Origin of the sequence: Amycolatopsis sp. NPDC102389, assembly GCF_044765885.1 — a bacterium.
Taxonomy (GTDB): domain Bacteria; phylum Actinomycetota; class Actinomycetes; order Mycobacteriales; family Pseudonocardiaceae; genus Amycolatopsis.
The window spans coordinates 1-54,891 of sequence record NZ_JBIWKX010000044.1; the positions used below are offsets into that span (position 1 = coordinate 1).

At 69.0% G+C, this 54,891-nt stretch carries 54 protein-coding genes and 1 pseudogene (1 of these 55 only partly in view); 20 read left to right on the plus strand and 35 right to left on the minus strand.

Annotated features, from left to right (window positions below; genetic code table 11):
* Positions 1-149: 149 nt before the first annotated feature.
* Positions 150-1,691 carry a M28 family metallopeptidase gene (locus tag ACIRGA_RS29805; RefSeq protein ID WP_400947074.1) on the minus strand — a complete coding sequence of 514 codons (1,542 nt, stop codon included), beginning with the start codon at positions 1,689-1,691 and terminating at the stop codon, positions 150-152.
* An 80-nt stretch (positions 1,692-1,771) separates the two neighbouring features.
* Here ACIRGA_RS29805 and ACIRGA_RS29810 point away from each other — a divergent pair, with 80 nt between their 5' ends.
* Entirely contained in the window at positions 1,772-2,749 is a 978-nt protein-coding gene (locus ACIRGA_RS29810; RefSeq protein WP_400947077.1) for an NAD(P)H-quinone oxidoreductase, read from the plus strand.
* Here ACIRGA_RS29810 and ACIRGA_RS29815 read toward each other — a convergent pair.
* Positions 2,746-3,945, minus strand: coding sequence for a cysteine desulfurase-like protein (locus tag ACIRGA_RS29815; protein WP_034309809.1), 1,200 nt, complete (start codon positions 3,943-3,945; stop codon positions 2,746-2,748). The two genes, ACIRGA_RS29810 and ACIRGA_RS29815, sit on opposite strands and share 4 nt — an antisense overlap.
* A 134-nt stretch (positions 3,946-4,079) precedes the next feature.
* Between ACIRGA_RS29815 and ACIRGA_RS29820 the strand changes: the two genes are divergently transcribed.
* A complete protein-coding gene (locus ACIRGA_RS29820) occupies positions 4,080-4,688 on the plus strand; it encodes a bacterial proteasome activator family protein (protein ID WP_400947080.1) in 609 nt (202 codons plus the stop codon).
* A 10-nt stretch (positions 4,689-4,698) separates the two neighbouring features.
* Here the strand turns inward: ACIRGA_RS29820 and ACIRGA_RS29825 are convergent.
* From ACIRGA_RS29825 to ACIRGA_RS29835, 3 genes and pseudogenes are all read right to left on the minus strand, one after another.
* Positions 4,699-5,656 (minus strand): annotated as a pseudogene (locus ACIRGA_RS29825) (epoxide hydrolase family protein).
* Positions 5,657-5,721: 65 nt separating this feature from the next.
* Positions 5,722-6,684 (minus strand): spore coat protein, encoded by a 963-nt coding sequence (locus ACIRGA_RS29830; RefSeq protein ID WP_400947083.1) that lies wholly within the window; start codon positions 6,682-6,684, stop codon positions 5,722-5,724.
* Positions 6,681-7,427 (minus strand): cytidylyltransferase domain-containing protein, encoded by a 747-nt coding sequence (locus ACIRGA_RS29835; protein WP_400947085.1) that lies wholly within the window; start codon positions 7,425-7,427, stop codon positions 6,681-6,683. Before ACIRGA_RS29835 ends, ACIRGA_RS29830 begins: the two co-directional genes overlap by 4 nt.
* Positions 7,428-7,476: 49 nt before the next feature.
* Between ACIRGA_RS29835 and pseB the strand changes: the two genes are divergently transcribed.
* Both pseB and ACIRGA_RS29845 read left to right on the plus strand, forming a co-directional pair.
* Complete coding sequence (pseB, locus tag ACIRGA_RS29840; protein WP_400947088.1) at positions 7,477-8,460, plus strand: UDP-N-acetylglucosamine 4,6-dehydratase (inverting); 984 nt, start codon at positions 7,477-7,479, stop codon at positions 8,458-8,460.
* On the plus strand, positions 8,453-9,586 hold the full coding sequence (locus ACIRGA_RS29845) for a DegT/DnrJ/EryC1/StrS family aminotransferase (RefSeq protein WP_400947091.1): 1,134 nt from the start codon (positions 8,453-8,455) through the stop codon (positions 9,584-9,586). The genes pseB and ACIRGA_RS29845 overlap by 8 nt, the downstream gene beginning before the upstream one ends.
* Positions 9,587-9,673: 87 nt before the next feature.
* Here the strand turns inward: ACIRGA_RS29845 and pseI are convergent, their stop codons facing one another.
* Genes pseI through ACIRGA_RS29865 form a run of 4 tightly spaced genes read right to left on the minus strand, consistent with a single transcriptional unit; the run spans position 9,674 to position 12,326 of the window.
* A complete protein-coding gene (gene pseI, locus ACIRGA_RS29850; RefSeq protein ID WP_400947094.1) occupies positions 9,674-10,729 on the minus strand; it encodes a pseudaminic acid synthase in 1,056 nt (351 codons plus the stop codon).
* Between the two features lie 30 nt (positions 10,730-10,759).
* On the minus strand, positions 10,760-11,212 hold the full coding sequence (locus ACIRGA_RS29855; RefSeq protein ID WP_400947096.1) for a GNAT family N-acetyltransferase: 453 nt from the start codon (positions 11,210-11,212) through the stop codon (positions 10,760-10,762).
* Between the two features lie 4 nt (positions 11,213-11,216).
* A complete protein-coding gene (locus ACIRGA_RS29860; protein WP_400947098.1) occupies positions 11,217-11,657 on the minus strand; it encodes a hypothetical protein in 441 nt (146 codons plus the stop codon).
* 39 nt (positions 11,658-11,696) lie between these two features.
* Positions 11,697-12,326: a hypothetical protein gene (locus tag ACIRGA_RS29865; protein ID WP_400947222.1), complete on the minus strand. Its 630-nt coding sequence runs from the start codon at positions 12,324-12,326 to the stop codon at positions 11,697-11,699.
* Between the two features lie 145 nt (positions 12,327-12,471).
* Between ACIRGA_RS29865 and ACIRGA_RS29870 the strand changes: the two genes are divergently transcribed.
* The 4 genes from ACIRGA_RS29870 (at position 12,472) to ACIRGA_RS29885 (ending at position 16,942) form a co-directional block, all read left to right on the plus strand.
* A complete protein-coding gene (locus ACIRGA_RS29870; RefSeq protein ID WP_400947101.1) occupies positions 12,472-13,425 on the plus strand; it encodes an ABC transporter permease in 954 nt (317 codons plus the stop codon).
* 3 nt (positions 13,426-13,428) lie between these two features.
* The gene (locus ACIRGA_RS29875; protein WP_400947104.1) at positions 13,429-14,253 is read left to right on the plus strand and encodes an ABC transporter ATP-binding protein; all 825 of its coding nucleotides are present in this window, start codon (positions 13,429-13,431) and stop codon (positions 14,251-14,253) included.
* Positions 14,250-15,158: a glycosyltransferase gene (locus tag ACIRGA_RS29880; RefSeq protein ID WP_400947107.1), complete on the plus strand. Its 909-nt coding sequence runs from the start codon at positions 14,250-14,252 to the stop codon at positions 15,156-15,158. The genes ACIRGA_RS29875 and ACIRGA_RS29880 overlap by 4 nt, the downstream gene beginning before the upstream one ends.
* Positions 15,159-15,319: 161 nt before the next feature.
* On the plus strand, positions 15,320-16,942 hold the full coding sequence (locus tag ACIRGA_RS29885; protein ID WP_400947110.1) for an arabinofuranosyltransferase: 1,623 nt from the start codon (positions 15,320-15,322) through the stop codon (positions 16,940-16,942).
* A gap of 55 nt (positions 16,943-16,997) precedes the next feature.
* On the opposite strand, the gene ACIRGA_RS29890 is transcribed toward ACIRGA_RS29885, so the two are convergent.
* From ACIRGA_RS29890 to ACIRGA_RS29905, 4 genes are all read right to left on the minus strand, one after another.
* Positions 16,998-18,461, minus strand: coding sequence for a hypothetical protein (locus tag ACIRGA_RS29890; RefSeq protein ID WP_400947113.1), 1,464 nt, complete (start codon positions 18,459-18,461; stop codon positions 16,998-17,000).
* Between the two features lie 12 nt (positions 18,462-18,473).
* A complete protein-coding gene (locus tag ACIRGA_RS29895; RefSeq protein ID WP_400947115.1) occupies positions 18,474-19,022 on the minus strand; it encodes a DUF3558 family protein in 549 nt (182 codons plus the stop codon).
* A gap of 6 nt (positions 19,023-19,028) precedes the next feature.
* On the minus strand, positions 19,029-19,505 hold the full coding sequence (locus tag ACIRGA_RS29900) for a hypothetical protein (RefSeq protein WP_400947117.1): 477 nt from the start codon (positions 19,503-19,505) through the stop codon (positions 19,029-19,031).
* A gap of 143 nt (positions 19,506-19,648) precedes the next feature.
* Positions 19,649-20,413: an ESX secretion-associated protein EspG gene (locus tag ACIRGA_RS29905; protein ID WP_400947120.1), complete on the minus strand. Its 765-nt coding sequence runs from the start codon at positions 20,411-20,413 to the stop codon at positions 19,649-19,651.
* Positions 20,414-20,527: 114 nt separating this feature from the next.
* Between ACIRGA_RS29905 and ACIRGA_RS29910 the strand changes: the two genes are divergently transcribed.
* Entirely contained in the window at positions 20,528-20,770 is a 243-nt protein-coding gene (locus ACIRGA_RS29910) for a hypothetical protein (RefSeq protein WP_016330689.1), read from the plus strand.
* A gap of 80 nt (positions 20,771-20,850) precedes the next feature.
* Here the strand turns inward: ACIRGA_RS29910 and ACIRGA_RS29915 are convergent, their stop codons facing one another.
* Positions 20,851-22,776: a glycosyltransferase gene (locus ACIRGA_RS29915; protein WP_400947124.1), complete on the minus strand. Its 1,926-nt coding sequence runs from the start codon at positions 22,774-22,776 to the stop codon at positions 20,851-20,853.
* 6 nt (positions 22,777-22,782) lie between these two features.
* Entirely contained in the window at positions 22,783-23,265 is a 483-nt protein-coding gene (locus ACIRGA_RS29920) for a GtrA family protein (RefSeq protein WP_400947126.1), read from the minus strand.
* A 101-nt stretch (positions 23,266-23,366) separates the two neighbouring features.
* Here ACIRGA_RS29920 and ACIRGA_RS29925 point away from each other — a divergent pair, with 101 nt between their 5' ends.
* The 6 genes from ACIRGA_RS29925 (at position 23,367) to ACIRGA_RS29950 (ending at position 28,802) form a co-directional block, all read left to right on the plus strand.
* On the plus strand, positions 23,367-24,737 hold the full coding sequence (locus tag ACIRGA_RS29925; RefSeq protein WP_400947128.1) for an FAD-binding protein: 1,371 nt from the start codon (positions 23,367-23,369) through the stop codon (positions 24,735-24,737).
* Positions 24,734-25,489 carry a decaprenylphospho-beta-D-erythro-pentofuranosid-2-ulose 2-reductase gene (locus ACIRGA_RS29930; protein WP_400947130.1) on the plus strand — a complete coding sequence of 252 codons (756 nt, stop codon included), beginning with the start codon at positions 24,734-24,736 and terminating at the stop codon, positions 25,487-25,489. The genes ACIRGA_RS29925 and ACIRGA_RS29930 overlap by 4 nt, the downstream gene beginning before the upstream one ends.
* 70 nt (positions 25,490-25,559) lie before the next feature.
* Positions 25,560-26,042 (plus strand): YbaB/EbfC family nucleoid-associated protein, encoded by a 483-nt coding sequence (locus tag ACIRGA_RS29935; protein WP_400947132.1) that lies wholly within the window; start codon positions 25,560-25,562, stop codon positions 26,040-26,042.
* A complete protein-coding gene (locus ACIRGA_RS29940) occupies positions 26,039-27,529 on the plus strand; it encodes a WXG100 family type VII secretion target (RefSeq protein ID WP_400947135.1) in 1,491 nt (496 codons plus the stop codon). The genes ACIRGA_RS29935 and ACIRGA_RS29940 overlap by 4 nt, the downstream gene beginning before the upstream one ends.
* Positions 27,526-28,209 (plus strand): hypothetical protein, encoded by a 684-nt coding sequence (locus ACIRGA_RS29945; protein WP_400947137.1) that lies wholly within the window; start codon positions 27,526-27,528, stop codon positions 28,207-28,209. Before ACIRGA_RS29940 ends, ACIRGA_RS29945 begins: the two co-directional genes overlap by 4 nt.
* A complete protein-coding gene (locus ACIRGA_RS29950) occupies positions 28,209-28,802 on the plus strand; it encodes a hypothetical protein (RefSeq protein ID WP_400947140.1) in 594 nt (197 codons plus the stop codon). The genes ACIRGA_RS29945 and ACIRGA_RS29950 overlap by 1 nt, the downstream gene beginning before the upstream one ends.
* Before the next feature lie 77 nt (positions 28,803-28,879).
* On the opposite strand, the gene ACIRGA_RS29955 is transcribed toward ACIRGA_RS29950, so the two are convergent.
* The 5 genes from ACIRGA_RS29955 to glf all read right to left on the minus strand — a co-directional run bounded on the left by ACIRGA_RS29955 (position 28,880) and on the right by glf (position 33,589).
* Positions 28,880-30,385, minus strand: a complete 1,506-nt coding sequence (locus ACIRGA_RS29955; protein WP_400947143.1) for a hypothetical protein — start codon at positions 30,383-30,385, stop codon at positions 28,880-28,882.
* A gap of 38 nt (positions 30,386-30,423) precedes the next feature.
* Positions 30,424-30,801: a hypothetical protein gene (locus tag ACIRGA_RS29960; protein ID WP_400947146.1), complete on the minus strand. Its 378-nt coding sequence runs from the start codon at positions 30,799-30,801 to the stop codon at positions 30,424-30,426.
* Between the two features lie 97 nt (positions 30,802-30,898).
* Positions 30,899-31,858 carry a decaprenyl-phosphate phosphoribosyltransferase gene (locus tag ACIRGA_RS29965; RefSeq protein WP_400947148.1) on the minus strand — a complete coding sequence of 320 codons (960 nt, stop codon included), beginning with the start codon at positions 31,856-31,858 and terminating at the stop codon, positions 30,899-30,901.
* A complete protein-coding gene (locus ACIRGA_RS29970; RefSeq protein WP_400947150.1) occupies positions 31,855-32,370 on the minus strand; it encodes a phosphatase PAP2 family protein in 516 nt (171 codons plus the stop codon). Before ACIRGA_RS29970 ends, ACIRGA_RS29965 begins: the two co-directional genes overlap by 4 nt.
* A complete protein-coding gene (gene glf, locus ACIRGA_RS29975) occupies positions 32,363-33,589 on the minus strand; it encodes a UDP-galactopyranose mutase (protein ID WP_400947151.1) in 1,227 nt (408 codons plus the stop codon). The genes ACIRGA_RS29970 and glf overlap by 8 nt, the downstream gene beginning before the upstream one ends.
* A gap of 81 nt (positions 33,590-33,670) precedes the next feature.
* Here glf and ACIRGA_RS29980 point away from each other — a divergent pair, with 81 nt between their 5' ends.
* A complete protein-coding gene (locus ACIRGA_RS29980; protein ID WP_400947153.1) occupies positions 33,671-35,680 on the plus strand; it encodes a DUF6541 family protein in 2,010 nt (669 codons plus the stop codon).
* 365 nt (positions 35,681-36,045) lie between these two features.
* On the opposite strand, the gene ACIRGA_RS29985 is transcribed toward ACIRGA_RS29980, so the two are convergent.
* Positions 36,046-36,939 (minus strand): LLM class flavin-dependent oxidoreductase, encoded by an 894-nt coding sequence (locus tag ACIRGA_RS29985; RefSeq protein ID WP_400947154.1) that lies wholly within the window; start codon positions 36,937-36,939, stop codon positions 36,046-36,048.
* A 135-nt stretch (positions 36,940-37,074) separates the two neighbouring features.
* On the opposite strand from ACIRGA_RS29985, the gene ACIRGA_RS29990 reads away from it, so the two are divergent.
* On the plus strand, positions 37,075-37,875 hold the full coding sequence (locus ACIRGA_RS29990; RefSeq protein ID WP_400947224.1) for an HAD family hydrolase: 801 nt from the start codon (positions 37,075-37,077) through the stop codon (positions 37,873-37,875).
* Between the two features lie 103 nt (positions 37,876-37,978).
* Here the strand turns inward: ACIRGA_RS29990 and ACIRGA_RS29995 are convergent, their stop codons facing one another.
* The 3 genes from ACIRGA_RS29995 to ACIRGA_RS30005 are packed head-to-tail and all read right to left on the minus strand — an operon-like array spanning position 37,979 to position 41,804.
* The gene (locus ACIRGA_RS29995) at positions 37,979-38,713 is read right to left on the minus strand and encodes a lysophospholipid acyltransferase family protein (protein WP_400947156.1); all 735 of its coding nucleotides are present in this window, start codon (positions 38,711-38,713) and stop codon (positions 37,979-37,981) included.
* A 53-nt stretch (positions 38,714-38,766) separates the two neighbouring features.
* Positions 38,767-40,203, minus strand: coding sequence for a hypothetical protein (locus ACIRGA_RS30000; protein WP_400947159.1), 1,437 nt, complete (start codon positions 40,201-40,203; stop codon positions 38,767-38,769).
* Positions 40,200-41,804 carry a hypothetical protein gene (locus ACIRGA_RS30005; protein ID WP_400947161.1) on the minus strand — a complete coding sequence of 535 codons (1,605 nt, stop codon included), beginning with the start codon at positions 41,802-41,804 and terminating at the stop codon, positions 40,200-40,202. The genes ACIRGA_RS30000 and ACIRGA_RS30005 overlap by 4 nt, the downstream gene beginning before the upstream one ends.
* A gap of 263 nt (positions 41,805-42,067) precedes the next feature.
* On the opposite strand from ACIRGA_RS30005, the gene ACIRGA_RS30010 reads away from it, so the two are divergent.
* The gene (locus ACIRGA_RS30010) at positions 42,068-44,008 is read left to right on the plus strand and encodes a DUF6541 family protein (protein WP_400947163.1); all 1,941 of its coding nucleotides are present in this window, start codon (positions 42,068-42,070) and stop codon (positions 44,006-44,008) included.
* Positions 44,009-44,012: 4 nt separating this feature from the next.
* Here ACIRGA_RS30010 and ACIRGA_RS30015 read toward each other — a convergent pair whose 3' ends face one another.
* From ACIRGA_RS30015 to ACIRGA_RS30045, 7 genes are read right to left on the minus strand one after another with little or no spacing between them, the layout of a single operon-like run.
* Positions 44,013-44,984, minus strand: a complete 972-nt coding sequence (locus tag ACIRGA_RS30015) for a lysylphosphatidylglycerol synthase transmembrane domain-containing protein (RefSeq protein WP_400947165.1) — start codon at positions 44,982-44,984, stop codon at positions 44,013-44,015.
* 34 nt (positions 44,985-45,018) lie between these two features.
* Positions 45,019-46,260 (minus strand): acyl-CoA reductase, encoded by a 1,242-nt coding sequence (locus ACIRGA_RS30020; protein WP_400947167.1) that lies wholly within the window; start codon positions 46,258-46,260, stop codon positions 45,019-45,021.
* Positions 46,257-47,309 carry an acyl-protein synthetase gene (locus tag ACIRGA_RS30025; protein WP_400947170.1) on the minus strand — a complete coding sequence of 351 codons (1,053 nt, stop codon included), beginning with the start codon at positions 47,307-47,309 and terminating at the stop codon, positions 46,257-46,259. Before ACIRGA_RS30025 ends, ACIRGA_RS30020 begins: the two co-directional genes overlap by 4 nt.
* The gene (locus ACIRGA_RS30030; RefSeq protein WP_400947172.1) at positions 47,306-48,703 is read right to left on the minus strand and encodes an AMP-binding protein; all 1,398 of its coding nucleotides are present in this window, start codon (positions 48,701-48,703) and stop codon (positions 47,306-47,308) included. Before ACIRGA_RS30030 ends, ACIRGA_RS30025 begins: the two co-directional genes overlap by 4 nt.
* Positions 48,703-49,428, minus strand: coding sequence for an SDR family NAD(P)-dependent oxidoreductase (locus ACIRGA_RS30035; protein WP_400947175.1), 726 nt, complete (start codon positions 49,426-49,428; stop codon positions 48,703-48,705). Before ACIRGA_RS30035 ends, ACIRGA_RS30030 begins: the two co-directional genes overlap by 1 nt.
* On the minus strand, positions 49,428-49,667 hold the full coding sequence (locus ACIRGA_RS30040) for an acyl carrier protein (protein ID WP_005149592.1): 240 nt from the start codon (positions 49,665-49,667) through the stop codon (positions 49,428-49,430). The genes ACIRGA_RS30035 and ACIRGA_RS30040 overlap by 1 nt, the downstream gene beginning before the upstream one ends.
* Positions 49,668-49,684: 17 nt before the next feature.
* Positions 49,685-50,410 carry a UDP-N-acetylglucosamine acyltransferase gene (locus tag ACIRGA_RS30045; protein WP_400947179.1) on the minus strand — a complete coding sequence of 242 codons (726 nt, stop codon included), beginning with the start codon at positions 50,408-50,410 and terminating at the stop codon, positions 49,685-49,687.
* 158 nt (positions 50,411-50,568) lie between these two features.
* Between ACIRGA_RS30045 and ACIRGA_RS30050 the strand changes: the two genes are divergently transcribed.
* Complete coding sequence (locus tag ACIRGA_RS30050) at positions 50,569-51,675, plus strand: DegT/DnrJ/EryC1/StrS aminotransferase family protein (protein ID WP_192747476.1); 1,107 nt, start codon at positions 50,569-50,571, stop codon at positions 51,673-51,675.
* Positions 51,672-52,631: a Gfo/Idh/MocA family protein gene (locus tag ACIRGA_RS30055; protein ID WP_400947183.1), complete on the plus strand. Its 960-nt coding sequence runs from the start codon at positions 51,672-51,674 to the stop codon at positions 52,629-52,631. The genes ACIRGA_RS30050 and ACIRGA_RS30055 overlap by 4 nt, the downstream gene beginning before the upstream one ends.
* A gap of 27 nt (positions 52,632-52,658) precedes the next feature.
* On the opposite strand, the gene ACIRGA_RS30060 is transcribed toward ACIRGA_RS30055, so the two are convergent.
* From ACIRGA_RS30060 to ACIRGA_RS30075, 4 genes are all read right to left on the minus strand, one after another.
* Complete coding sequence (locus ACIRGA_RS30060) at positions 52,659-53,402, minus strand: hypothetical protein (RefSeq protein WP_400947185.1); 744 nt, start codon at positions 53,400-53,402, stop codon at positions 52,659-52,661.
* A complete protein-coding gene (locus ACIRGA_RS30065) occupies positions 53,399-53,908 on the minus strand; it encodes a SigE family RNA polymerase sigma factor (RefSeq protein ID WP_400947187.1) in 510 nt (169 codons plus the stop codon). The genes ACIRGA_RS30060 and ACIRGA_RS30065 overlap by 4 nt, the downstream gene beginning before the upstream one ends.
* A gap of 55 nt (positions 53,909-53,963) precedes the next feature.
* Positions 53,964-54,518 (minus strand): copper resistance protein CopC, encoded by a 555-nt coding sequence (locus tag ACIRGA_RS30070; RefSeq protein WP_400947190.1) that lies wholly within the window; start codon positions 54,516-54,518, stop codon positions 53,964-53,966.
* Positions 54,519-54,606: 88 nt separating this feature from the next.
* On the minus strand, positions 54,607-54,891 hold the 3' portion of the coding sequence (locus tag ACIRGA_RS30075) for a Uma2 family endonuclease (RefSeq protein ID WP_400947192.1). It continues 291 nt past the right edge of the window; the window shows 285 of its 576 coding nt (coding positions 292-576); its start codon lies off the right edge, out of view; its stop codon occupies positions 54,607-54,609.

Below are 54,891 nucleotides of genomic sequence, written 5' to 3' on the forward strand. Positions count from 1 at the left end.
CTGCGGATGATGTGGTACACCCCGGGCTGCCCGCCGGGCGTGCCGGCGGGCTGCGACCCCTGCCCCACAAGGCGCCGGGGCTTAAACCTCGTGGGTGTTGTGTAAGGACGGTTAGAACCGTCCTCACCACTCACGAGGCATTTTGAGGATCAGGCGGCGACGTGGTGGTCGTCAGCCTGGACGGAAGCCGTCATGCTCCGCTGCTGAGACCGCTCGGTCGCGCGAAGGGCCTTCGCCTTCGCGGCCGAAGCACCCGAAACACCGTTGATGTTCGCGGTGCTGGTCGCGTACACGCCCAGCGCCCAGGCGACGGCGTCGGAGTTGCGTTCGAGCGCGACGCGGTCGACGTTGCCGAGGTTGTCGCAGGCCTGGTGGTAGCACTTGTCGTAAGGAACGTCGGCGCTGCCGCCCCACTTGGCCGCCTGCGCCGCGGTCTTCACGCCTTCGGCACCGGTGAACAGGCCACCGGCCGGGATGCCGACCGCGATGAACCGGCCGTAGTCGGAGCGACCGGTGAAGTCCGTGCCCTCGACCGGGACACCCTTGCCCTTCTCGAGGTAGTCCACGAGGGTCTTCTCGAGCTGCGCGGAACCGTACGGGCCCGCACCCGCGCCGACACCGTCGGAGTTGTCACCGTCGTAGGCGAAGTACGCCGCGTTCGGCGAGCCGATCATGTCGTAGTTGAAGTACAGCGCGATGTCGAGCTGCTGCTCGAAGCTCAGCGAGTTGACGTAGTGGGTCGAGCCGACGAGACCGAACTCCTCGGCGCTCCACCAGCCGAAGCGGACGGCGTTGTTGGCCTTGGGCTTGCTGCCCAGCTGCAGCGCGGTCTCCAGCAGCGCGGCGGAACCGGTGCCGTTGTCGTTGATGCCGGGGCCCTCGGTGACGCTGTCGAGATGCGAGCCGAGCATCACGACGTTGTCCTTGCGGCCGGTCTTGGTCTCGGCGATGACGTTGTAGCTGGTCCGCGCCTCCTGGAAGGCACGCAGGTCGAGGGTGACCGAGGTGCCGGCCTTGCCGGCGAGCGCCTGGCCGTCGGCCTGGGTGATGCCGCCGGTCGGGATCTTGCCCGCGGCCGGGTCGCCCAGGGTGCCGTTGACCGGGCCCGGGACGTTGTTGTAGACGATCGCGCCGACGGCACCCGCCGCGGCGGCGGTCGCCTGCTTCTGCGCGAAGGAGCAGCCGCCGCGCTGGATCAGCGCGATCTTGCCGGTGACCCCGCCGGCGTAGTCGGCCGCTTCGCAGCCGCTGGTGTCGTCGACCGGCACCACCGCGAGCGGGGCGGTGATTCCGCCCGTGGGCGTCGACGGGCTGTAGGACATGATGATGATCGGGACGTCGGCGCCCGCGACCGTCAGCTTCTCCGCGAGGGTTTCCGCGTAGGTGAAGGGGAACTCCTGCCGCGTGACCGTGAAGCCCGCCTGCTCCAGCTTCGTGGCGACGTACTCCGCGGACTTCTTGTGTCCTTCGGTGCTGGCGGCGCGGCGGCCGCCGTTCGCGTCCGAGATCCGCTGCAGCGCGATCAGATGCCGGTTGACGTTGTTCACGTCGACCTTGCTGACGAGCTGCTTGGCCAGCGCGGGGCCGTCGAGCCCGGTCGCGGCCGTTGCGGCGGGAGCCATTCCGACCGTGAGCGCGGCGGTGGCCATCACCACGATCGAGGGAACAATGCTTCTTCGCGAATATGACATGGGCGTCACCTTTGTGTGGTTTGCGCCACAGGTCAACCGACGTTCGGCGGACTTTACGACACCGGGATAGGGTCGTTTGTATGTACGCGATCACCATCCGTGAGCCCGGCGAACCCGATGTTCTCGAATGGACCGAGGTCCCCGATCCGGTGGCGGGTGCGGGCGAAGTCGTCATCGAGGTCGCCGCGAGTGCCGTCAACCGTGCTGACCTGCTGCAACGCCAGGGAAACTACCCTCCCCCGCCGGGGGCCAGCGAAATCATCGGACTCGAATGTTCGGGCACGATCGCCGAAATCGGCGAAGGCGTCGAAGGGTGGCGAATCGGCGACGAAGTTTGTGCTTTGCTCGCCGGTGGCGGCTATGGGCAAAAGGTCGCCGTTCCGGCGGGACAACTGCTTCCGCTCCCCGCCGAAGTCGAATTGCTCGCGGCCGCCGGACTGCCGGAAGTCGCGTGCACGGTGTGGGCGAATGTGGTGATGCACGCCGGCCTGTCCGAGGGTGACGTCCTGCTCGTCCACGGCGGCGCGGGCGGCATCGGCACGCACGCGATCCAGGTCGCCAAGGCGCTCGGCGCGACGGTCGCGGTGACCGCGGGTTCGGAAGAGCGGCTGGAGAGCTGCCGCCAGCTCGGCGCCGACATCGCGATCAACTACAAGGAGCAGGACTTCGTCGAGGTCCTGCGCGCCGAGACCGGCGGTGCGAACGTCATCCTCGACAACATGGGCGCCAAGTACCTCGGCCGCAACGTCGACGCGCTGGCCATGGACGGCAGGCTGGTGATCATCGGCATGCAGGGCGGCGTCAAGGGCGAGCTGAACATCGGCAAGCTGATGGGCAAACGGGCGAGCGTGTTCGGCGCGGGCCTGCGTTCGCGGCCACTGGAGCAGAAGGCGGCGATCGTCGCCGACGTCCGCGAGCGGCTGTGGCCGTTGGTGGAGCAGGGTTCCGTGAAGCCGATCGTCGGTCAGGTCGTCCCGATGGCCGAAGCCGCCGCCGCGCACCGCGCGCTCGAAGACGGCACGGTTTTCGGCAAGATCCTGCTTGCCGCGAAGTCTTAGCGGATCTCTTCCAGCACCCGGACGAGCTGATTGACCTCGAAGACGTTCGAGTAGTGCGCGAGCCCGATGCGGACGGCGCCGCCGACTTCGGCGGCGCCGAGCGAGCCGAAGACGCCGCTCGTGCCGTCGTCCGCGAAGGCGCAAAGCCCCTGCGACGCCAGGTATTCGGCGACCTCGGGCGCCTTCTTGCCCGCGACGGCGAAGGCCAGCGCGGGGATCCTGCGCATGGCGTCGCCGATGACCATGACGTGCCGCAGCGAACGCAGCTCCGTGGACAGCTGTGCCAGAAGTCCCGCGTGGTACGACTTCGCCGAGCCCAGCGACGTCACCAGCTTCTCGCGCCGCGAGCCCATCGCGGCATCGTCCAAACCGGCCAGATAGTCGATCGACGCGATCAGCCCGGCCAGCAACGGATACGCGTGCGGCCCCAGCTCCATCCGGGCCGGACCGCGCGCGGCCGGGTCGAGCGACACGGACGGCAGGCGTTCGAGGAGTTCCGGGTCGCGGAAGACCAGCGCCCCCACCGACGGCCCGCCCCAGGCCTGGGCCGAAACCACCATCACGTCGGCGCCGAGCGCGTTGAGGTCGAGCGGCACGAACGGCGCCGCGTACGTCGCGTCGACGACGACCAGCGCGCCGACGCGTTTCGCGAACTCGATCACCGTCGGGACGTCGGGCCGGGTGCCGACCGAACCGGACGCGAGCGTGACCGCGACGGCCTTGGTGCGCGCGGAGACGAGGTTCTCGTACTGCCAGGCGGGCAGCTCGCAGGTCTCGATGTCGATCTCGCCCCAGCGCACGACCGCGCCGACGCGTTTCGCCGCGCGGCGCCACGGCGCGAGGTTGGCCTCCTCGTCGAGCCGGGAGACGACGACCTCGTCGCCGATGGTCCAGCGATCGGCCATCGCGTCGACGAGACGGCGGATGAGATCGGGCGCGTTGGGGCCGAGCACGACTCCGGCCGGATCGGCGCCGACCAGGTCGGCGACCGCCCGGCGAGCGGCCGTGACAATGCTTTCCGCGCGCTGGGAGGCCGGAAACGCTCCACCCGGCCCGGACACCGGAGCGCGCATGGCCGTGGATACGGCCGAAGCGACCTGTTCAGGTACGAGCATTCCGGCGGCGCCGTCGAAGTGAATCCAGCCGTCACCCAGCGCGGGAAACAACCCACGGATACGAGCGACGTCGAACGCCATGGGGACACCGTACGGACGTGCGGTTTGGCGCTTTACCCGGGGTTGGCTGCCTGACCACGGGGTGCGACGATTCCCGCTACGCTCGGAGACGGCGCCGAAAACCACACTGCGCTTCGCGCCCCACGTAGGCCAGGATGGAGCACATGACCGACCCAGTTTCCCGCGAATCGAACACCCCCGGTGACGGCGGCGGAGACTCCCCACACCATGTGGTGGTCGTCGGCCCCGACGGCACTCCGGTCGGCACCGCGCGCATCGCCTCCCCCGGCTCCGACTCCGGCGAAGAGCCGCAGGAGGAGTCACTCGGCGACCTCGTCGAGGAACCCGCCAAGGTGATGCGCATCGGCACGATGATCAAACAGCTGCTGGAGGAGGTCCGCGCCGCGCCGCTGGACGACGCCAGCCGCACCCGTGTGCGTGAGATCCACCAGACCTCCATCCGCGAGCTGGAGCAGGCGCTCGCGCCCGAGCTGCAGGACGAGCTGGAGCGGCTCGTGCGGCCGTTCACCGAGAACTCGACGCCGTCCGATGCCGAACTGCGGATCGCGCAGGCGCAGCTCGTCGGCTGGCTGGAAGGGCTGTTCAGCGGCATCCAGACCGCGCTGTTCGCGCAGCAGATGGCGGCTCGGGTGCAGCTGGAGCAGATGCGGCGGGGGCTTCCGGCGGGTCCGTCCGCGGGCGGCGCCGCTTTGGGTGGGCACGGTGCCGCCGGCGAGTCTCACGGGCCCGGCCAGTACCTCTGACGCGCGCTGGTCAGCGCAGCGGCCGGAAGAACGTCCGCAGGTCTTCGATGAGCAGGTCCGGCACCTCCAGCCCCGGGAAGTGACCGCCTCGGTCCGGAGTGGACCAGTGCACGACGTTGTCGGTGCGCTCGGCGAGGTGCCGGATCGGCAGGCCGGTGTCCTTCGGGAACACGGCCACGCCGGTGGGCACTGTGGACCGTGGCGGCTCCTGGCCCCAAGCCGGGCCCAGCGAGGCGTAGATCCGCGAAGACGAGTTCGCCGGCCTGGAACTCCCGCCCGCGCGCCAAAGCCGCCTCGCCCCGCGCGAGTTCGTCGCCGGTGAGCCCCGCGAGATCCGCCTCGCTCCGGGGCACCGCGTGCGGCAGCATCGTCAGATGCGCGCCGATCACCCGCTCCGGGCACCGGACGCCCACCACGCGCGACACGATCGCGCCCCAGTCGCCGCCGTGCAGCCCGAACCGCTCGTACCCGAGCCGCGACAGCAGCACCGTCCAGGCGTCCGCGGTCCGGTCGGAACCCCAGTCCGCCTCGGTCGTCGGCCCGGAGAACCCGAACCCCGGCAGCGACGGGACGACGACGTGGAACGCGTCCCCGGGGTCACCGCCGTACGCGCGCGGGTCCGACAGCGGACCGATGACGTCCAGGAATTCCACAATGGACCCCGGCCAGCCGTGCGTGAGCACCAGCGGGATCGCGTCCGGCTCCGGTGACCGCGCGTGCAGGAAGTGGACGTTCGCGCCGTCGATGTTCGTCAGGAATCCGGGGAAACCGTTGAGGCGCTCCTCATGGGCGCGCCAGTCGTAGCGGAGCCGCCAGTACTCGGCGAGCTCCTGGAGGTACCCGAGCGGCGTCCCGAGCCCCCAGCCGACGCCGTCGATCTCGTCCGGCCAGCGGGTGTTCGCCAGCCGGGCGGAGAGGTCGTCGAGGTCGCGCTGGGGGACGGCGATCGTGAAAGGCGTGATGGTCATGGGGACGACGGTAGGGAGGATCGAGGACAGCCGCGGTCCTCGATTCAGGTCAGACTTCCCTGTCCTCAGCCAACGAGGACTTGCAGCCGGTCCAGCACGCGATCCACGCCATGGCCGTCCACGACGGACGCCGCCGTCTCCGAGAACCTCCGCCGGGTCTCCCGGTCCAGCAGCAAGGTCCGCAGCGTCTCGACGACATCGTCGTCCAGAGCCGCCGCGCTCCCCAGCCCGGCAGCCAGCCCGAGATCCAGCGCACCCCGATAGCCGGTCTCCTGGTTGTCGACCAGCTTCACCACGCCGGTCGGCACACCGAGGCAGCACAACTCCAGCAGCGTGACGCCGGCCGCGCTCACCGCCACGTCCGTCTCCACGAGCAGATCCAGCAACCCCGGCCCGGGCGGTGCGACACGGAATTCCTGGCCGGGCAAGGCCTCCGGCATCGCGGGTTCGCCGCGCACGAGGACATCGGCGACGAAGGGCAGTTCCGTGTCGCGCAAGGCGTGCAGGAGCGCGCTGACCGTCCCCGCCCATTCCGTCCCGCCGCCGAGCACCACGGTCACGTGCGGCCGGTCGGTCTCCTCGCGGCCGCGGCGCTTCTCCCGCGCACTGCGGACGACGTCTCGCATCGGCGCGTACTCCACACCCCTGAGCAGCTCGCCGGAGCCGTCGTCGGGCCGCAGCTCGGGAGCGAAGGCGCAGTCGACGACGAGGTCCGCCGCGCGCCTGCCGAACACGTCGTCTTCGACGGACACCAGCAGCGCGCCCGCGGCGTTGACCTCTTCCCGCAGCTCGCCGAGACCGTAGTGATCGACGACCACCGCGTCGAAGCCCTCGAAGGGCGCGGACGGCACTATCGGAACCGAGAGCTCGCCGAACCGGGACGCCAGCCATTCGGCGTTGTCCACCCGGCCCGAGAACACGACCTCCCAGCCTCGCGCGACGGCGCGTTCGGCGTAGGCGACCATGCGCGAGACGTGCCCGGCGCCGATCGACGGCGAGGCGTCTGCCCGGAGCAGCAGCCGGGTCATCGGGCGACCTTCTTCTGCTCGACGTGCGCGTTGAGCTTCACCAGGTCGGGCCGCGCGCGCAGCAGGGAGACCACTTCTCGCCAGTCGCCCACGCGGTCGCCCAGTTCGGCCACGATTCCTTCGATGACCGCCCAGTCCTCGGCGGTGTCCAAGGTCACGCGCAGGTCGTCGGCGGGCGGGCTGACGACGATCCCGGCGCACGAGTACCGCTCCGGGTTCGCGTAGACGCCGGAAGTCACGTGCTCGCGGTCGGCGCCCCGGGCCGTCTCGATCTGTTCGGCGAGCACCCCGGCGCGCACGAGTTCGGCGTCGAAACCGCGCGGCAGGGTGCGCACCAGCACGGTGCTCAGGTAGTCCAGCGACGGCTGCGCGCGCCACTGCGCCACGAGCTGGCCGATGAGATGGGGATCCAGCAGCGGGCAGTCGGCCGTGAGCCGCACCACCGCGTCGGCCGGGTACGACTCGATAGCGACCGCGAAGCGCGCGAGCACGTCGTCGAGCGGGCCTCTCGCGACCAGGGCGCCGTGCCGGGCGGCCTCCTCGGCCACCGCGTCGTCTTCGGTCTCCGTCGAGGTCGCGACCACGACGTTGTCGATCCCCGGCGAAGCAGCGGCGGCCCGGACGACCCAGCCGAGCACACTCCGGCCCGCCAGCGGACGGAGGACTTTGCCAGGTAGCCGGGTGGACGACGCGCGTGCCTGGATGACGGCGTTGACCACGTGGGCCCCGGGGGCTGGATCCATGGGTGACATGATGGCGTGCGGCAGTGGCACCGAAACGCGGAGGTCGACGATGTCCGAGCTGGATGGCTCCAGCATCCTGCTCACCGGCGGGACCGGTTCGTTCGGCAAGGCGTTCATCACCTACGCCCTGGCCGAGCTGAACCCGCGACGGCTGGTCGTGCTCTCCCGCGACGAGCTCAAGCAGTACGAAGCGCGCCAGCAGTTCGACAACGACCCGCGGCTGCGCTGGTTCATCGGCGACATCCGGGATCGCCGCCGCCTCGAGCGCGCGATGCACGGCGTCGACTACGTGGTGCACGCCGCGGCGCTCAAGCAGGTCGACACCGGTGAGTACAACCCGTTCGAATTCGTGCAGACCAACGTCGTCGGCTCGCAGCACGTCATCGAGGCCGCGATCGACACGGGCGTGAAGAAGGTCGTCGCGCTGTCGACGGACAAGGCGTCCAGCCCGATCAACCTCTACGGCGCCACGAAACTGTGCGCCGACCGGATGTTCATCAGCGCGAACCACTACGCCGCGACGCATCCGACCAGGTTCTCCGTGGTCCGCTACGGCAACGTGATGGGCTCGCGCGGCAGCGTGATCCCGTTCTTCCGCGCGCTCGCGGCCAAGGGCGAGTCGCTGCCGATCACGCACAAGGAGATGACCCGCTTCTGGATCACGCTCCCGCAGGCCGTGCAGTTCGTGGTCGACTCCTTCGAGCAGATGAACGGCGGCGAGCTGTACGTGCCGCGTATCCCGAGCATGCGGCTGGTCGATCTCGCGCAGGCGATCGCGCCCGGTTCGCCGATGCACGAGGTCGGCATCCGCCCCGGCGAGAAGCTGCACGAAGAGATGATCGCCCCCGACGACGCCCGCCGGACCGTGCGGCTCAGCGACCGGTACGTCGTCCAGCCGCATATCGCGGGCTGGGGCTACGAACCGCCGACCGGCGGCGAGGCCGTGCCGGAGAACTTCGCCTATCGCTCGGACACCAACGACCTGTGGCTCGACGCGGACGAGCTGCGCGACCTGGTCGAGCAGTATGGGTGACTTCCTCCCCTATGGCCGCCAATCCGTTTCGGACGAGGACATCGCCGCCGTCACCGAGGTGCTGCGCGGCGACTGGCTGACCACCGGCCCCGCCGTCACGCGCTTCGAAGAAGACCTCGCGGAGCACACCGGCGGTACGCCCGCGGTAGCCGTCACCTCGGGCACGGCGGCGCTGCACGTCGCGTACGCGGCGGCCGGGATCGGCCCCGGTGACGAGGTCGTCACCTCGCCGATGACGTTCGTCGCCACCGCCGCGACGGCCGCGCTGCTCGGCGGCAAGGTCGTCTTCGCCGACGTCGAAGCCGACACCGGCAACCTCGACCCGGCGGCGGCTTCGGCGGCCGTCACCTCGCGGACCAAGGTCGTGGCGGCCGTGGACTACGCCGGCCACCCGGCGGAATTGGACGAACTCGGCCGCATCGCCCGTGACAACGGCGCGCTGCTGCTGGAGGACGCCGCGCATTCCGTCGGCGGCAGCTGGCAGGGCAGGCCGGTCGGCTCGCTCGCCGACCTCACGACGTTCTCCTTCTTCCCCACCAAGAACCTCACCACGGCCGAAGGCGGCGCGGTGATCGCGGGTTCGGACGAGCTGCTGGCGCGCGCCCGGGGTTTCCGCAATCACGGCCTGGTGCGGGACAAGGCGGCACAGCGGTATCCGGACGAAGGCGCGTGGCACCAGGAGGTGCACGAGTTCGGCCTCAACTACCGGTTGCCGGATGTGTTGTGCGCCTTGGGAAGCAGTCAGCTGCGCCGGCTCGCCGAGTTCAAGAAGCGGCGCGCCGAGATCCACGCGCGGTACACCGCCGAGCTGTCCTCTTTGGACGGTGTTCTCACACCCGCTGTGCGCGAAGGCGCGGATCCGGTGTGGCACCTGTACCCGCTGCGAGTCCTCGAAGGACGCCGTCGCGCGCTGTTCGATCACTTGCGCGCCAAGGGAATCGGTGTGCAGGTCAACTACATCCCCGCGTACTGGCACCCGGTCTTCGAGGATCTCGGGTACCAGCGCGGGATGTGCCCGAACGCGGAGCTGTACTACAGCCAGGAGCTTTCGCTGCCGCTGTTCCCCGCGTTGACCGACGCCGACGTGGACCGCGTCATCGACGAGGTACAGACGTTCTTCGGCTAGAGCTGAAGGGGACCATAGCCGCATAACACGCGGTGAAGGGCGCTTTCGTCGCATCACATGCGGGGAAAGCGTCCTTCAGCCATTCCGCTAGATCAGGCCCCAGGTGAGCGCGGTGCCCTTCGGGACATCGGACGAGAAAGTACGGCCGAGCACGTTCACGATCTCGGCGGGCGCCAGCCCACCGGCGGGCCGGATCGAGCGGACGTTCTCCCGCGTCACCGTGTCCCCGGCGCGCACATCTTCGACGACGTACAGGGAACGCCGCAGCCGCAGGCCTTCCTTCTCGCTCTCGCGCGGCCCGATCACCGCCGCGCCCAGCGCTTCCCAGGCGCGGTGCGATTCGGTGACCAGCGCGGCCAGTTCGGCGGGCTCCAGGGAGAACTCCGAGTCGACACCGCCGTCGCTCCTGGCCAGCGTCACGTGCTTTTCGATGGCGACGGCGCCGAGGGCGACGGCCGCGAGCGGGGCGCCGATGCCGGGCGTGTGGTCCGACAGGCCGACGAGCGTCCCGGTCACGCCCGCCAGGACGGGCAGGCCACGCAGGTTGCTCTCGCTGGGCGACGCCGGATAGCTGGCGGTGCAGCCGAGCACGATCAACTGGTCGTTGCCCGCCTCACGCGCGGTCCGGACCGCCGCGTCGATCTCGGCGACGCTGGCCATCCCGGTCGAGATGATCAGCGGTTTGCCGGTCTTCGCGCACAGCTCGATCAGCGGCAGGTCGACGATCTCCGACGACGCGATCTTGTACGCGGGCGCGTCCAGCGACTCCAGCAGCTCGACGGCGGTGGGGTCGAACGGGCTGGAGAAGATCTCCAGGCCGCGGGCACGGGCGCGCTCGAACAGCGGCTCGTGCCATTCCCACGGCGTGTGCGCGCGCTCGTAGAGCTTGTAGAGGTTCTCGCCGCCCCACAGCGAATGCGAGTCGCTGACCCGGAAAGCGGGCGCGTCGACGTCGATCGTGATCGTGTCCGGCCGGTAGGTCTGCAGTTTGACCGCCTGCGCGCCGGTTTCGGCGATCGCGTCGACGATCTCCAGCGCCCGGGCGAGCTCGCCGTTGTGGTTACCGGACATTTCGGCGATGACGAACGGCGGATGCCCGGCTCCGATGCGGTGCGCGCCGATCCGGACTTCCTGTGCTGACATGGGCGAAACGCCTCCCTGACGACGGTCTGGTCAGGACACAGTCTTACGCAGCTTCCGGAAACCGTCGACGGCAGGCGCGACCTCGGCGTAGCCCGCCCGGTCGAAGAGCGCGGCCGACGCCGCGTTGTCCTGATGCACGGCGGCGACCACCTCACGCGCCCGGTGACCGGCGGTGAAGGCACGCTCGCCCTCCGCCAGTACCGAGGCCGACAGGCCGCGACCCCGGCTCTCCGGCGCGAGCGTGATGCTGACCTCCCACACACCGTCGCGCTCGCGGTCGAACCGGACGGTGCCGACCGGGACCCCGTCGAGTTCGACGACGTAAAGCACCCTGTCCGGCGACGCCAGCACGCCACGCAGCCAGGCGGAATGCTCGTCCAGCGTGATCACGCCGGTCGAACGGGACGCCTGACGGGTACGTGGGTCGTTCCGCCAGCCGAGCAGCAACGCGGCGTCGGCCTCCGTGGCCTCGCGAGCCAGCACGGGGTTACTGCGTCTGCTCGATGGTTTCGCGCTGACGGTCTTCGATGCGGCGCAGCCGGTCCTCGTACCGGGCGATCCCGGCGAGCCGGACACGGATCTGGGCGTGCTGGCGCTGGATCTCCTGGATCAGGCTGCGCGCTTCGGCCAGTTCGGGCTTGTCGGCGTGCGCCGGCAGCGACAGCGACTCGCGCAGATCCTCCAGCTGGGCCTCCTGGGCCGCGACGCTCGGGATCAGGCGGTCCAGCTCGGCGCGGGTCCAGCGCAGGTCGCCGCGGGCGTGCTCGAGGCCGCTCTCGGCGCCGTCGAGCCGTCGGCGGTGGTCCGCGGTGGCGTGTTCCAGGTCGTTGACACGCCCGTTGAGGTCGCGGAGCCGCTCGTCGATCCGGAAGTCGATGAGCCGGGCGATCCGGCCGATCACGCCGCTGCGGAGTTTCTGCACTGCCATGGGGAGTGGTTCCTTCTCGGAGTGGGGCTGGCTGGGAGTTCAGCGCAGGAGTTCGGTTTCGCCGGTCTTCGTCCACGAGTCCAGCAGCCTGCCCTCGGCGGCGATCCGGTGTTCGGGTCCGACGATGCAGGAGTCGCCCGCGGCGTGCTCCCAGTGGGTCTGGGCCGGGTCGTCGATGAACGAGAACCCGGACAGGACCAGCGTGGCGTGCGGGAACGACGTGCGCGCGATCCACGCGGCCAGCGTCCCGGTGGTCGACCACAGGCCCTCTTCGCGGCTGGGCAGCCCGAGCGCGTCGGAAAGCGGCAAGACGACCTCGCGGTTCGGCACCGGCACGTAACCGAGGTCACCGGGCCACCAGCCGGGGATGTCTTCGGGTTCCCAGTGCATCCTGCCCGGCTCGACCAGCAGGTAGAGCCGCTTGCGGTAGTCACGGAAGACGTGTTTGGTGGCGCGGACGGCGCGATTGAACACGACGGCGTGCACCCGGCTGCCGACCGCCTCGGGCCCACCCGGCTCGTCCACGACGAAGCCGTTGACGCGGATCACGAGGTCACAGGCGTCGATGGCCTTCGCCCGCCGGGGATCCGGCGGAAGCGGCTGATTCCCGACCACGGCCACCGAACGGGGCTCCGGCCGGTCGGCGTAGGCGGCGAGCAGATTGACCATCAGGCTCGCCTCGCCGAGTGCGGCAGTCATGAGGGCAGAAAGTACCAGCACACGCACCGCGTTCGGGTGCGAATCCGACGGTAGCTTTCCGTGGTCGGGACGGGGCGTCCCAGGCATCATCGGCCCCATCGGTACCCTCGTTCCCGTGCATGCCACCAGCACGGTTCACGCCGCCGACGGTGCTGCGCCGACCTCGGTTCCGCCGATTTCGGACAGCAAGACCTTTTCGCGCGCGTTCGCCGACATCAAGACCGGTTTCGCCGCCAAAGAGCTGTGGGGACACCTCGGCTGGCAGGACATCAAGCAGCGCTATCGCCGCTCGGTGATCGGCCCGTTCTGGATCACCATCAGCCAGGGTGTCATCGCGCTGGGCCTGGGACTTCTGTACTCGCAGCTGTTCCACATGCCGACGGCGACGTTCCTGCCCTACATCAGCACCGGGTTCATCATCTGGGGCTTCATCAGCGGGTGCCTGTCCGAGGGCATGGAGACCTTCATCTCCAACGAGGGGCTGATCAAACAGCTCCCGGCGCCGCTGTCGGTCTACGTGCTGCGGACGGTGTGGCGCCAGACCTTGATGCTGATGCACAACCTGATCGTCTACGTGATCGTCGTCGCGATCTTCTTCACTTCGCTCAACCACCAGTACTCGCTGAACACCGGCAACTGCGATCCGGGCTTCTCCGGCATCTGCCACCCCGGCATCGGCTGGTACTCGCTCACCGCGATCCCCGGTTTCTTCATGCTCGCCCTGAACGCCGGCTGGGTCACCCTGCTGCTGGGCATCATCTCGACCCGCTACCGCGACATCCCGCAGGTGATCAGCTCGATCATCCAGCTGCTGTTCTACATGACGCCGATCGTGTGGCCGGTCGACCAGCTGATGGCGGGCGGCGCGCGGGTCGACACCTCGTGGGCACTGCCGTTCGTCCACGGCAACCCGTTGTTCCACTTCATCCAGATCGTGCGCGCACCGTTGATCGGGCAGGAAGTCAGCATCAACAGCTGGTACGTGGTGATCGGCTTCACCGTCGTCGGCTGGATCCTCGCGCTGGTCGCGATGCGCAATTACCGTTCCCGCGTCTCTTATTGGGTGTGACAGATGGTCAGCATTGATGTGCACAACGCCTACGTCGACTTCCCCATTTTCGACGCGAAGACCCGCTCCATGAAGAAGAAGGTGCTGGGCAAGGTCGGCGGCAAGATCGGTACCGAGACCAAGGTGCCGATCATCGAAGCCCTGCACGACGTGACGCTCCAGCTGAAAGAGGGCGACCGCGTCGGGCTCGTCGGCCACAACGGCGCCGGGAAGTCGACGCTGCTGCGGCTGCTGTCCGGGATCTACGAGCCCACCCGCGGTTCGGCGAAGATCTCCGGCAAGATCGCACCGGTCTTCGACCTCGGCATCGGCATGGACCCGGAGATCTCCGGTCTGGAGAACATCATCATCCGCGGCCTGTTCCTCGGGATGACCGCGAAGCAGATGGAAGCCCGCGTTGACGACATCGCCGAGTTCACCGAACTCGGGGACTATCTGCAGATGCCGTTGCGGACGTACTCGACCGGTATGCGGGTGCGCCTGGCGCTGGGCGTGGTCACCTCGATCGACCCGGAGATCCTGATCCTCGACGAGGGCATCGGCGCGGTCGACGCGGCGTTCCTCAACAAGGCCAAGGACCGGCTGAAGGCGCTGGTGAAGCGGTCGGGCATCCTGGTGTTCGCCAGCCACTCGGACGAGTTCCTCTTCGAGCTCTGCGACTCCGCCATCTGGATGGACGAGGGGCACGTCAAGCAGCGCGGTTCGCTGCGCGAGGTGCTCACCGGCTACAAGGGGCGCGACCCGTTCGAGAACATGAGCAAGGAAACGCTGGAGCGCTTCGGCATCGAGCCGGAGACGGTCTCGACGACGAACGGCGGCCAAGGATGACCAGCGAGACCCGGCAGTTGCCCGAAGGCGCCGTCGTCGGCGTGGTCGTCACGCGCCATCGACGGGAACTGCTCGCGGACTCGCTCAAGGTGATCGCCGCGCAGACCCGGCCGGTCGACCACCTCGTCGTGGTCGACAACGGGCCGGACAAGTCGGCGCGGGACATCGTCGAGAACTACCCGCTTCCCTTCACGTACCTGCCTTCGCACCGCAACCTCGGTGGCGCGGGCGGGTTCGCGCTCGGCATGTTGCACGCGCTTTCCCTGGGCGCGGACTGGATCTGGCTGGCCGACGACGACGGCCGTCCCGCCGACGAGAACGTCCTCGCGATCCTGCTGGACGAAGCCGAGAAGCGGGATCTGGCCGAGATCTCCCCGGTGGTCACCAACATCGACGCGCCGGACAAGCTCGCGTTCCCGTTGCGGCGCGGGCTGACCTGGAAGCGTTCGTCGTCGGAGCTGGGCACCGACTTCCTGCCCGGGATCGCCTCGCTGATGAACGGCGCACTGTTCCGAGCGTCCACTTTGGACGTCGTCGGCGTGCCGGATCTGCGGCTGTTCTTCCGCGGCGACGAGGTCGAACTGCACCGGCGCCTGGTGCGTTCCGGGCTGCCGTTCGGCACCTCGCTCAAGACCGCGTACCTGCACCCGGACGGCTCGGACGAGTTCAAGCCGATGCTGGGCGGCCGGTTCCACGCGCAGGATCCGGAAAACGAGGTCAAGCGCTACTACACCTACCGGAACCGTGGATATCTGCTGTCCCAGCCGGGAATGCGCAAGATCGGCGCGCTCGAAGTGCTGCGGTTCGGCCTTTACTTCGTCGGCGTGAAGCGGGATCCGAAGGCGTTCCTGCAGTGGCTCAAGCTGGTTCGCCAGGGCCGCAAGGAGAAGTTCTACCGCTACTGAGCGATATCGGGCCGGTGGCCGGGCAACCTGTGCCCGGCCACCGGCGTGCTCAGCTCGTGAACCCACCTGTACTCGCGCTGGAAACCACCGAAGCGAGACCTAGATCCAGACACAGACCCAGACCTCGGTTCGACGGGAATTTCGTCGTCATCGGGCTGGTCGTGGCTCTGTTCGCGGTCATCGCCTGGAACCGAAGATGGGTGTGCGACGACGGGCTCATCGTCTTGCGGACCGTGCAGAACCTCCTGGACGGCAACGGCCCGGTCTTCAACGCCGGTGAACGCGTCGAAGCGAACACCAGCACCCTTTGGACATACCTCCTCGTACCCGCCGGCTTCCTCGGCATCCGGCTCGAATGGGCCGCCGTGGTTCTCGGCCTGTTCTTCGCGGTCGCCGGGATGGCGCTCGGCCTCGATGGCGCGCGGCGCCTGCATCCCTCGAAACCGATCGTGCCGGCCGGAGCACTCTTGCTTCTCGGCCTCTCCCCGTTCTGGGACTTCGCGACATCGGGTCTCGAAACCGGCCTCGTCACCTGCTGGCTCGCCGGGATGTGGTGGCTCCTGGTCCGCCACGCCACCCGCCCCGGCACGCGGGAATGGGCGACGGTCTTCGTTCTCGGCCTCGGCCCGTTGGTCCGCCCCGAATTCGCACTGGTGACGGCGCTGGGGGGCGTCGCCTTGCTCCTCATCGTCAAGCCGGGCTGGAAACGCGCCCTGCTTTGGATCCTCGTGGGCGGCGCGCTGCCGGTCGGTTACCAGATCTTCCGCATGGGCTACTACGGCCTGATCACTCCGAACACCGCGCTGGCGAAGGAAGCCTCGAAGGCCCGCTGGGACCGGGGCTTCTACTACATCGCCGATCTGCTCGACCCGTACCTGCTGGCGATCCCGCTGCTCACGCTGGTGGTCGTCGCGGCCTTGGTGCTCCGCGGGCTGACGCGTGCGACGACCATCGTGGTCGTGCTGCCCGTCGTCGCCGCGCTCGCCCTGCTCTTCTACGTCACACGCGTCGGCGGCGACTACATGCACGGCCGGATGCTGCTTCCGTCGCTCTTGCTGCTCCTCCTCCCGGTGCTCGCCGTACCGCTGAGCAAGTGGACCGCGCTGCCGGTGCTGGTGCTCGGCGTCTGGGCCGTGGTGAGCGGGGGCTGGTTGCGGGCGCCCTCGGCGATCGAGCACAAGATCGGCGCCCACGCCATCACCGATTCCCGCGTCTTCTGGCTCGACACCACGGGCAAGGCGCATCCGATCCTGGCCGATGACGCCGCTCGAGCCACTGGGTACCTGCCGGAGCTGGCCGAGGCCATGGAAGGCAAGCAGGGACCGGTCGTCGCGGTGTCGGTCTACGATCGCTGGCTCGTCGTACCGGCGCGGGAGCGGACCGTGGTCTCCTCTCCGGGCGCGCTCGGCTTCCCCGGCATGCTGCTGTCCTCCGGCTACAAGGTGGTCGACGACCTCGGCTTGGCCGCCCCGCTGGCGTCGCACTCGATCTCGATCGAAGGCGGGGCGATGGGGCACGACAAGCGGCTCTCCGTCGCCTGGACCATCGCGGACGCCGGCCGGGGCACGCCGGAGGAACTGTCCGCGGCGACCGGGGGCGTAGTACCCGCGGAGGAGATCGCGTCCGCGAGGCGTTCCCTCGCACGGCCCGAGATCCGGGAAATGCTGGCTTCCGTGCGCGCACCGCTGACCGGAAGCCGGTTCTGGGACAACCTCGTGCACTCGGTCGGCCGGTCCGCCCTGCGCTACGACCGCGACCCGTACGTCGCCCAGCACGGGCGCTGAACAGCAAAGGGCCCTTCCTCGCGCCTAGTGCGAGGAAGGGCCCTTTCGCGTACGTCTACTCGCCGATGACCGGCGGCGCGGTGCGCATGTCGGTCCCGAAGACCTCGTCGGGGTCGCCCTCGACGAGGTACGTCGGACGCTGGTGCTCGGTGTCCTCGTCCCCCTCCGACTGCTGACCGCGGCCACCCATACCGCCGCCCATCCCCGGCCCGCCGCGACCGCCGGCGCCACCGCCGAGACCGCCCATACCGCGGCCCGCGGCCGCTTCGGCGGCACCGACGCCGCCGGGACGGGCAGCGCCGGACGCGGAACCCGAACCGGGCGTGGAACCGCCGCCGCTGCCCGGACCGAACCCGCTTCCGCCGCCACCGCGACCGGTGCGGCTGTTGTACTCCGAGTCGCCCATGCCGCCGCCCATCATCGGCGGCGCCATCGGCATCGGGCTCACCGGCATCGCGGTGTTGTTGTTGGGGCCGGGCGTGGTGATCGGCGCCGGGCCGTTCTGGTAGCCGGACGGCGTGGTGCCCGACGGAAGGCTGCCGGACCCCGTGGTGCTGCCCGGACCGGGCAGGTTGGAGCCGTAGCCGCCGCCACCGCCTCCTCCACCGCCGTTACCCCCGCCACCGCTGCCGGGCGGGATGTAGGTGTTGCCGGGGTGGTTGGAGCCGGGCGTGTTCGAGCCGGGCGGAACCTGGTACGGCTGCGACCTGCCCGGCTCGCCGGTACCGCCACCGCCGTCGACCCCGAACTTCGGCGGCTCGGCGAACACCGGCTGCTTCGACGCGGCGTCGTACAAGGACTTGTCGTAGCTGTTCATGGCGGAGGCCGCCTGAGTGTGGGCCTCCTGGCTGTCCTTCTGCTTCTGGATGGACTTGTCGATGTTCTCGCCCAGGTTGAACGGGTTCGACGTCATCCACCCCCCGACCTCGTCCTTCCAGTTGAAGGGGATCGGTTTGGGCATCGTGTTCTTCACGGTGGAGGCCGCGGTGCCCTGGTCGTAGATCGTCTCGGAGGCGAGCTTGGCGTTCTGGGAGTTCGCCTCGGACCATTTGCTGAGGCTCTTGAAGTAGCCCTGCGCGTTGCCCGCCGCGTCACCTTCCCAGGTGCCCTGCGAAGCGGTGACGGCCTGGTCCATCGTCCGCGAGAAGGTGTCGAAGGCCTTGTGCAGGTCGTGGTAGGCCGTGGAGACCTGGGTGACCTGCTCGACGTTCAGGTCCGTGTTGACGAACTGTTCGAGCTTCTCGTGGTCGTAGCCGAGGTAGTCGCCGTTCGGCGGCTCGAGCCCCTCGACGTACTTGACGTCGCCGTTGCTGGTCAGCTGGTCGACGTTCTTGTCGCCGACCTCCTGCGACTGCTGGTGGGCCTTCCCGGAGGCGAGGAACCGGTTGACCGCGCCGAACAGCCAGCCGTCACTGGGGTCGACGCCCTCCTGTGCCTTCTGCTGGTAGTACGCGTCGCGAGCCGCCGGCGAAAGGTCGGAGACCTGCTGCTCGCTCAGGTTCGGTGTCTTGGTGGTCATCCTGGTTCCCCCTTAGCCCTTCGGAAGCTTCGGTTCGACGATGTCGGCGACCTTCTCTGCGATCCCGCAGGCCTTTTCGGCGTCGTCGGCCGCGACCAGGAGATCGACCCTCGCGGCCGGGCCGAGTTCGAGCGCCATCAGGCACCCTCCCGGCGGCCTGGGCGCGCGGACCGCCTTGCGCCCGTTGACGTTGCCGGTGGTCTTGCCGGTGCCGGAGTCGCTCACCGTGTCGAGACCCTGTGTGTCACGGACACCCACGCCGATCGAGAGGGTCTCCGAGGCTGTCGCCGCCTCTTTGTTCAACGTGCAGAGCCGGGCTCCGCCCGCGTTTTCACTCGACGGCGGCTTGAAGGTCCCGTAGGACGCCAAGTCCGCCGCGCTGACGAGCGAACACGGATCGATCGACGCGGTGTCCCCGCCGGACGTAGGCGCGGCACTGGAAGCGCTCGACTGCGCTGGAGGAGCCGACGGCGCGGGGCTGGCGCTGCCCGGCTTCTCGCTGGAGCACGCGGCCAGTACCAGGGCGGCCGCGGCGAGCGGCAGCACACAGAGTTTCTTCATCGTCCCTCAAGGCCTGATCTTCTTGGTGGCGTCGATCGCGCGGTCTTCGACGCCCTTGTACAGCCCGGCGGCCCTGGCCAGCGCCTCGTCGGCGTCCTTGACCACCTGCTCGAACTGCCCGATGATCGCGTTCGCGGAGTTGGCGGACTGAGCGGCGCCCTTGTGGTCGTGGGCGGCGACCGCCTTGCCGTACGGGTGACCGCCCAGCTGCGGGGCCTCGTTCAGCGCCATGGTCTTGATCTTCAGCGCGCTGAGCTCTTCGGACATGTTCGCGAGCGCCTCACGCAGGGGCTTGACGCCTTCCTCGGTGATCTTGAAGCCGCCGCTCTTGGCGGCCGCGACCAGCTTCTGGGTCTCCGCGCTCACCTTGGCGATCGCGGCCTGGTTCAGCCCACCCGCCGCCACGTAGCCGGCGGCCGCCGCCCCCAAGGCGCCGATCGCGTAGCTCGGTGCCGCCTGTCCGCTGTCCGCTTCGAAAGCCATCGCCCGCCCCACTGCATCGTCTGCTCGCCCGTGCGTATCGCCCGGCAGTCTACTAGCCGGGCACTCGGCGCGACGGTGATTCCCCGATCGCCGAAGATCTCCGGAACTGTGACGAAACGGGCGTCACCCCGGTTCCCCGTGGTTCAGAACTGCCCTTCGAGCTGGGCATACAGCTGTTGCGCGATCCTCGCGTTGTCAGCGGGAGCGTAGGTGAGCCAGCTTTGCCCGTCGGTGGCCTGGCGCGAGGTCATCATGAAGCGGCCGGCTTCGGTGTCGAACCACGCCAGCGGCGGGAACACCTGACCGCCGCGGATGAACACGCTGAACTGGCCCACGCGCGTCTTCGGCTTCTCGAAGATCCGCTCCACCTGCCGCAGCTGCGGGTTCGACCCGTGCGACCGTGGTCCGCTGACCTTGGCGAAGGGGTCGTACGCGTCGTCGTTGCGAGGTCGCTTCGGCGCGCTCGCCGGCTTCGCGATGGTGACCGACTGACCGGGACCCGCCGGAGTGAGCGGCAGCAGGTCGACGATCGACGCCACGATCGCGGTCGGCCTGGTCTCCTCGAACACGAGCAGGTTCTCTTCCTGGCGCACGACGACCGCGAACTGCCCGTCCGTCGCCGCCCGCGCGAACAGCTGCTTGTCCTTGTCCATCTGCGCGACCGCCCAGACGGCGAGCTGCGGATTGGCGAAGGTGGCGATCGCGAGTTCGACGTCGGCGTCGAGCCTGCCGCCGCGCATCAGGCCGCGGCCTTCGAGGTCGCGGAAGACGGCCTCGCGCACCATCGCGCGCTGATCGGTCGTCGTGCCGATGTGCGGGATCTCGAACGGGACGGGCGCCGGCCCGAACCGGCCGTGCTCGAGCAGGATGTCCACCGCCGCCAGCGACAGCGAGAACGAATGCGGCATCGCCATTTCCCCCCGCGGGTGTCTTGTCCGTCGGGATGAAGGTAGTCCACGCGCCCGATACGCCCGCAGCGAACCCGCTTGCCCGGCCGTGATCAAGGCTGGTGCCATGGATTCATGGCAGACCAGAAACCCGCGCTCGTCCTCCATCTCGCCACCGGCGGGGAGCCGCTGCTCTTCGCGCTCACGACGGAAGAAACCGAACGGCTGACCAAGGATCTCTCGCATTTCGTCCGCACCGGTTCGGTACAGACGATCCAGACGAGGGACGACTCGGAGGTGGCGATCAATTTCTCCCACGTCGCCGCCGCCTACATCGACGACCTGAACCGTAAAACGAGAGTGTTCGGCCTCCACTGAGAACTCGGGCGCGGCTCTAACGCGGCGAAAGGGCCCTTCACCGCATGAGACGCGGTGAAGGGCCCTTTCAGCTCACGTGCCTACAGCTCGTAAAGCCGCTTCCAGTTGTCTCGCGAGGTCAGCTCGGGCATGGAGCGCTTGTACTGCTCCTGCACCGCCGCGCCTTCCTTGCGGAGCCGCTGGATGACCTTGGCGCCGCGGCGCGCCAGGTCGAACATCTTCGCGCGGTCGTACGAGCGGACCCGCACGCCTTCCTGCGAAGCGTCGGTGACGACGGCGGTGTCGAAGGTCGCGACGTGCCACCAGTGGGCCTCGTCGATCGGGATCGCGCCGAGCGAGTGACGGCTGCGGCCGAGCACCCGGTCGAGGATCCGCTTGATCAGCACCAGGCGCTGCATGCTGGGCCGCGGCGCGCTGTTGATGATGCCGATGTCGTTCGACGCGATGCCCGGGACGTCGGTGGCCTTGTGCCGCTTGGTCTCGGGGTACTCGTCGCGGATCCGGCGGATCTCCTTCATCGCGGCGACGCCGCCGTCACGCAGGACCTCGGGCCCCTCGAGGAAGTCCTCGACGGCCTTGATCAGCGTGGCGGACAGGCCGTACTGCATGCCGAGCAGGTACCGGACCAGCTGCGCGATGAGCACGCGCGAGAGCAGGTTCAGGTTGAACGGCGAGTGCAGCGCGGCGGTGATGATCGAGTTCCGCAGGTTGAAGTAGCGGTGCCACTCGTCCCAGTCCTTCCAGTGGAAGTCGGCGTGCCAGACGCCGGCGCCCGGAAGGGTGACGGTGGGGAAGCCGTGCGCGCGGGCGCGGTAGCTGTACTCCGCGTCGTCCCACTGGAAGAAGAACGGCAGCGGGTAGCCCGTGGCCTTGACGACCTCGTACGGGATCAGGCACGACCACCAGCCGTTGTACCCGGCGTCGAGGCGGCGTTCCTGGCGGTTCGGCTTGAGGGTCTCCTCGTCGACGCCGAGCAGGTCGGCGGTCGAGAGCGAGTGCTGCACCGGCTGGCCGGGCTCCAGCGTGTTCAGCCGGGCGTATTCGGCGCCGACGTGCAGCTGGTTCGGGTGCAGCAGGTTCAGCATCTGCCCGCCGACGATGACCGGGTTGACCGTGCGGTTGGAGAACGCGGTCATCCGGATCACCAGATCCGGCTCGAGCAGCACGTCGTCGTCCATGAACAGGACGTTCGCGTGCTCGGTCTCGGTGTGCCCGGCGACCTCGTAGAGGCCGCGGGTGAACCCGCCGGCGCCGCCGAGGTTCGGCTGCTTGATGTAGTGCAGCTTGTCGCCGAGGTCCTTCGCGACCTGCTCGAAGCCGTCGCGCGATTCGACGAGGTCGGTGCCCTGGTCGGCGACGTAGATCGCGTCGAGCGTCTCCAGCGAGGAGACGTCGGCGGCGAGCGCCTGCAGGTTCGACAGGCAGTCGTCGGCGCGGTTCATCGTGCAGATGGTCACCGCGGTCGGGCGGATCTTCTCCGGCGCTTCGACCGTCCAGCGGACCTTCTCGACACGCAGCGACTGGCCGCCCTCGGTCTCGATGTCGAGCCAGAGCGCGCCGCCGTCGTAGAACTTGTCGAGCTTCGCGCTGAGCGTCACCTTCTGCTGCTTCGCGCCCTTGACGATCTCGGCGGCGACCACGCGCGTGTCGCCCTCGATGTCGGAGGCACCGACGGACAGCTGGCCGTCACCGGTGACGACGGCCTCGACCTGGACCTCGGTCACGTCGGTCCAGCGCTGCCAGTAGCTGGCGGGGAAACGGCCGAAATACGTGTTGCCGGACACCTTCGACGCGGGCTCGATGGAGATGCCCGCGCGCTCGCGCACGGCGGTGCCCCATTCGAGCTCGGCGTAGAGGTCCTTGCTGACGATGGGGGCCGGGCCGGCGTAGAGCCCACGCTGCGCGGTGAGACGGCCCTGCGGGGTGCGTTCCGCGAAGCGGGTGTCGTCGACAGTGCTCACCATGGCGCTCGGGGCCTCTCCGGTGACGGCGGCTTTACCGGGCATGAATCCTCAGTTCTCCTCTGTGCTGGTGGCGGTGGCGCGGGGCTCACGGAAGACGACCCACTTGAGCATGACGAAATTGATCATGGTCGCGGTTGCCTGCGAGACGACCCAGCCGAAGGTGGCCTTCCAGGCCGACTCCGGCAGGACGTGCAGCATCGTGCGGTTGACGCCGACGGCCACGAGGAACGTGACGGCGTACAGGAGCACGAAGCTACCGATCTGACGCGCGCCCTCCTGGCGTCCACCGGCGAAGGTGAACTTGCGGTTCAGGAAGAAGGCGGTCGTGGTGCCCACGATGAAGCTGAGCGCGCGGGCGATGTCGACCCACGGCGTCGCGTCCATTCCGAGGGCACGGAGCCCCTGGTAGACGCCGAAATCGACCAGGGCGCAGAAGCCGCCGATGAGGCCGAAGCGGATGAGCTGCCCGAGCAGCCCAGGGGAGGACGGCGCTGCTGCCGTCACGCCGGCTTTCGGGTCGGTCGCCACCACTGCTCTACCTCATAAACTGCTGGGGCTGATGCGCAAAGTGTAGAAGCGAGCACTTCAGGGTCACGTTCCGGGCATTGTTCGGCGTGGTTACCCTGGTCGGCGTGACCCAAGCACCCAAGACACAGCGGCAGTCGCTCATGGGCTGGGCAAGGACGGCGCCGAGTATCGCGGACGTCCTGAGCACCCCCGACGTGGAAGCCATCGCCCGCGCGGTGACACAGGCCGGGGAACGCGGGGTCATAGCGCGCGGTCTCGGCCGGTCCTACGGCGACCCGGCGCAGAACGCGGGCGGCCTGGTCGTCGACATGACCGCGCTGGACCGCATCCACTCGATCGACCCGGATTCCGGCATCGTCGACCTCGACGCCGGGGTCAGCCTCGACAAGCTGATGCGCGAGGGCCTGCCGTACGGCCTGTGGGTGCCGGTGCTGCCGGGCACGCGCCAGGTCACCATCGGCGGCGCGATCGCCAACGACATCCACGGCAAGAACCACCACTCGGCGGGCAGCTTCGGCAACCACGTGGTGTCGCTGGACCTGATCACCGCCGACGGCCAGGTGCGCACGCTGACTCCGGAGGGCCCCGACGCGGAGCTGTTCTGGGCGACCGTCGCGGGCATCGGCCTGACCGGCATCATCGTCCGCGCCAAGATCCGGATGACGAAGACGGAGACGGCCTACTTCAAGGCCGACATCCAGCGCACGGCGAACCTCGACGAGACCCTGGCGCTGGTCACCGACGGCTCCGAGGACAACTACACGTACTCGTCGGGCTGGTTCGACTCGATCTCCCGGGGCGCGAAGCTCGGCCGCGCCGCGTTCCAGCGCGGCTCGCTCGCGAAGCTGGACGAACTGCCGCCCAAGCTGCGGGCCGATCCGCTCAAGTTCAACCCGGGAACCCTGGCCACCCTGCCGGACGTGTTCCCGAACGGGCTGGCGAACAAGCTGTCGTTCACGGCGATCGGCGAGCTGTACTACCGCAAGACCGCGAAGAACGCGCGCGACCAGATCCAGAGCCTGACCGCGTTTTATCACCCGCTCGACCTCTTCGGCGAGTGGAACCGCGCGTACGGCTCCAAGGGTTTCCTGCAGTACCAGTTCAGCACGCCGCTGAACGCGCACGAGCCGCTGCGCCGCATCATCCAGAAGGTCGCCGACTCCGGGCACGTGTCGTTCCTCAACGTGTTCAAGCAGATGGGCGAGGGCAACCCGGCGCCGCTGTCGTTCCCGCACCCCGGCTGGATGGTCTGCCTCGACTTCCCGATCAAGGACGGCCTGAGCCGGTTCTGCCAGGAACTCGACGAGGACGTGCTCGCGCTCGGCGGCCGTCTGTACACGGCGAAGGACTCGCGCACCTCCGCGGAGAACTTCGCGAAGATGTACCCGCGGCTCGAGGAATGGCGCAAGGTCCGCGCTTCCGTTGACCCCGAAGGCGTTTTCGCCTCTGACATGTCCCGAAGGTTGGAACTGTGATCGACGCTGTGGGCAACCCCCAGTCCCTGCTGCTGCTCGGCGGCACCTCCGACATCGCGCTCGCGATCGCGGAGAAGTACCTGGCCGAAAAGCCCCTCCGGGTCGTGCTGGCCGGACGCCAGTCGCCGCGCCTCGACGCGGCCGCTCAGCGCCTGAAGGACAAGGGCGCCGAAGTGGCCACTGTCGACTTCGACGCCAAGGCCCTGGACACCCACCCCGCCGTGCTGGACAAGGCCTTCGAGGGTGGCGACATCGACGTCACCGTCGTCGCGTTCGGCCTGCTCGGCGACCAGGAAGAGCTGTGGCAGGACCACGCGAAGGCCGTCGAGGCGGCGACCGTGAACTACACGTCCGCGGTGTCTGTCGGGGTCGCGCTGTCGAACAAGCTCAAGAAGCAGGGACACGGCAAGGTCATCGCGCTGTCCTCGGTGGCCGGTGAGCGGGTCCGCCGCTCGAACTTCGTCTACGGCTCCTCCAAGGCCGGTTTCGACGGCTTCTACCTGGGCCTCGGCGAGGCGCTGGCCGAGTTCGGCGTGCAGATCACCGTCGTCCGCTCCGGCCAGGTGCGCACCAAGATGACCGAAGGCCTCAAGGACGCCCCGCTGACGGTGGACGTCGAGCAGGTCGCCGAGACCGCGGTCGCCGCCTCGCGCGCCGGCAAGGAACTGGTGTGGTCGCCCGCGCCGTTCCGGCTGGTCATGTCGGCCCTGCGGCATATCCCCCGGCCGATCTTCCGGAAACTGCCGATCTAGGGAACGAGCGCGCTGGTCCATTCGTCTCACCCGGGCACGGACGTCTCCGTCCCCGGGTTGAGAGGAATCGATGGCTGACCAGGAAGCCAAGCTCGACGCGGCCATCCGGTCGTTTCAGGAGCAGGCCGCCAAAGCCGCGGAACTGAAGGACAAGATCGCCGGGCTGCGCGGATCCGCGCGCAACGCCGACGGCTCGGTGACGGTGACCGTCGCCCCGTCCGGCGCCCTGCTGGGCCTCCAGCTGTCCCCCAAGGCGATGAACCGCACGCATACCGCGCTGCAGCAAGAGATCCTCACCGCGATCAGAGAAGCGACGCAGCAGGCGGCGGCCGCCATGCAGCAGACCGTCCAGCCGATCCTCGGCGACCGCGCCGAGCAGTTCAAAGAGGCGTTCAACGCCCACGTCGAACCGCTCGGGCCGAGCGCTCCCCCGCCCGCGGAAACCCTCGCCGGACCGGCCATGCAGCAACCCGTCCGCACGTCTCGTCCGACGCGGCCCGCTCCCACCGATGACGAAGACTTCGGCGGCCCGATCCTGCGGAGGGACGCATGACCGGCTTCGGCGTACAGACCGACGCGCTCACAGCGCACGCGACGGGGTCCAAAGAGGCCTCAGGGAACTTCGCCAGCCTCGCGAGCCTGCTGGAGCAGGCCAGGGTCTCGGACGACTGCTTCGGCCCGCTCGGCGAGCTGATGGCCTTCAAGTACTTCGAGGGCCTGCAAGAATGCCAGGACCTCGCCGAGCAGGCGAAGTCCTTCCTGGACCAGATCGCCGACAAGACCACCACCGCGGCGAAGACCTATCTCGAGCACAACCAGGGCACCGCCGAGGTCATCACCGGGCTCGGCGCCGGGTTGGACGACGGCGGCAGCGGCCCCGGCAGCCTGAGCGACCTCAACAGCGCCGGCGACTCGGGCCGCAAGGGCTACTGGGAGCAGAACGGCGGCTACGGCAGCTCGTGGATCAGCACGTCGTCCGAGGTCGCGAGGGCGAGCAGCCCGCCGGACGTCGCGATCGCGGCCGTGCACGCGCGGATGGAACAGCTGCAGCTCGTGATGAGCCCCGGTCAGTCCTTTTTGGACAACGGGCTCGGCTTCCTGATCGGGATCGTGATCAGCCCGCTGGTGGAGCTCGTCCTGGAGCCCGCGATCGGTGACCCCGAGCAGATGCGCAGTACCGCCAAGGGCTGGGAACAGACGGCCAAGTGGCTCGACGGCGTCGCCGAACACGAGCAGAAGCGCGCCGACGCGACCAAGGAGCCCTGGAAGGGGCAGGCGGGCGACGCGTTCCGCGGCCAGATGACCGAGTTCTCGGGCGGCGCCAAGGCGTTCGCGAACGACGTCCGCGGGCTGCAGCAGATCCTGGAGATCGCCGCCGACCTGTTCGACGCGTTCGTCGAGATCGTCATCGACATCATCCAAGAACTGGTGATGGGCCTGATCATCGAGTGGCTGGCCGCGCTGGCCGCCTCGTGGATCACGGCGGGCGCCTCGGTCGGCGCGGCGGGCGCGGCCACGGCGGGCCAGGTCGCGGTGACCGGCGGACGGCTCGGGATGAAGGTCAAGCAGCTGCTCGGCAAGCTCAAGCCGCTGATCGAGAAGCTCGAAGACATCCTGAAGATGCTCCGCAACGGGCCGCTGAAGAAGGTCGTCGAACGCACCGAAGGGCTGCGTGACGGTAACTGGCTGCAGAAGCGGCTCGCCGACCAGATCGACAAGAACCCCCTCGCCAAGATCGTCACGAAGGCCAATCCGACGACCGGGGCCTCCAAGACGGCCAACAAGTTCGCGGACCGCTTCGGCGTCGGCGGCGAGGGCTCGGACGCGCTCACCACCAACCTCACCGAGGCCGGGCTGCGGGCGATGGGCATGAGCGGGACGACCAGCTTCGGCAAGGCCGCCTTCCGCGGCAGTGCCGGTAACCTGACGGAGCTGGGCGTCGAGCAAGGCGTCAAGGCGGGCTACAACGAGTCGCAGGATTCGTCGTCCGAGGAAGAGCGCCGCGCGGCGACCGACAGAGGGTTCACGATCGAAGAATGAATCTCGGCTACCCGCTCGGGGCGGCGTCGCAGGCCCTGCCTTCGCTGCACCCGGGCGAACGGTTGCTGTGGGCCGCGTACGGCCGGACGCTGAACTACGACGTACGCGGCCTGGATCCCTGGGGCGTGCCGAAGAAGAGCGTGCTGGGCAAATTCGGCTCCGGCGCGGCGAACTTCGCCGGGGATATGGTGAGCGCCGCGCTGGGCGGGAGCGACGACGGTGGCGCGTCGAATCCGCCGTCACCGCAGGTCGTCGTGCTCGGTGAGCAGGGCGGCCTCGCGCACACCGCGGTGCGGGAGCTGTCCACCAGTGGTTCGCTTGCGCGGCTGTGGGCGTTGACCAGCGCGCGGCTGCTGGTGCTGGAGAAGGCCGCCCAGCCGCCGGAGCCGGAGAAGTCGTTCATGTCCAAGGCGTTCGGGTTCGGCAAGGAGATCGCCTCGATCATCACCACGAAGACCTACGGCGAGAACGCGGCGGGCGTCCCGATCGCGCGGCACGAGATGGAGCCGCGCGCCGAGATCCCGCGCGAGCGGATCGCCGGCTTCGCGGTGGCCGAGCACGGCAAGAAGCGGCTTCCATGCCTCCGCGCGTCCTTTGTGGACGGATCGGGGATGGATTTCCTGTTCGACTGCGACGATCCGCGGCAGTTCGCCTGGCTCCACTCGGTGACGGTGAGCTGATGGAGAACACGCTTCCGATGGCGAAGTCCGTCGACGAGATCGTCGAACGGGAACTGCACCAGTTCTGGCTCGCGCCGGGCGAACGCCTGATCATCGGCTGCCCGCCCGCGCACGGCTACGTGGGCTTCCTGCTCGACGGCAAGCTCACGCTGCCCTACTCGCCGTCACGGGAAATCCCTGCGGTGACAGGGAAAACGCGGTGGCCGCTGCCCGCGTCCGATGTGCTCGAAGCCGACTGGACCGACGACCCGACGATCGCCTACTGGGCCGTCGCGCGGACCGCGGACCAGACCGCCGCGCGGCTCGCGGACCACCTCGCCGGCGGCAAGGGCGAGGCGCGGCTGACGCTGTCCGACCGGCGGCTGGCCGTCGTGTACCCGGCGCGGATGCTGGAGGGCGAGGATCCCGCGCAGCCGTTCCGGACCTTCGAGGAGATGCCGTCGGGCGTGGTGCGCTCGGTGTCCGCGCTGTACCTGGGGCGGAGTTTCCCGCCGCGGCCGGTGCTTCAGTTCGCCTTCGCGGACGGGTCCGTGGTCTACCAGCGGGACATGCTGGCGGTCACGAAGGCCGACCGCGCCCACTCGCGCCGCTGACCCCCCGCGTTTCGTCCTCTGAATGCGGTAGTTCGCGATGCCGACTACCGCATTCAGAGGACGAAACGCGGGGAAGGTCAACGGGCGGGCAGCAGGTAGAGCAGTTGCGTGCCCATCCAGGGCGAGTGGATCGTCCAGGTCGCCAGCGCGTTCGCGGGTGGCGCCTTCCGGGTGGTGGCCAGCACCAGATCCGGGGTCGCGGGCGGGACGCTGTGATCGAAGAACCGGAAGTTCGCTTCCAGCAGTGCCTTCCCCAGATCGCTGCTGCGGTTCTTCGTCTCGATGATCGCCGGGTCGACGGAGCCGCGGTCGGAGAACTGGTCGACGATGTCGCAGTCGCAGGAGTAGGCGAGCGCGCCGACCTCGCCCGCGCTCTCCACCTTGCGCCCCTTGGTCAATTCGCCCAGCTGCGAGCCGATGGCGCGGTATTCGTCGGACGCGGCGTGGTTGCTGGTGATGGGCGCGAACCGGCGCGGCAGTTCAGGAGCCGCATAAGCGACGGCGCTCGTGAGGAGGAACGCGCCTGCCAGGATTCCCGCGCCGAGCCGGGCCCGGCCGGGCACCGCGCAGGCCGCGGCGGCGAGGAAGACCGTCGCGCCGACGATGCTGGGCGCGTAATACCAGTGGTACGGCGGGACGTTCAGCCAGCAGTAGGCCAGATAGTGCGCCGCGCCGGCGATGGCGAGGGTCGCGAACGGCAGCAGCCGCTTCGCCCGCTCCGAGCCGCGCCGGAAGTGGAACGTCCACAGTAGACCGGCGAGAGCGCCGATCACGAGGGGCAGAAAGGAAAGTGTCGCCGCCACCGGGAAGTTGCGCCAGTACAGCAGCGGGCCGTTGGTGAAGCTGAACGGCCCCCATGACCGCTGCATGATCTTGATGACCAGGGTGTCCGGCACCGCCGAACCCAGCACCAGCCAGCTGAACACGAACCACGGCAGCATCACCGCGAGCGCGGCGAACGTCATCCGCCAGATGCCCACCCAGAATTCGCGGCGCCCGAGGAACAGGACGAACGCGATCAGCAGCAGATCGATCCGGATCAGCGCGATCAGGCCGATCACCGCACCCGCGGCGGCGGGATTGCGTTCGTGCAGGAACACCATCAGCCAGACGACCGCCGTCGCGCCGAGGGCGACTTCGAGACCGACCGACGACAGCAGCAGCGGGTTCACCAGCAGCAGGCCCAGTGCCAGCGGGGCGAACCAGCCCGAGAGACCGGTCGCGGCGCCGATGCGGCGCAGCCCGAGGACGAGCGCCACCTGACTCGCGACGAACACGATCCCGGCGGCGAAGACGGCGTCTCGCACGATGAAGGTGACGAGCGCCAGCACGAGGACGTTCAACGGCGACGTCGCGGTGTTGGCGGTGCCTTCTTCGATCAGGCCCCAATGGCCGTGGAAGGCGAGGTTCTTCGCATACGAGAGCGTGATGTAGGTGTCGTCGATCAAATGCCCGCTGACCAGCACGAACACCAAGGCCGACGCCACCGCCGCCCCGGCCGGGAGCACCCAGGGGCGGGTAAGGACGGCGGCTCCCGGCAGCGCACCGGAAGCCTGGGGCAGTTCGGCGGAGGCGCTTCGCATCACGAACACCGTACACGGCCTCGTGATGATTCCGTTACTTACCCACCGTGGGACTGGTCACGCCGGCCGGGACCGTCACGGAAGTCGCGATGCATGCCATGACCACCCGGACCACGGTGTTCGCGGGCGATACCGGGCCGGCGGTCACCGTCGCGGGAGGCCAGGCCGACGGCGGTGCCGATGATCCCGCCGCCGAGGATGAAGCCGAGGGCGCCGACCGCGACCAGTTGCGTCGCGCGGTGCCCGGCGAACCGGCGGAAACCGCCCTTCTTCGGCGGCGCCTGCTGCGCGGGCACCCAACCGGGCGGCGGTCCGGCGGGGGCGGCGGCCGGGGTCTCGGCGGGTTTCTCAGTACCGGCGACGGGCTGCTCGACCGTCTTGTCTTCGTCGTCGGACGGCCGCTGCGGGTCGCTCATCTTTCGCTCCTAGGTCGATGGGGGCGGGCGCGGTGCCCGCCCCCATCACCGAGGATGCGCGCGCATCCTGTGGATGCGCTGTGTACCGGCTGTCGAATCAGAGATAGAACGACAGGAACAGCGTGACCACCCAGCTCGCGCCGAGCACCTGGAGCACGCGGTCCTTGAGCGCGATCTCCTCCGGCTCACCCGCGTTGCCGCCGTCGACGTCGACGGCGTAGCGCAGGACGGCCACCACGAACGGGACCATCGAGACGACCGCCCAGACCGAGTCGTGCTCGACCTGGCGGATCTCGAACGCCCACAGGCAGTAGGACATGATCAGGATCGCCGCGGACGTCGCCCAGACGAACCGCAGGTAGCTCGCCGAGTACTTCTTGAGCGAAGACCGGATCTTCGCCCCCGTGCGCTCGAAGAGCATGATCTCGGCGTAGCGCTTGCCCGCCACCATGAACAGCGAGCCGAACGCGGTGACCAGCAGGAACCACTGCGAAAGCGCGATACCCGCGGCCACGCCACCGGCGATCGACCGCATCAGGAAGCCCGAGCCGACGATGGCCAGATCGACCACCGGCTGGTGCTTGAGCCCGAAGCAGTAGCCGAGCTGGACGGCCTCGTAGACCGCCAGCACGACCGCGAGCTGCCAGCTGGCGAAGAACGAGATGCCGAGGCCGGCGGCGAAGAACACGCCCGCCGCGACGAAGGCCACCGGCACCGGCACGATCCCGGCCGCGATCGGCCGGTTCCGCTTGGTCGGGTGGGCCTTGTCCGCCTCGACGTCGATCGCGTCGTTGATGAGATAGACCGAGGAGGCCACCAGCGAGAACGCCGCGAAGGCGATCAGCGCGGCGACCAGCAGGCCGGTCCGGTCCGTCGACTTCGAAAAGGCGAAGAACGGTGCGGCGAACACCAGCACGTTCTTCACCCACTGGCGCGGGCGTGCCGTCTTGATGATGCCGCCGACGAGACCGCCGGCGACCTTCTTCGGTTCAGCGGCCTCGGCCACGGGTTCTACGTCGTCAGGCTTGGAATCGGCCTTCTCGGTCGTTTCACTCATCGTCGCTTCAGCTTCCTACGTATCAAGCCGCCGACTACGCCCCCAAGGGCCGCTCCGGCCAGAACGTCGGTCGGGTAGTGGACGCCGAGCACGAGCCGGGAGGCCAGCATCGGCGGTACCAGGGCCGGGACCAGGTTACGCCCGGTCAATCCGGAGTAGAGCACCGCCGCCGCCGTAGTGGAGGTCGCGTGCGAGGACGGGAAGCTCAGCTTGCTCGGCGTGGAGACCAGGACCTCGACGCTCGGGTGGTCCGGCCGCGGCCGCCTGACCACGCGTTTCACCGCGATGGACGCGGCGTGGGCGCCGACAACACCCGCGGCCGCGATCAGCCAGTCCTTGCGGCGCTTCTTGTCCACCGCGGCCCCGACGAGGCCCAACGCGAACCAGCCTGCGCTGTGCTCGCCGAAGTGCGAAAGACCCCGGGCCGCCTTCACCGTGACGTCGCTCTTAAGGACGCCCTGAGCCTTCGCGAGTACAGCCACCTCGCCGGTGGGAGCGCCCTTCTCAAGCATCGAGGGACCCGTCGAGAGGCGCGCCATCGGTCAGGTGCGGCGCGATCTTGTTGTCGAACACGGACAGCGCCGAACCGATGGCCATGTGCATGTCGAGGTACTTGTAGGTACCGAGACGGCCGCCGAACAGCACGTTCTTGTCCTTGGCCTCGGCCTTCGCCAGCTCGCGGTAGGCCTCGAGCTTCTCGCGGTTCTCCGGGGTGTTGATCGGGTAGTACGGCTCGTCGGCCTCACCGGCGAACCGGGAGTACTCGCGGAACACGACCGTCTTGTCGTTCGGGTAGTGCTTGCGCTCCGGGTGGAAGTGCCGGAACTCGATGATCCGGGTGTAGGGCACTTCTTCGTCGTTGTAGTTGACGACCGAGGCGCCCTGGAAGTCGCCGGTCTCGACGACCTCGGATTCGAAGTCCACCGTGCGCCAGGTGAACCGGCCCGCGGAGTAGTCGAAGTAGCGGTCCAGCGGACCCGTGTAGACGGTCGGGGTGCCGGCGGGGATGTGCTCGCGGACGTCGAAGTAGTCGACGTTCAGCCGGACCTCGATGTTCTCGTGCTCGGCCATCTTCTCGAGCCACGCGGTGTAGCCGTTGACCGGCAGGCCCTCGTAGGTGTCGTTGAAGTAGCGGTTGTCGAAGGTGTAGCGGACCGGGAGCCGGGTGATGATGTCGGCGCCGAGGTTCTTCGGGTCGTTCTCCCACTGCTTGGCCGTGTAGCCGCGGATGAACGCCTCGTACAGCGGGCGGCCGATCAGCGAGATGGCCTTCTCTTCGAGGTTCTGCGCGTTCGCGGTCTCGAACTCCGACGCCTGCTTGGCGATCAGCTCGCGGGCCTCGTCCGGCGTGTGCGACTTGCCGAAGAACTGGTTGATCAGCGCCAGGTTCATCGGCAGCGGGTAGACCTGACCCTGGTACTTGCCGAACACCCGGTGCTGGTAGTTCGTGAACTCGGTGAAACGGTTGACGTACTCCCACACACGTTTGTTCGAGGTGTGGAACAGGTGCGCACCGTAACGGTGCACCTCGATTCCGGTCTCCGGCTCGGCCTCGGAGTAGGCGTTACCACCGATGTGGTGGCGCCGCTCCAGCACGAGGACCTTCTTGCCGAGCTCGGCCGCGGCCCGTTCGGCGACGGTCAGCCCGAAGAATCCGGACCCGACCACGATGAGGTCGTAGCCGGTGAAATCGGCTTCAGTAATCTTGTCGGGGTTCGTGTGCGCGCTCACGGGCGTCGAGGGTACGCACGTCGACTCCGTGCCCTGCAGCGAGCACCGGTTTTCACCTTCGACACACACACTTAGGAAGCAGTGCCTACTCCGGACACCTTCTGGTCGTATTTCGGTGCGACCCTGACCTACCTGGCCGTTCTGGCGGTCCCTGGCGGGCTCGTCGGCCGGGCCGCCGGCCTGCGCGGCTGGGCCCTCGCGGGGCTGGCCCCGCTGTTGTCCTACACGGTAACCGGACTGGCCGGTCCGTGGCTGGCACTCGCCGGTGTGTCGTACAACCCCCTGACCGTGGCGGCCGTCACGGCCGTGCTGGCCGGGATCGGTTTCGGCCTGCGCAGGCTGGGGCAGGCGCGCGGGTGGATCAAGCCGGGCGCCGAGGAGCCGCCGACGAAGTGGCACCCGCGCGCGCATTACGCCGTCGCGGCCTGCGTCGCGCTGGCCGTCGGCATCTCGATCCTCGTGGTGCTCTCGGCCCGCGGCGGGACGACGGCGGTGTTCCAGCGCTGGGACACCGTGTTCCACGCGAACGGCATCCGCTACATCGCCGAGACCGGTGACGGCTCGCTGACCGGCATGGGCACCGTCAACTGGTACCCGGACGGCTCGTTCTACCCGAACGCGTATCACCTGGTCGGCTCGCTCGTGTACTCGATCTCGGGCACGACCATCCCGGTCACGCTGAACGCCATCACCATGCCGGTCGCCGGAATCTTCGCGCTGTCGATGGTCGCCCTGATCCGCCAGCTCGGCGGGCGGGCGGTGTTCGCGGGCTGCACGGCCCTGGTGGCCGCCGCGGCCACCACCGGCGCGTACGAGTCGGTGTCCAGCGGGCTGCTGCCGTTCGCGCTGGGGATCGTGCTGACGCCGCTGGCCGTGGTCGCGCTGGCCCGCTTCCTCGCGCGGCCTGGCCTCGACACCGGTTACGTGCTCGCGCTGACCGCGGTCGGCCTGCTGGCGGCGCATTCGTCGGCGCTGTTCGGCGCGCTGCTGTTCGCCTTCCCGCTGGTGGTACAGCGCTGGTACCGCGCGCTGCGGCACAAACCGCTCGACGGCGTGCCCGAGGGCCGCGGCGGGCTGCGGGTCATCGGCGGTGACGTCGTCAAGATGGTGCCGGTGATGGCGGGGAGCGCGCTGCTCGCGGCGCCGCACATCCTCGGCGCCCTGAAATTCACTTCGGGTTCCTACCCTTACTACGCGTGGGGCTCGGACCTGCCGGTGCTGAAGTCGCTCGGGCTGCTGGTGACCTTCCGGCAGGTGCTGAGCGCCCCGCAGGTGTGGCTGACGGTGCTGCTGGTGATCGGCGTGCTGAGCCTGTTCCGGCTCGGCCGGATGCGCTGGGTGGGGCTTTCGGCGATCGGCTTCTCGGCGCTGTTCGTGCTGGTCGCCTCGTTCGGCGCCGAACCGTGGGTGATCTCGCTGTCGCGGCCCTGGTGGAACGACCGGTACCGGCTGATGGCGCTCGCCGCGATCCCGCTGTGCCTGCTCGCCGGGCACGGGATGGCGGAACTGCAGCGCTGGTTCGCGAAGTGGGCGAGCGGCCGATCCTGGGTGAAGAGCCGTCCCGCGCTGCCCGCCCGGCTGGGGCTGGCGACCGCCGTGTTCGTCGTGGCCGCGTCGGCCGTGCTGACCAAGGGCTTCTACACCGAGTCGAACGCGCACGCGGTGTCGTTCCTGTACTACAACGGGCCCGAGGGCGAGGTCACGCCGCCGGTCAGCGCCGACGAGCTGGCCGCGATGGACCAGCTGACCAAGATGAACATCGGACCGGACGAGAAGGTGCTCAACGAGCGCTTCGACGGGACGGCCTGGCTGTACGCGATCACCGGTATCCACCCGGTCGCCGGGCACTACGACCCGGGCGTGCCGCCGCCGGACGCGAAATACCTGGCGCTGCACTTCCGGGACTACGACACGGATCCCGAGGTGCAGGCCGCGGTGAAACGGCTGAACATCAAGCACGTGCTGATCGGGAGCACGCCGATCAAGATCGGCGAGCCGCCGGCGCCGGGACTGCGGGATCTGGACGGGCTGAACTTCCTGCGGAAGGACTTCTCCAACGCGGGGGCTTCGATCTACACCCTGACCCGCTGACGGCCTTCCCCGCGATCACGTGCGCCGGGACGCAAGACACGTGTCTGAAGCCGGATCACGCGTGTTTGAAGCCGTAAGACGCGTGTCTCCGGGCGCATCACATGAGTTACGCCTTCAATCACGCGAGTTACGCGCCCGAGCACGCGTGTTCCGGGCCTGGACACGCGAATCGCGGCCCAAAGATAAAGGCTCGCGTGGTCGCGGACTGCCCCTGCCGCGACCACGCGAGCCTCAGTCCCCCATTCACCCCCGGGGTGACCCGTGAGGGGCAGCCGTCGCTGGCCACACCCACTCGCTGTACTTGTCTTTCAGACGATCACTGGGCGGAACGGGTTTACCCGGCCCGCCAACGTCACCCGATCGGCCTAAGAGCTTCTTCCCTGGAGTACCGGGAGTACGTCGCTCACGACCTCTTCGAGCGTCGACTCACGGCCGACGTAGTAGTCGCCGGACCTCGGCCAATGCGTGACGATGTCGGTGAACCCGAGCTCACCGGCCCGCCCGGCGGCGTCGGTGAACGCGCCCACGCTGGCGAGGGAGAAGACCGGCGCCGCGTCGAGGCTCAGGAACCGCTGCACGCTCGCCTTGTCCCGGCCCACGGCGTCGAGGCGCTCGTCGAAGGTCTTCACGAGTTCCGCGACGCCCTTCCACCACTCGTCCTGGGTCTCCGCCTTGACGCCGGTGGTGGCCCAGCCCGCGCCGAACCGCGCGGCGAGCGTCATCGTGCGGGGGCCGTTCGCGGCCACCAGGAACGGCAGCCGCGGCCGCTGCACGCAGCCCGGCTGGTTCCGAGCGCCCTTGGCCCGGTAGTACTCGCCCTCGAAGTCGAAACCGTCGGTCATCAGCAGCCCGTCGAGTGCCTCGACGAACTCGGCGAACCGGTCCGTGCGCTGCTTGACCGACAGCTCGGGGCCGTCGAGCACGGTGGCGTCGTAGTTGGTGTTCGGCACGCCGGCGCCCACGCCGAGGATGAAACGGCCGTCGGAGATGTCGTCGAGGGTGGTCAGCTCGCGGGTGAACGGCACGGGATGCCGCGCGACCGGCGAAGCCACGAAGGTGCCCAGTCTGATCCGCGACGTCACCATCGCGGCCGCCGTCAACGTTGGCATCGCACTGAACCACGGGCCGTCGACGAGAGTCCGCCAGCCGAGGTGGTCGTACGTCCAAGCGTGGTCGAAGCCGTATTCCTCGGCGGCCCGCCATTTCGGCTCGGCCGCCCACCAACGATCTTCCGGAAGGATCACGATGCCTACGCGCACACCCGGGAAGGTACCGCGAAGCGAAGCTTCTCCTTTGAGGGCGGTGGCGGGGGCATGGATGGAGTATCGGTCCGGACCGACACTTCGCCCGATGGGCGGATCTTCGGGGACAATGTGCCGGTGGAAAAGCCCCTCTTGATCGCATCCGACGTCGACGGCACCTTGCTCGCCCCGATGGAGGTCCTGACCGAACGCACGATCGACATCGTCCGGCGTGTCGCCGAGGCCGGAGTCCCGTTCGTGCTGGCCAGCGGCCGTCCGCCGCGCTGGATCGCCCCGATCGCGAACCCGCTCGGCCTCACCGGATACGCGGTCTGCGCGAACGGAGCGGTGCTGTACGAGATCGGGACCGACCGGATCGTGGCGGTCCACGGCCTGCTGGAACCGACCCTGCTGCACGACACCGTGAGTGCGCTTGATCACGCCCTGCCCGGCTGCCGGTTCGCCGCGGAACGGGTCGGCGAGTCCGCGCAGGACCCACGCGTCCGCAGTTTCGTGATCGAGCCCGACTACCACAATCCGTGGGGCAACCACGAGGGCGCGGAGGCACCGCGGGCCGAGGTGCTCGGGCATCCGGCGATCAAACTGCTGATCAGCAGGCGCGGGATGAGCTCGGACGAGATGGCGCGGGCGGCGCGTGAGGTGCTCGACGGCTCCGTCGACATCACCTACTCGACCGACACCGGCCTGATCGAGGTCGCCGCGCACGGCATCACGAAGGCGACCGGGCTGGCCGAGGTCGCGGAGCGCCTGGACGTCCCGGCCGAGCGGGTGATCGCGTTCGGGGACATGCCCAACGACGTCGAGATGCTCGGCTGGGCCGGGCACGGCGTCGCGATGGCCAACGGGCACCGCTACGTGCTGGACGTCGCCGACGAGGTGACGGCGCCGAATTCCGAGGACGGTGTCGCGCAGGTGCTCGAACGCTGGTTCTAGGGAGCGATCGGTCACCGTGGTGGGGGGGGGGGGGGGGGGGGGGGGGGGGCGACCCCCCCCACCCCCCCCCCCCCCCCCCCCCCCCCCCCACCAACCGGTCCCGCTAGCGGCCTTCGCGGTCGAGCTTCGCGGCCTCTTCCGGCGTCGGCGCGGTGCCGCCGAGGTGCGCGGGCAGCCACCAGCGTTCGTCGTCGGAGGCCGGCTTCTCCGGATAGCCGGCCTGGACGCGGTCCACAAGTGCGGACATCCGCACGCGAAGGTCCTTCGAAAGGACCTCGGCGTCGTCGTCGGCCTTCGGGTGCATCGGCTCGCCGACGAGGATCGAGATCGGGACGTGGCGTTTGGTGAGATCCTTCGGGTGACCCTTGGTCCACAGCCGCTGAGTGCCCCACAGTGCCATCGGCACGACCGGGACACCCGCCTCGGCGGCCATCCGGACGGCGCCGGACTTGATGTCCTTCACGGTGAACGACCGGCTGATCGTGGCTTCGGGGAACACGCCGACGACCTCTCCGGCCTTCAGGCGCTCGACGGCTTCCCGGTACGAAGCGAGACCCGCGCCGCGATCGACGGAGATGTGATGCATGCCGCGCATGAGCGGCCCGGCGATGCGGTTGCTGAAGATCTCCTTCTTCGCCATGAACCTGACCAGGCGTTTCGCCGGTTGCGCGCCGAGCCCGCAGAAAATGAAGTCGAGATAGCTCACGTGGTTGCAGGCGATGACCGCCCCGCCCGTCGACGGGATGTGCTCGGTCCCCTCCACCCGGATGCGGTTGTCCAGCACCCGGAACATCAACTTCGCCGCCATGATGACGGGCGGGTAAACGAGCTCAGCCATTCGTTCAGGTTACGCTACCGTAGGGTAACCAACCTACGGTCGCGTAGGTCACATCACTCCGAGCGCGCGAAGGTCACCAGCGCCAGCACGACGCCGAGCAACGTGCAGTACAGCGCGATCACCTGGTGCTTGACGTTCTCCAGCCCGTCGCCTAGCGCCGCGAGCGCGAACTGCCCGGCGGCCACGGCGAGCAGGAAGCCCAGCGTGACGCCGATCGCGGCACGACGGGTCTTCCAGCCACGCCAGGCGATCAGCGCCCATATCGGCAGCAGGGCGAAGAAACCCAGTGGCGCCAGCAGTTTCGTCACGGTCGAAACGATCGGGACGCGGTATTCCTGCGCTTCCGGGGCGAAACCCGCCGACCGGTCGAAGCTGCCGAGGTAGGGCGGGCGCGCGGTGAGCAGATCGCCCGCGGCGCGGTCCAGGATTTCGACGGTGCGGAAGGGATGGGTCGCGAAATACTCGACGACGTTGCGCCTGCTGATCTGTTCGCGGTACTTCGGGTACTCGGGATCCTGCGTCGCGGGCTTCGGATGCCACCAGCCGTTGCCCGCGTACTGGCCGAACGACGCGGGCAGCCCCAAGGCGGCGAGATCGGCCCCGGTGTCGTGCCGACCGTCCACAATGGTCAAGAAGATCGTGTTGAACATGTTGATCTCACGCGAATCGTCGCCCGGCCGCGCGGCGAGGGAGCCGTCGGGCAGCTTCGCCGGTTCGACGGTCTGCTGCGCATAGGCCGTGCCTCCGGCGAGCGCTCCGATGACGAACACCGCGGGAAGCCAGCGCTTCAGGCCGCTGACGCCCGCCGGGCGGACGAGCAGCACGGCGAGCGCGAGCAACGGCAGGATCATCAACGTCTGGACCTTGGCGTTGACCGCGATCACGCCGCCGAAGAGCACGACGGCCAGGCCCGCGTAGCGCCACCAGCCGGGCCTCGCGGCCACCAGGAGACCGCCGACGGCGAGCAGGAGACCGAGGAACGCGGCACCTTCGCCGAGCACCGAGGCGAAGTAGCCGAAGAACGCGGAGTCCGCGACGACGAGCAGCAGCCCCACGGTCGCGAAACCGCGGACGCGGCGCGAGTACGGCAGCCCGACGACGATCAGCGCGATTGCCGCGGCGGCGAGGACGCTGGTGAGCACGCCGAGCACGACCAGGCTGAGCGTCGCTTCGAGGCCGAGCAGCCCGCCGATCGACCGCGCGATCCGCGCGAACCAGCTCTGGGTCAGGAGATACGTGGCGTCGCATTCGCCTGCCGGGGCGGTGTAGGCGAGCTGGACGAAGCCCTCCGGTTTGCCCTTCCACGGGATGCCCGCGCCGCACAGCACGCGGAAACCGTCACCGTTGTCGGACATCGCGATCGGCCTCGGCACGAGGAAACGCACCAGCAGCACGGTGAGCGCGACGGCGAACACAGAGAGGCCGAAGAGGCGCGAAGGTGCCTCAAGCGCTGCCTGCCTGCTGGGGGAAACGCGTTCGTCGACACTCACGAAGGGCACGGTACGTGGCGGAAATCCGGTGAGCGGTCGAGGGCCGACCTGACCGCCCGCTCGACGTCCGCCCGCAGGAACACCGAGATCCACGACGAGCTTCCTTCACGCGCGAAGGTCGCGACGCGGTATCTCGCCGCGTACTCCGGGTCGATCACGCAGGATTGCGTCGCCGAATAGCCGCTGTCGGTGATGACGGCGATCGTCGGATGCCGCCGGGAGACGACGGCCTCGTCCACTTCCTCCGTCTGCCCCCGGACGCCGACGATCTGCAGCTGCGTCCCGGCGTGGTACGACAGCACACCGGGCGCCGACGTGCTCACGACCGAGCCGGGCGGCAGGTAGGCGTCGAGCCAGCGGCCGATCTCCTCCATCTGCGCGCCGTGGTCGTGCCAGGCGCGCACCCGGCCCAGCATCTCCGGGCTGAACACCGACACCAGCACCGCGAGCCCGGACAACGTCACCGCCACGGCGGGCATCAGCCGTTGGACCGGCGGCCGCGGGCGAGGGCTCGGCGCCGCGAGGAGCACGCCGTAGACCGACACCGCCGCCACCGACAGCAGCGGCGGGATCGGCGCCAGCAAGCGCCAGGCGGGCCCGGCGTCACCGCCGAAGAAGACCACGAAACCGGTGAGCCCGACGGCGGTGACGAGCATCAGCCAGATCAGTGACCTGGCCTCGGCCTCGTGCGGGGTCCGGCCGGTGCGGCGCAGCGAGAGCGCCACCACCGAGATCAGGCCGAGCAGCAGGAATCCTTGGTGGACCACCGAGAAACCCGACAGATACTGCCAGCCGCGGTCCATCCGGGACTGGACGTCGAGGTCGAAGGGGATGACGACCGAGGTCGGCAGGACATGGTCGTAGTACGTCACCCGCCAGGCCGTCCACGGCGCGGCGAAGACGAGCCCGCCGAGCAGCCAGCCCACCGGCGCCCACCAGGTGTGACGGCCGCGCAGGGCGGCGACGACCAGCCAGCACCCCACCAGCACCGCGAACGCGATCCCCGCCGGGCGGGTCATCATCGCGAAGGCCACGAGCACACCCGCGACCACCGGGCGCCGGGCCGCGAGCGCGGCGAAGACACCGAACACGAGCAGCATGAACAAGGGCGTCTCGGTGCCGGATCCGCCGTACGCGGCGAGACCCCCGGCTCCGGCGACGAGCACCGCGGCGGCCACCCCGTAGGCGGGGCGCGACTCGCCTGCGGCCCGCGCGACCACCCGGTTCACCGTCACGTACGCGAGCAGGACGGCGCCGAGCGTGGCGAGAATGCCGAGCACGACCGCGGAGGTCTCGATATCGGCCCCGAACGCCGCCTTCGGCAACGCGATCACGATCATCCAGAGGAAATTCGTGTACCCCTCGATCCGCTCGCCGGTGTTGAACACCGGCCCATTGCCGTCGGCGATGTTCTGGGCGTAACGGAAGGTGATGTACGCGTCTTCCGCGATGGTCGAAAACACCAGCTGGTGCACCAGCGAGAAACCGAGGGCCAGCATCAGCGCGACGGCGCGCCACCCCTTGTCGGCGCTGATCTTGGGCCAGGCCACCAGTACGAAGATCGCTACCACGGACCAGGCGACGACAAGCGCGATCACCACCTGATCCCCACCCTCCCGGGCCGAGCCGCTCCCCTGTCGAAAGACTACGGTCAAGTATCGATCACCGCGCCAAGGTGTTTCTTTCGGCGCAGTCAATTGACACGAATGGGCGAGCGGTATGTGCGCGGAGTAGACATGGTCGTGCGGTTTTCCCCGGCGGGATGTGACTCCTTCGGGTAACGGGCCGGGGCGGTTAATCTGACTTCCCATTCCGTTCCGCACCTCGGGGGTTCTGTGCGGACTCCGCACCCCGAGGAAAGCCCGTGCCCACCCAGACCTCCCTGCTCGCCGACATCGTCACGGTGTGCGTCGCGCTGCTCGTCATCGGCCTTCCCGGTCTGCTCACCGGTTTCGCCGCCGGCCTGCGCGGCTGGGTGCTCGCGGGAATGACGCCCTTGCTGAGCTACGCCATCGGCGGGCTCGCGGGACCGTGGGCGGCCGCGCTCGGGCTCCCGTTCACTCCGGTGACGTACGCGGTCGCGACGGCGTTGTTCGCCGGTGTCGCCTTCGGCCTGCGGCGGCTCACCCTGCGCCGGTGGCCGCCTACGCCCGAGGAGCCGCTGTGGGGCCGGTCCGGGCACCTCGCCGTCGGGGCGTGCCTGCTGCTCGCGGCCGCCGTCGGGATGTACGCGGTGGTGCGCGGGATGGGCAGGCTGGACGCCATTCCGCAGGGGTTCGACGCGGTGTATCACGCGAACGGTGTCCGGCAGATCGCCGAAACCGGCGACGGCAGCCTGTTCGGCACCGGCGAGGTCAACTGGTACGGCGACGCGGCGCCGGTGTTCTATCCGAACGCCTACCACCTGCTCGCGTCCGTGGTGTACCTGCTGAGCCCGGCGAGCATCCCGCTCGCGCTGGACGTGAACACCGCGCTGTTGCCCGCGCTGCTGGCGTTGTCGCTGGCCACGATGGTGCGCGTGTTCCGGGGACGCGCGGTGTTCGCGGGCGCCGTCGCCCTCGTCTCGATCGCGCCGGTGATGGGCCTGTACGAATCGATGAGCAGGGGACCTTTGCTCCCGTTCCTGCTCGGCCTCGCGCTGACGCCGCTGGCCGCCGTCGCGGTGAAGCGCTACCTCGACCGGCCCGCGCCCGACACCGGCTTCGTGCTGCTGGTGAGCGCAGTCGGACTGCTGTGTGTGCACTCGTCGGCATTGTTCGGCGCGATCCTGTTCGCCGGTCCCCTCCTGCTGCAACGCTGGATCGCGCCAGGGGAACGGTGGCGGCGGATCGGCCGGGACCTGCGCGCGCTGGCGATCGTCGGTGTCGTCGCGATCCTGGTGGCGTCGCTGCAACTGTTCGGCGCGATCGGCCTCGCGAGCGGCGAGGTGCCCTACCGCAGCTGGCCGGTCGAATGGCGGGCGACGACGGCGCTCGGCGCGCTGCTGGGCTTCCAGCATCACGAGCCGTATCCGCAGATCTGGCTTTCCGTGGCCTTGTTCCTGGGCTTCATCTTCTTCTCGCGCGCGGGTGCGCTGCGCTGGATCGGTGTCACGGCGTTGATCACCGGGCTCGCCTACATCGCGGTGACGTCGTCCGAGCAGCCGCTGGTGCTGGCGCTGTCCCGGCCGTGGTGGAACGACCCGTACCGGTTCATGGCGATGGCGGCGATCCCGCTGTCGGTCATCGCGGCGCACGGCGTCGCCGAGACTCAGGCGTGGCTGCGGGACAACGTGGCGCACCGGAAGGTGCCCGCGTTCGCCGTCGCGGTGGTGGTGTTCGGCGGGTTCGCCTTCCTCAGCAACGGTTTCTACGCGCCGTCCAACGCGGCGAAGGTCGCGCCCGGCTACGCGAACACCCCCGGCGTCGACCCGCACAAACTGCCGGTGAGCCCGGACGAGGTCGTCGCGATGGAGAAGCTCGCCGCGCTCGCGAAGCCCGGCGAGCGCGCGCTGAACGATCGGCTGGACGGGACGGTGTGGAACTACGCGCTCTCCGGCGTCCGCACGACTTCCGGGCATTTCGACGAGACGTTGTCGCCGTCGGACGCGCGGTTGCTGGAATGGCACTTCCGCGAGTACCCGTCGAACCCGCAGGTGCGGGCGGCGGTGGCGCGCCTGAACGTGCGGTGGGTGATCCTCGGGCAGTACGGCTACCCGACGGGTGCCCCGCGTCAGGCCGGGCTGCGCGACCTGGACGGCCTGAACTTCGTGACCGAGGTGTACCGCAACTCCGACGCCGTCATCTACCGGCTGAACCGCATTTAGAGGACTAAACGCGGGAGGTCACGAGGCGGGCGGAGAGGGCGGCGGCACCGGCGGTGATCAGGTCGGCGACGGTGAACATCACCCGCGAAGCGATGGCGAAGGCCGTCGCCTGGACGACGGTGAGGCCCGACGCGGTGAGCACGGCGACCTGCGCGACCTCGCGGACGCCGACCCCGCTGGGCAGGATGAACGCGAACGTCCCGACGGTCATCGCGACGGCCATCGCGCCGACGCACAGCACGAAGCCGCTGAATCCCGGCGTACCGACGGAGTTCGCCAGCAGCCACAGGTGCACGCCCTGCAGCGCCCACGCGGCCGTCGACGAGCCGAAGACCTTCCCGACGACCGACCAGCTCAGCCGGTGGTCCAGCGGCGGGCGGCGCAGGATCCGCAGCACCAGCGACGTGCCCCAGGTGAGCACGCGCGGGTGCAGCATCGCGAGCCCGACCGGGATGAGCACGAACAGCCACAGCGCCCGCGGGCTGTTGCTGAACACGGCGGGGGCCGCGAGCAGCGAGACGACCAGCGCGGACACCACGCCGACGCCGAGCTGGATCAGCGAGCCGGTGAAGATCCGGGCCCTGGCGAGCCCGGCCTTGCGCCCCAGCTCCATCTGCAGCAGGTACGCCCACACCGAACCCGGCACGTATTTGCCGAGCGAGCCGACGAGGCAGATCTGCGCGCCTCGGGCGTAGCCGATCGGCTTGCCGAGGTCGTCGACCATGACCTGCCAGCCGTAGGTCGACACCATGATCGCGGCGATGAGCGCGAGCAGGCTCAACGTGGAGGATTCCCACGCGACCTCGGACAAGGTCCGCCAGAATTCACCCCAATTGGTGACGAGTGTCTTCGCGGCGAAAGCGACGACCAGCAGGATCGCGACCCAGCGGACGACGTCGAGGATCTTCGCCTTGGTGGATTTCGGTTGCTTTACGGAAACCGAAGTGTCCTCTTCGGGCGTTTCGACGGTCGTCACTGAACCTCCTCTGCTGCTACCTCGTCACCGCAGGTCAGGCCTGTACGGTCACCAAGCGGCTGAACTCGGTCAGCAGATCGTAGCCGTCCCAAATCGCGGAGAACGTCAGGGCCGAGCCGAACGGAACGACACGGTCGACGCCACGGCCCGCCAATTCCGTCACGAATTGCGTCAATTCTTCTTGGGTGAAGCCGAATTGACCGACGGTTTGATCTTTGCGCAGCACGATCGGGACGAGGTCGGAAAGCGTGTCGACCCGCGCGTTGGCGAAAGTGCCCGCGCCGAGCCACTCGCGCGGCAAGATCGCGGGGTCGGCCAGCTCCAGCGTCGCGATGCCGTTGCCCTGGAATTCGATACCGTCGACGAGCCCGTCGACGGCCGCGCCGTACGCGGAAACCCGCTTCTGCACGGCCATGGCGGGCTCGGTGACGTGCTGTTTCGTCGCCAGCACCTCGGCGAGCAGCTTCCGGAACTCCTGCCCGGCTTCGCGGGCGCCGTCTTCGTCGCCGACCCAGAACACCGCGCGCGGCGACGAGCAGGCGGCCTGATCGAACCAGTACGAGTCGTTGTAGAAGCTTTCGGCGGCACCGCGACGCTCGGCCTCGGAGGCGTTCTGCCAGCCGCGCACCGACGCGACCGCGAACGACGACCGGTCCGGGAAGGTCAGGTCGCGCGCGTGCGGCGCCAGCGGGTACTTGCGCAGCGCGGCGACCGAGGCGTCGCCGCCCCAGATCACCCGCAGGTCCGCGGCGACCGACAGCGCGCCGCTGATCGCGTCGCTGCGGTCGTAAGTGACCATGCGCTGCGTCGCGGTGATCGCGGCGGCGGTGTCGGCGTCCACTTCGGACAGTGCGGCGTTCAGCGCCTCCAGCACCGTCTCGGCGGCACCGGCCGAACGCGACGACACGCGGACGACGTTGTGGTTGCCCGCCAGCGCCGAAAGCGCCCACGAGTACACGAAGATCGTGTCGACGTTGGCGGGCGGCACGTGGAAGACCAGCCCGCGCGGGAAGCGCAGCGCGTCGCCGGAAGTCTCCAAAGTGGACAGTGCTTTGGCGATCTCTCCCTTGCGCAGGAAGAAACCGAGCGACGCCAGCTCCGGGAAGCGGCGGGCCGTCGCGGGCGCGAGCAGCTTGCGCGCGAACTTCGTCAGGAACTCGACGACGCGCGGGTCGCCGACGCGAAGCCGTCCGCCGACGGGCTCGGCCCGCAGCTCTTCGACCAGCTTGTCGGCCTCGATCGTGTCGCCGAGCGGAAAACGCTGATTGAGACTCATGCCGCCGCTCCCTGGAAGGTGTCCGAGCAACCGCGGGCCTCGGCCTTGGGCAGCCTGCCCATCACCGAGAAGTGCTTGCCCGGCCAGTCACCGTCGTCGATCCCGTTGTAGACACCGAGATCCTCGGTGAGCAGGACGTGCCCCGGGTACGAACGCGGCAGCGTGCTGACGACCTCGATCACGCCGGGCTCGCCGACCGGCTGCTCTTCCCAGGTCTCCGGGTTCCGGATCACGACGTCGGCGAAATCGGGGCAGTACAACGAGTTCCCGGAAGGTCCTTCGAGGAACACGGTGCCGATCTGCTCGATCATCCCGTAGTAGTTGTGGATCCGGGTGAGCCCGGTGTCCTCTTTGAACCGGCGGCGGAACTCGGTGTTGTCCACCGCGCGGTCGATCAGCTTCTTCCAGCCGCCGGAGTGGATCAGGATCCCGTTGGAAAGATCGAGCTTGTGCTCACGCGCGACTTCGTAGAGGTACTGCCACACCATGAAGGTGAAGCCGAAGATCAGGAACGGCTTGTCGCCGTAGGTCGCGAGGAACGTCTTCACCGCCTCGACGTCCGGCTGGTCGTTCTCGTCGAGCACGTAGGTGTGCTTGCGGCCGAAGTTGGCCATGCCGAGCACGCCCGCGCCGCGCGCGGAGAACGAGCGGCGGTTCTTGATGATGCCGATGGTGTCGACCATCAGCATCGGCAGCCGCTCGCCGCCGAGGACCTCCTGCAGCGTCGCGCCGAGCTGCTTGGTCTGCGCGCCGGCGGCGGCCTTGTCCAGGTAGATCCGCGACGCGCCCGCGCCGGTGGTGCCCGAGGAGGTCAGCGTCTTGAAGATCTCGGACTCGGGGATGCTGCGCAGGTCGTGCGTCTTGAACAGCCGCACCGGCAGCCACGGCAGGTCCGCGATCGAGGCGAACTCCGCGTCCCGCGCGATGCCGAGCGACGACAGGATGCGTTCGTACCCCTCGGAGTTCTCGCGGTGGTGCGCGGTGAGCTCGGCGAGCTGCGGAAGCAAGTGCTTCTCGCGCTCCGCCTGAGACAACGTAAAGACGCTCATACCTGGGCCTCCAGCGACCGGTAGTCGATCTTGCCGCTGGCCAGCAGCGGCACGGTGTCGATGGGGCGGACGTCGAACCCGCTGGTGTGCAGGTGCAGCCGCTCGGACAGCGCCTTCGACGCGTCCTTGCAGATGTCCTTGTCGGCACCTTCGGCGAACAGGACGACCTTGTCCCCGGCCGGGACGGCGGCCACGACGTCGATCCCCACGGAGGCGGAACGCACGGCGTGCTCGAGATCATCCAGGCTGACGCGGTTGCCGAAGACCTTGCCGATCCGCTTGAGGCGGCCGGTGATGTAGAGGAAGCCGTCCTCGTCGAGGTAACCGAGGTCGCCGGTGGCCAGCACGCCACCGTATTCGTCGCCCGCGGCGAGCCCGGCCTCGTCCTCGGCGTAGCCCATCATCACGTTGGGCCCGCGGTAGACGACCTCGCCGACGATCTTCGGATGCGTGGTCTCGGAACCGTCCTCGCGCCGGACGGCGAACGAGCCGCCGGGCAGCGCGGGCCCGGCCGAGCCCAGCTTCTCCGCGAGCCGTTCCGCCGGGACGGTGGTCATCCGCGGGGCGGCCTCGGTCTGCCCGTACATCACGAACATCCGCCCGCCGACCGCGCGGATCTTGTCGTTGAACTGGGCGACGAGGTCGTCGCGGAGCTTGCCGCCCGCCTGCGTCAGCGTGCGCAGCGTCGGGTACTTCGCCGGGTCGAACTTGAGGCGCCGCAACATCTCGTAGTGGTACGGAACGCCGGCGAGCGAGGTGACCTTGTGCTCGTTGACCGCGTCCCAGAACCCGCGCCCCAGCACGCCGGAGGGCTCGATGACCACGGTCGCGCCGCGGACGAGGTGCGAGTTCAGCACGGACAGGCCGTAGCTGTAGTGCAGCGGGAGACTGGTCGGCGCGACCTCGGCGCCGTCGATGCCGAGGACCTCGGCGATCGCGTCGGCGTTGGCGAAGATCGCGCCGCGCGAGAGCCGGACCAGCTTCGGGTTGCCGGTGGAACCGCTGGTCGGGAGCAGGACCGCCAGGTGCGGATGCGGCTCGACGCCCTCGGCGGACTTCCGGACCCAGTGGCCGTCGGAAACGCCGTAACCCTCGGGCGCGGGCGCGTCCGGCGCGGACAGCACGGCGGCCGGGCGGAAACGCTCGATGAGCCCCGCCAGGACGTCGGCGTCCAGCGCCGGGTCGATCAGCGCGATCGCGCGGCCGGCCTCGAACGCACCGAGGTAGTTCAGGACGCTGGGGAGGTCCACCGACATGCGCGCGAACAGCGCGCCCGGCGGCAGCAGCGACAACGCGGCACCCACGCGGGTGACCTCGGTGTCGAGTTCCTCGCCCGCGAGCGTCTTGCCGCTCGTGACGTCGATCAGTCGCGCACCCACACCCAAAAGGGTCATCAGAGAACTAATCCTCCATCGATGCCCAGCACCTGCCCGGTGATGAACGAAGCGTCATCACTGACGAGGAACCGGATCGCGTTCGCCACGTCTTCGGGCGTACCGAGCCGCCCGAGCGGGGTCTTGCCGATGTTCTCGGCCTTGGCGTCCTCGGTCAGGCCCGAGGTCAGGTCGGTGTCGATGACGCCGGGCGCCACCGCGTTGACCCGGATACCGGACCGGCCGAGCTCCTTCGCGGCCGAACGCGCGATGTTCGCCACCGCCGCCTTCGAGGCCGCGTACACCGTCTGACCGGCGCTTCCGTGCTCGCCGACGATCGAAGCCAGCACCACGATGGCACCGGTTTTCTTGCGCATCATCGCCCTGGCCGCGGCCTGGACGGTGTGCAGCGTGCCGGCGACGTTCGTGCTCAGCGTGGTGTCGACCAGTTCCTCGCGGATCATGCCGAGGAGCGCGTCCTCCATGATCCCGGCGTTGGCGACCACGATGTCGAGCTTGCCGTGCTCCTTCGCCACCCCGCGGACCAGCGTCGACACGGCCTTGGCGTCGGTGACGTCCAGCGCGAGCCCGCTCGCGGCCCCCGCCGCGGCCGCCGCTTCCTTCGCCTTGGCCTCGTCGCGGCCGGTCAGCACGACGGTGGCGCCCGCCTCGGCGAGCGCCCGCGCGGTGGCCAGCCCGATGCCCCGGGTACCCCCGGTGACCAGGGCGACTCGACCTTCCAGCATCACTTGGACTGGAGGTCGGTCACCATGTCGACGGCGACCTTGAAGCTGGACATGTCGATCACCTGGTCGGTGTCGAATTCCACGTCGAACTCGTCCTCGATGGCCGCGACGAGCGCCATGTGACCGACCGAGTCCCAGGCCTCGATGTCGCGGTACTTCAGGTTCTCGACATCGACCTCGCCATCGAGGTCCAGCGCCTCGACGAAGACCTCACGCAGCTTGCCGGCGACTTCCGCCATCGTTGAACTCCTAGTACTCACTCGCGCGGACGGGCGTCCCACGCCTTCACCAAGGTAGAGAGGTCGCCGGGCAGCCGGTCGGCCAGCCCGTCCTCAGGGAGACCGGCCTTACCCTTCAGCCACGGTCCCAGCGCCTCGATGGCGGCCTCGTCCAGCCCGCGGCGGGACAGGCCCACGGTGTTGACGCCGGTCACCCGCGCGGGGTTGCCCACGGCGATGGTGAACGCGCCCACCTCCTTGCGGACCGCGGAGCTCATCCCGACCATCGCGCCGGGGCCGATGACGACCCGCTGGTGCAGGATCGCGCCCATGCCCAGGTTCGCCCCGGACCAGATGTGGCAGTGGCCGCCGGTGATGACGTTCGAAGCGACCGTGACGGCGTCCTCGACCAGGCAGTCGTGGGCGATGTGGGAGCCGCGGAGGAAGTAGCCGCCGTCGCCGATGGTGGTGGTGCGCCAGGTGCCCTGGTGGACGCTGACGTACTCACGGATCCGGTTCCGGCTGCCGATGACGACACCGTGCCCGTCGTGATCGGGATCACCGTTCGGCGCGGCTTCCCAGGCGGCCGGGTGCTCGCGGCCGCGGTCCTCACCAGGGGTCCCGATGGTCACGTGCGGGCCGATCCAGTTGCCGTCCCCGACGCGCGTGGGGCCCACGATGACCGTGAACGGTCCGATGACGTTGTCGTCGCCGAGCTCGACACCCTCGCCGATGACTGCTGTCGGGTGGATGCGGTTCACCACGTGAGATCCGTTCGTTGTGGCTGGGAGGCAGCCTGGGGTAATGGGCGCTTCGGCGGTCCCGGTAACGTGTGGCCCGCGCCAGAGGGGGCGGCCGGGCGCAGAACCGGCGGCTCACTGTACCGGACGCACCAGAACGCCCAGTCGAGAGAGACTTGCAGATGATCCCCATTACCGTGGTCGACGTCCGTGACGCGGAGGACCTCGTCGTCGAGGTGCTGCGATCCGGCGCCATCGCACAGGGACCGATGGTCAAGCGCTTCGAGGACGCGTTCGCGAGCGTTTCCGGCACGAAGCACGCGATCGCCGTCAACAACGGCACCACCGCGCTGGTCGCCGCCATCCAGGCGCTCGACCTGAAGCCGGGCGACGAGGTCGTCACCTCGCCGTTCACCTTCGTGGCGACGCTGAACGCGATCCTGGAAGCCGGCGCGACCGTCCGCTTCGCCGACATCCGGCGCGACGACTTCGCGATCGACCCCGACGCCGTCGCCGCCGCGATCACCGACCGCACCAAGGTCCTGATGCCCGTGCACCTCTACGGGCAGACCGCGGACATGGGCAAGCTCGCGCCGCTGGCCGCCGAGCACGGTCTCAAGGTCATCGAGGACTCCGCGCAGGCCGTCGGCGCGTCGTTCCAGGGCAAGCCGTCGGGCTCCTTCGGGATCGGCTGCTTCTCCTTGTACGCCACCAAGAACGTGACCACCGCCGAGGGCGGCGTGATCACCACGGACGACGACAAGCTGGCCGACAGCCTGCGTGTGCTGCGCAACCAGGGCATGCGCGCCCGCTACCAGTACGAGGTCGCCGGGCACAACTACCGGATGACCGACCTGCACGCCGCCGTCGGCATCCCGCAGCTGGAGAAGCTGGACCAGCTCACCGCCGCGCGCCAGGCCAACGCGAAGCGCCTCACCGAAGGCCTCGCCGGCACCCCGGGTCTCGATCTCCCGCAGGTCCTGCCGGGCCGCGAGCACGTGTGGCACCAGTACACCGTGCTGGTAGGCCCGCACGCCTTCCTCTCTCGTGACGAGCTCGCCGCCGCCCTCACCGAACGCGGCATCGGCAACGGGATCTACTACCCGAAGATCGTTTTCGACTACGACTGCTACCGGAACAACCCGCTGATCCCCGACGCGAAGGTCGAGGACTTCCCGGTGGCCGCTTCCGTCGCCGCGCAGGCGCTTTCCCTGCCGGTGCACCCGCACCTTTCCGAGTCCGATCTGGACACCATCATCGAAACGGTTCGCGAGGTACTCGGCGCATGACCACGCACAAGATCGCCCTCATCGGCACCGGGAACATGGGTTCGCTGCACGCCCGTGTCCTCGCCGCGAACGAGCGCGTGGACCTCGTCCGCGTGATCGACCCGCGCGAAGAGGCCGGCCGCAAGGTCGCCGAACGCTACGAAACCCAGTGGACGCCCGAAATCGGCTCACTGTCCGATGTGGACGCCGTCGTGCTCGCTTCGGCCACCGAGGCGCATTACGAGCTGGCGCAGGAGATCCTGGGCCAGGGCAAGCCGATGCTGGTCGAGAAGCCGGTGTGCAACAGCTTCGAATTCTCCCAGGAGATCGTCGGGCTTTCGGCGAAGAAGGACGTCCCGCTGATGTGCGGGCTCCTGGAGCGCTACAACCCGGCCGTGATGACCGCGCGGGCGCTGGTCAACGAGCCGATCCACCTGATGGCCCGCCGCCACGGCCCGTACGCGCCGCGGATCAAGACCGGTGTCGCGTGGGACCTGCTGGTGCACGACGTCGACCTGGCGATCCAGTTCTTCGGCGGCGCGACCCCGCAGCGGGTCGCCTCTGGCGCCGGCTACTTCCACCCGAGCTCGGTCGAAGGCGCCGAGGACACCATCGAGACGGTGCTGTCGTTCGAGTCCGGGCTCGCCACGGTTTCGGCGTCCCGCCTCGGCCAGCGCAAGGTCCGCTCGCTCTGGGTGTCCGAACTGGACCGCATGATCGAGATCGACCTGCTCCGCCGCGACGTCACCATCTACCGGCACGTCTCGCACGACTCGGTCACCGAGGACGGCCTCGGCTACCGGCAGCAGACCGTCATCGAGATCCCGGAACTGGTCACCGCGCGCGAGCCGCTCGCGACGCAGCTGGACCGGTTCGTCGACCTGCTCGAAGGCAAGGTCGACGCCGACACCGAGCGGGACCTGATCCTGCCGTCGCACGCCGTCGTCGACCAGGTGCTGACGCAGGCCGCGGCCTGATCTCTCGCATTCAGAGGACTAAATGCGTCACTTGGTGAGGCGCTGGCCCTTCGCGTCGTAAGCGGCGAGGGGGGTCAGCACTCCGGCCGACTCCACCTGGGCACCGTCGAACCAGAAGATGGCGACCGACGGGTCCTCGCTCCAGGGAACGACCTTGGCCTCGACCGGCTTCCCGCGAACGGTGCTGGTGATCCGCACCGCCGGCCCGGAGAAGTAGCCGAAAACGGGCACGAACGTGCCCCGGACCAGGTCGCCGCCGTCCACGGCGTGGAAGCCGAACGACCGATCGGATCCCTTGAACTCGTTGCTGGCCATGAGCGCGTCGTAGTCGCCGGCCTGGTTCCGGTACCCGACCTGGAGGCCGAATCTGACGTCCGGCATCTGCGGCTCGTCGATCGCGACGGCGTAGAGCACCAGCTCACGGCCGCCTTCTCCCTTGAGCCCGAGCGGGATCGCCTCGCCGAACGGCTGTTCCGACGGGGCCTCGGTGATGGTCGGCGCCGGTGCCGGTATCGGCGGCGATGCCGACGGCGGCGCGGGCGCGCTCGCGGCGGGCGGAAGCGGTTGCTGCGCCGGTTCCTTGAGCGCGACGGCGCCGACGATGACCAGCACCGTCACCACGGCCGCGGCGACCCCGCCCGCGCCGGTCGCGAGACGGCGACGACGGCGGATCCGCCTGCCCTTGGCCATGATCGCGCCGAGGTCGGGCTCGGCGAACCCCTCGCCGGGCGGTTCCCGCAGAGCCGAGCGCAGCGTCTCGAGGTCGGTCATCGTCCCAGCCCCCCGATCAGTTCCGTTCCGTCCTCAGCGGTGATCCGCAGCTTGGTCAGGGCGCGGGAATTGGTGCTCTTCACGGTGCCGATCGAGACACCCAGTTCGCCGGCCACATCGGATTCCTTCAAGTCGAAGAAGTGCCTGAGCACCACGACGGCTCTCTCCCGGTCTGTGAGCGTACGCAACGCGTCAAGCAGCCATTTCCGCTGGACAACGGCCCCGGCGACGTCCAAGCCGCTCGGCTGCTCGGGGACGTCCTCCGTGGCGTTCTCGCGGATCGGCCGCCGCCAACCGTCGATGACGTGGTTGACGAGGACCTGCCGCGCGTACGCGTAGGCGTCCTTGCGGCGTACCCGCGACCAGGCCGCGTACGTCTTGGCGAGCGCCGTCTGGGTGGCGTCCTCGGCCTGATGGCGGTCGCTGGTGAGCAGGTAGGCCGCATGCTGAAGACGGGTCGTCGAGTTCCGCACGAACTCGACGAACTCGTCATCGCCGCGAGCCACCCTGGTCCTCATCTCCGTTCGACGGTTGACCACCTGAAAGGTTGCTTTTGACCGCTTAGTCCTTCCGGCGAGTGAACCGGAGCGCGACGACGAGACCGGCGACGACCACGGCGACCGCGAGGACGATCCACACCCAGGACGGCACCAGGCCTTCGGGAGTCTGCGGCGCCGGGGCGGCACTGCTCGGCGGAGCCTGGGCTTGGCTGCTCGACGGGACTTGGCTGCTCGGAGCGGCTGCCGGGGCACTGAGGTTGAACTTCACCGAGCCGCTCGCGGCGTGCGAGTCCTCGAAGGTCACCTTGTAGCGGAGCGTGTACTCGCCCGCGGGCCCGACGGCCTGGACCGGCGCCGTGACGACCGTTCCGGCGACCTGCGCCCGGCCGACCGTCCACGACGCGTTCTCGGGGCCGGTGATCTGGATCGGGTGGTCGTCGGCGAGGGTGACCGGGCCGGTGAAGGTCAGCTTGATCTGCGTCGGGGGCGTCGCCAGCGAAGCGCCCCTCTCCGGGTCACTGCTCTTCAGCTCCGAGTGGGCCAGAGCCGGGGACGCGGCGCCCAGCAGGGCCAACCCGGTGACCAGCAACGACGCACCGAACCGCCTGAACCTCATCTGACACCCTTCTCGCCCGGGGAACTCCCCGTCCGAGCCTAGTAGTCGGACGCGAGGGCGCGGTGGTTCCGGCTCCCCGTGCCCCGCGTCAGGGGCGCTGCGCGTGGCGGGTGGTCAGGGCGTCGAGATCGAGGGTGAGCGGGGTGCCGTCGAAGTCGAGGCTGACCTTGCCGGTGTGCTCGCCGAAGTTCTCGTATTCGCCGTCGATCAGGCGGTAGGTGGTCATGCTCGCCGGGTCTTCGAGGTCGACGATCCAGTAGTGCTCGATGCCGACTTCGGCGTATTCGGAGAACTTGGTGACCCGGTCGGTGCGGACGGTGCCCTCGGACAGCACCTCGATGACGAGCCGCACGTCCTCGGCGGAGACCCTTGC

Bases quoted from the DNA above. Each gene is read 5' to 3' on its own strand.
- ACIRGA_RS29805 (WP_400947074.1), bottom strand. From the start codon at position 1,691: ATGTCATATTCGCGAAGAAGCATTGTTCCCTCGATCGTGGTGATGGCC.
- ACIRGA_RS29810 (WP_400947077.1), top strand. From the start codon at position 1,772: ATGTACGCGATCACCATCCGTGAGCCCGGCGAACCCGATGTTCTCGAA.
- ACIRGA_RS29815 (WP_034309809.1), bottom strand. From the start codon at position 3,945: ATGGCGTTCGACGTCGCTCGTATCCGTGGGTTGTTTCCCGCGCTGGGT.
- ACIRGA_RS29820 (WP_400947080.1), top strand. From the start codon at position 4,080: ATGGAGCACATGACCGACCCAGTTTCCCGCGAATCGAACACCCCCGGT.
- ACIRGA_RS29830 (WP_400947083.1), bottom strand. From the start codon at position 6,684: ATGACCCGGCTGCTGCTCCGGGCAGACGCCTCGCCGTCGATCGGCGCC.
- ACIRGA_RS29835 (WP_400947085.1), bottom strand. From the start codon at position 7,427: ATGGATCCAGCCCCCGGGGCCCACGTGGTCAACGCCGTCATCCAGGCA.
- pseB (WP_400947088.1), top strand. From the start codon at position 7,477: ATGTCCGAGCTGGATGGCTCCAGCATCCTGCTCACCGGCGGGACCGGT.
- ACIRGA_RS29845 (WP_400947091.1), top strand. From the start codon at position 8,453: ATGGGTGACTTCCTCCCCTATGGCCGCCAATCCGTTTCGGACGAGGAC.
- pseI (WP_400947094.1), bottom strand. From the start codon at position 10,729: ATGTCAGCACAGGAAGTCCGGATCGGCGCGCACCGCATCGGAGCCGGG.
- ACIRGA_RS29860 (WP_400947098.1), bottom strand. From the start codon at position 11,657: ATGGCAGTGCAGAAACTCCGCAGCGGCGTGATCGGCCGGATCGCCCGG.
- ACIRGA_RS29865 (WP_400947222.1), bottom strand. From the start codon at position 12,326: ATGGTCAATCTGCTCGCCGCCTACGCCGACCGGCCGGAGCCCCGTTCG.
- ACIRGA_RS29875 (WP_400947104.1), top strand. From the start codon at position 13,429: ATGGTCAGCATTGATGTGCACAACGCCTACGTCGACTTCCCCATTTTC.
- ACIRGA_RS29880 (WP_400947107.1), top strand. From the start codon at position 14,250: ATGACCAGCGAGACCCGGCAGTTGCCCGAAGGCGCCGTCGTCGGCGTG.
- ACIRGA_RS29890 (WP_400947113.1), bottom strand. From the start codon at position 18,461: ATGACCACCAAGACACCGAACCTGAGCGAGCAGCAGGTCTCCGACCTT.
- ACIRGA_RS29895 (WP_400947115.1), bottom strand. From the start codon at position 19,022: ATGAAGAAACTCTGTGTGCTGCCGCTCGCCGCGGCCGCCCTGGTACTG.
- ACIRGA_RS29900 (WP_400947117.1), bottom strand. From the start codon at position 19,505: ATGGCTTTCGAAGCGGACAGCGGACAGGCGGCACCGAGCTACGCGATC.
- ACIRGA_RS29905 (WP_400947120.1), bottom strand. From the start codon at position 20,413: ATGCCGCATTCGTTCTCGCTGTCGCTGGCGGCGGTGGACATCCTGCTC.
- ACIRGA_RS29910 (WP_016330689.1), top strand. From the start codon at position 20,528: ATGGCAGACCAGAAACCCGCGCTCGTCCTCCATCTCGCCACCGGCGGG.
- ACIRGA_RS29915 (WP_400947124.1), bottom strand. From the start codon at position 22,776: ATGCCCGGTAAAGCCGCCGTCACCGGAGAGGCCCCGAGCGCCATGGTG.
- ACIRGA_RS29935 (WP_400947132.1), top strand. From the start codon at position 25,560: ATGGCTGACCAGGAAGCCAAGCTCGACGCGGCCATCCGGTCGTTTCAG.
- ACIRGA_RS29940 (WP_400947135.1), top strand. From the start codon at position 26,039: ATGACCGGCTTCGGCGTACAGACCGACGCGCTCACAGCGCACGCGACG.
- ACIRGA_RS29945 (WP_400947137.1), top strand. From the start codon at position 27,526: ATGAATCTCGGCTACCCGCTCGGGGCGGCGTCGCAGGCCCTGCCTTCG.
- ACIRGA_RS29950 (WP_400947140.1), top strand. From the start codon at position 28,209: ATGGAGAACACGCTTCCGATGGCGAAGTCCGTCGACGAGATCGTCGAA.
- ACIRGA_RS29955 (WP_400947143.1), bottom strand. From the start codon at position 30,385: ATGCGAAGCGCCTCCGCCGAACTGCCCCAGGCTTCCGGTGCGCTGCCG.
- ACIRGA_RS29960 (WP_400947146.1), bottom strand. From the start codon at position 30,801: ATGAGCGACCCGCAGCGGCCGTCCGACGACGAAGACAAGACGGTCGAG.
- ACIRGA_RS29965 (WP_400947148.1), bottom strand. From the start codon at position 31,858: ATGAGTGAAACGACCGAGAAGGCCGATTCCAAGCCTGACGACGTAGAA.
- ACIRGA_RS29970 (WP_400947150.1), bottom strand. From the start codon at position 32,370: ATGCTTGAGAAGGGCGCTCCCACCGGCGAGGTGGCTGTACTCGCGAAG.
- ACIRGA_RS29995 (WP_400947156.1), bottom strand. From the start codon at position 38,713: ATGGCTGAGCTCGTTTACCCGCCCGTCATCATGGCGGCGAAGTTGATG.
- ACIRGA_RS30020 (WP_400947167.1), bottom strand. From the start codon at position 46,260: ATGAGTCTCAATCAGCGTTTTCCGCTCGGCGACACGATCGAGGCCGAC.
- ACIRGA_RS30025 (WP_400947170.1), bottom strand. From the start codon at position 47,309: ATGAGCGTCTTTACGTTGTCTCAGGCGGAGCGCGAGAAGCACTTGCTT.
- ACIRGA_RS30030 (WP_400947172.1), bottom strand. From the start codon at position 48,703: ATGACCCTTTTGGGTGTGGGTGCGCGACTGATCGACGTCACGAGCGGC.
- ACIRGA_RS30035 (WP_400947175.1), bottom strand. From the start codon at position 49,428: ATGCTGGAAGGTCGAGTCGCCCTGGTCACCGGGGGTACCCGGGGCATC.
- ACIRGA_RS30040 (WP_005149592.1), bottom strand. From the start codon at position 49,667: ATGGCGGAAGTCGCCGGCAAGCTGCGTGAGGTCTTCGTCGAGGCGCTG.
- ACIRGA_RS30050 (WP_192747476.1), top strand. From the start codon at position 50,569: ATGATCCCCATTACCGTGGTCGACGTCCGTGACGCGGAGGACCTCGTC.
- ACIRGA_RS30055 (WP_400947183.1), top strand. From the start codon at position 51,672: ATGACCACGCACAAGATCGCCCTCATCGGCACCGGGAACATGGGTTCG.
- ACIRGA_RS30060 (WP_400947185.1), bottom strand. From the start codon at position 53,402: ATGACCGACCTCGAGACGCTGCGCTCGGCTCTGCGGGAACCGCCCGGC.
- ACIRGA_RS30070 (WP_400947190.1), bottom strand. From the start codon at position 54,518: ATGAGGTTCAGGCGGTTCGGTGCGTCGTTGCTGGTCACCGGGTTGGCC.